This is a genomic window from Tepidibacillus sp. HK-1, from assembly GCF_001748485.2.
GTDB classification, from domain to species: Bacteria; Bacillota; Bacilli; order Tepidibacillales; family Tepidibacillaceae; genus Tepidibacillus_B; species Tepidibacillus_B infernus.
Genome location: NZ_BDGM02000009.1, coordinates 57,672 through 98,459 on the forward strand (window position 1 = coordinate 57,672; position 40,788 = coordinate 98,459).

The window sequence follows — 40,788 nt, forward strand, 5'->3', positions numbered from 1 at the left end:
GTAGGTTTCTAAGATTTAGTTCTTCCACATTTGTACTCATTATGATATCCTCCCCATTTTGTTTTAGAAGTCGAATAATTTGCTGCAAATAATATGTGATATACTATTGTGTAAAATAGTATGTATTATATAACGTTCATTATAGGAATTATTATATTCTGAATATTTTAAGACTGCAATATTAAATTCCGCTCCATTGTGTTTTTATCTACAGATGTTACAATAGAGTAGTATATGTATATGAGGAGGAGAATACTTTGAATGTCATTAAAATCTCTCCAAGAGGATATTGTTATGGTGTGGTAGATGCCATGGTTTTGGCACAAAATGCAGCCTTGGACAAAAGTTTACCACGACCTATTTATATATTAGGTATGATCGTGCATAATCAACATGTGGTTGAAGCGTTTAGAGAACAGAATATTATTTCCTTGGATGGGGAAAATCGTTTAGCCTTACTAGAACAAATTGATGAAGGAACGGTTATTTTTACTGCCCATGGCGTTTCACCAGAAGTAAAAAAAAGGGCGAAGGAAAAAGGATTAGTTGTCATTGATGCAACCTGTCCTGATGTAACCAAGACCCATATTCTTATTGAGGAAAAAACAATGCAAGGTTATAAAGTTATATATATAGGTAAAAAGGGTCACCCTGAACCAGAAGGGGCGATTGGAGTTGCACCTGAGCAAGTTTATTTAGTTGAAAAAGAGGCAGATGTAGAACAATTAGAGATTGAATCAAATAAAATTATCGTGACAAATCAAACAACCATGAGCCAATGGGATGTTGCTCATGTGATGAAGAAGGTTTTAGAAAAATTTCCCCATGCAGAGGTTTATAATGAAATCTGTATGGCGACTCAAACTCGACAAGAAGCAGTAGCTGAACAAGCAAAAGATAGTGATCTAGTTATTGTGGTTGGGGATCCTAGAAGTAATAATTCTAATCGTTTGGCCCAAGTTTCAGAAGAAATTGCCGGAGTCCCTGCTTATCGGATTGCAGATTTGTCTGAGCTAGATATCGAATGGCTCAAAGGAAAGCAAACCGTAGCTGTAACTTCTGGAGCTTCAACTCCAACACCTTTAACTAAGGAGGTCATTGATTTTTTAGAACAATTTGATGAGCACGAACCTTCTACTTGGAAGAAAGAGAGAAAAGTAGATATTAAGAAAATCCTACCTAAGGTCAGGGAAAAAAGAGTACAATAATATCTTTATGATCTTTATGTGATAAATTTCACTGCAATAGATTCCAAACCTTAGTATAGTATAGGTAAAGATATAAAATGGGATGGAGGTTATGTAGATGAATAGTTTATTACAATTATTTTATGAAGATCACGAGCACGCATTGATGCAGTTAGATCAATTACATGTTCATTTAGAAGAATTAAGAAAAGGGGCTGAAATAGAAAGAGTAAAATTGCAGCTTATTGGTTTTACCAAATTCCTTGAAGTCGCCTTAGATATTCACTTTGTTCAAGAAGAACAGGCATTATTCCCATTGATGGCAGAAAAAATAGGCCCAAATGGACCTATCATGGTAATGGAGCGAGAACATGATGACCTTCGAAACGCACAAAAGGCTTTAAAGAAAGAATTGATGAAAGAAATACCAGCCAAAGATGCCGCCTTAAAACATGCTGGATTGATCTTGCAAGTATTAAGAGAGCATATTCATAAGGAAAACCAAATTTTATTTCCCTTATCTGAGCGTATTTTAAGTTTAGATGAATGGAAAACGGCTGAACGAATTGCAGGAAACATCGCCCTAGGCATTAAGGAATAAATTATCCCCTTTATTCAACATAAATCATTTTTTTGGTCATTCCGCCATCAATGGTTAGATTTTGGCCAGTAATAAAACCAGCATCGTCTGAAGCTAAATACAGACATGCTGCTGTGATATCCATTGGTTGTCCAACTCGTCCAACAGGATGTTGATTTTTATCTTCTTCTGAATGGTGAGGTTGGATGGCCATTTTTGATTTTTGCCAATCTCCAACTTCAATCCAGCCAGGACTGATTGCATTCACGCGAATACCATCATGGCCAAGACTAATTGCTAGAGCATGTGTTAAAGCCAAAATCCCACCTTTGGAAGCAGCATAAGCCTCTGTATTAGGTTCTGACATGAATGCACGTGTAGAGGCAATGTTAATAATGACTCCTTGTTGTTGCTTTTTCATTTCTAAAGCCGTATATTTGCTACAAATAAAAGTAGAACGGAGATTTGTTGACAGCACCCGGTCAAAATCATCTACATTGATCGTATAAATAGATTCCGTATGGCCAATACCCGCATTATTGATCAATATATCGACTTGTCCATATTTTTTTACCGTTTGATTGACTAACTGTTTAATCTCTCCCTCATTTCTCACGTCTGTTTTTACAAATAACGCCTCACCTTGCTCCTGAATAATTATCTTTTCATTTTCTCGTCCTGCTTCTTCATCGATATCGGCAATGACGACTTTTGCCCCTTGTTTTGCAAATGCTTGTGAGATGGCTCGTCCAATCCCCTGACCGCCACCTGTTACGATCACGACTTTATTTTCGAATTTCAAGATGATCACCTCAAATCAAGTTTTAATCTATTTTCTTAAATATTAATTTTATTTTCAAGAGCAATGCCTTCCTTATTATTTTCTGTAAAAGGAAGGCATGGGTAAATATTATTCCATTGAAACAATATAGACAAGACCATTTTTCTTTAGAATTTCTCTTGGAACACCAATCAGTAAGCTATCTTTTGCGTTATCTAGTTTACCTGCAGCCATGGAGAAACCAAATTGATCTTTTTCATTTTGGCCATACCAACGATGGAGTAGCTTGCCTTCATCACCTGAATACACATTCACTTGGCCAGCATATTTTTTCCTCTTGTGATGAGCATCAAAAGCGCCAAGGATAATTTCTTTTTTACCATCACCGTTGATATCAGACGTGATCATGGTTTCACCAAAACCAATATCTACTTCGTCGTTCATGATTTCATAGATCGGATAAAATCCTCCTTGAAAAACAGAAACTTTATTGCCATGTAAATCTTTCGTTGTCACAAGGAGTTCTTTTCGCTCATCTCCATTCACATCGTCTACATGAACGTTGATACCAAACCCGGGATCACCAGATAACTTCTGAGTTAGCCATCCTAATCTACCTGAATAAACATAGACTTCCCCTCTAGGGACACCTGGTGCACCAATAATGACTTCATCAAACCCATCACCATCGATATCGCCAGCAGCTACAGAGGTTGCAAAGTCACAATATTCCTTGCTTATTCTTGAAGTATATTCTCTAAATAATGATCCATCTTTGCCGTTATAGATGTAGACCTTTCCTTTGCCCCTTTGAATCGGTTGTGGTGCTCCTACTAAAACATCGATCCCTTCATCACCAGTGATATGGCCAACTGCAATAGTAAATCCAAAGGCATCGTATTCCCTTTCACTTTTCCAATGGTAGATTGTTCTATGATCTTTGACAGAAAAGACTTTTACTTCTCCAGATAAATCTTGATAGGTAATCCCAACTACTAGTTCATCGATTTGGTCTTGATTGATGTCGGCAGTGATGAGACGAATGGTATTTACCTTTTTATTTCCGATATGAAACGTCTTTAGTCGTTTTTTATTAGGAGAAAAAACTTTAATAGTAGCCCCTTTTGGCCCATTGGTGGAAGCAACGATGATCTCGTTTTTCCCATCTCCATTGATGTCACCTAAGGCTAATGAGTAGCCAAAAGCATCTTCTGGAATATGTTCTGTAATCGTATCTATTTTAAGATTCAATTTCAAACCCTCCCTTAAAATGGGCTTTTATTATAGGGTATGCATACGCCCAAATAATGTGCTTGATGTGTTACAATATAATTTGGCAAAGGAATAAGCAAAGGAGATGTCAAGTTGGAGGCAATTGCTTACAAGAAAAGTAGAAAAAAAATATATACCAATTTAAGTGGCTTTTATTTATTGTTCTTTTTTGGTGTAGGGGCATTATATCCCTCCCTTTCTGTATACTTTAAAGAACAAGGGTTAGGTGAAGGGCAAATTGGCCTCCTTATGTCGATTGGGCCTGTAGTGGCTATTATCGTGCAACCTCTATGGGGAATGATTTGTGATCGGTTTCGTATCGAGAAAAAAATTTTATTTTTTACATTGCTAGCGGCTGGATTCGTTGCCTTGATTTTTCCGTATAATCAATCTTATGCCATTTTTATCTTACTAAATGCAGCGCTCTCCTTATTTCAAAGTGCCGTAGTTCCCATTTCAGATAATATTTCGATGAATTTTGTTCACAACTATGGGGGCAATTATGGTGATATTCGTTTATGGGGGGCGATTGGTTTTGCTGTTGCCGTATGGGTTGCTGGAACACTAAGCGATTTGTTAGATATTCAAATCATCTTTTATTTATATGCACTTTTCCTGGGTATGGCTGCACTGATCACCTTCAACATCCCTAATGAGACTGGTCAAGTCTCTATACAACTTTTTCAAGGAATCAGAGATTTATTAAAGATACCTAAGTTTCTCATTTTCTTATTGGGAACCTTTTTATTGTTTGGATCGATCAATGCAAATAACACTTATTTTGGTTTATTTTTTAAAGAAATAGGGGGATCAATGTCAGGGTTTGGCTTGGCCTTTTTATTAGCAGCAGGTAGTGAAGCTCCTTTGATGAGGGTAAGTGGTTTCTTAATTCGCAAATTTGGTTTATTACCCATTCTTTTGTTTTCAGCCCTTGTAACGACAGGAAGATGGCTTTTCTATTCCTTTAGTCCCTCAGTATCTTGGGTTTTAGCTACTACATTTGTTCAAGGCTTTTCTGTTGGATTATACGTTCCAACTGCGGCCCAGTTTGTTCGTGAAATATCCCCTAAAGAAATGCAAGTGACTGCAATGTCTTTATATGGTTCCTTTGGCTTAGGCTTAGGGAGTATGGCGGTTACGATGATGGGTGGTTGGATATCAGAACATTATGGAATGATGAACACTTATTTATTTATGGCTGGAACAGCATTTGTTGGCTTCTTTGTTTTTCTGTCGATCTGGATCATGGAACGGAAGTAGTCCAAAAGTATAAATTTATTGAAAATTGTCTAACTCCCGCAACTTTTTCTGTCTTTTTTTGTCTATTTTAATAGAAAAGAATTGAGGAAAGTGAGTTGGTTAGAGAAAACGTCGTTTTATGTCAAAAACAAAAATGAGAATAAGAGAGGTAGAAACATGGAGAGACGACGCATTTTATTTCTTTTTTTGATCTTCTTGTTTCTTCTTGTACCTAGCGTTGTAATGGCTGCTGAGAAACCGATTCAAATTTTAATCGATGGGAAGGTTGTTTTATCTGATGCTCCACCTATCATGACTAATACCAGTCGTGTCATTGTTCCTGTTCGAGTGATATCCGAAAACCTTGGCTATTACGTCACCTATGATAGTAAAAAGAAAGAAGTAAATATTGTGAGTGGTCAAGATCGAATTAGATTTGTCCTTAATCAAGCAACATTATGGAAGAATGGGACAAAAATTGCATTAGATGTAGCACCCATTTCTAAAAATGGCCGTTCCTTTTTACCCATTAGAGCAATATCTGAAAATTTTGGTGCTCATGTGAAATGGGATGCATCAACTCAATCTGTTGCGATCGATACCAAGGTAGACACAGTTGTGCCACCATCGGAAACTGGAAATGAGCAGAATGGTCAAGAACAAACAACGGATAAGCCAACAGATACTAAAGAAGAACCTAGCCCAGTAGATGAGACTACTAATGATGAAACAAATCAGAAACCAAATCAGGAAAATCAAAATGATCCATCTCAGCTAGAAGAAATTGCACCTTCAAATGAATTACAAACGATTGTTCAAGATGGGACAAGCCTTATCATTGAAACAAAGGAAACAGAATTTACTCACAAATTAATCGAGTTAAACCAACCTAACCGTTTAGTGATTGACCTTGAGGGGATGATTCTCTCACCAAACTTAAAGTCACCTGAGATTGCAGAGAACGAGCTCTTTAGCGCTGTGCGTTATAGTCAATTTCAACTAAATCCAGATCAAGTCAGAATTGTTGTCGATTTAAAGAAGAAAGTAGATTATAGCATAGAGAAAAGGGACAACCTCTTGATCTTACAGATGAAACCAAAGGTTTTTAAAGTTGTGATTGATGCTGGCCACGGCGGAAAAGATCCAGGTACATCAGGAGTAAGTGGTACAAGAGAAAAGGATTTTAACTTAGCGGTTGCTCTATTAGTCAATACACTATATCAGAATAACCCAGAGGTTCAAGTGATCATGACTAGAGAGTCGGATACCTATCCAACATTAGATGAGCGTGTGGAATTAGCAAATTCCTTGGGTGCTGATTTATTTATTTCGATCCATGCCAATGCGATGCCTGGAAAACCGGACGTAAGTGGAACAGAAACCTACTATACACGTGAAGAGAGCAGGTTCTTTGCTCAATTGATTCATCCTTACCTTGTAGAAGCAACAGGTTTTAATGATCGCGGAATAAGAACTGCTGGTTTTAGAGTGATTAAATATACGACCATGCCAGCTGTCTTATTGGAATCTGGTTATTTATCCAATAGTGGGGATGAAGCAGCTCTCTTTACGCCAGAAACCCAACAACGAATTGCTCAAGCGATCTTCAAAGCAATCAATGAATATTTTGGAATAAAAGAAGCGTGATCGCTTCTTTTTTTTTTGTAACCAATCAAGTTGGGTCACTGGTACTCACCTCAATGGGTTCAACATGAACATGAACACGTTGAACGTCAGGAAATTCTTTCATTAAACGTTTTTCAATGATTTCAGTAATTTCATGACTTTCTACTACATTAAGGGTTGGCCTTACACCAATAGTAACATCTACAATGGCGATACTTCCTTGTTTTCTTGCCTTGATATCTTTAACGATCTTTACTTCTTTTATTGTCTTTACTGTGGTCTTCATATGATTTAACCGTTCATATTCAAATCCATCGGATAAATTATGAGAGCTTTCTGTGAAGATTTCCCAAGCGGTTTTGATAATAATAACACCAACACCAAAAGCAGCTAGTGGATCTAGCCAAGGGAGGTTAAATTGGGCACCAATAATTCCTACAGATGCACCTATACTAACAAAGGCATCAGAACGATTGTCTAGGGCTACTGCCTTTAATCCATCACTTTGGATTTTTTCTGCTAATTTTATATTATAGCGATAGACCAGCAACATGACTAGTGCGGAAAATAGGGCCACCCAAGCTGTAATCATTTGTGGTGTTTCGATTTTTGGTGAGAATAGGTTACGTACAGAGTTGTATAAGACATCAATTCCCACGACAAACATAATGAAGGAGGTTACCATGGAAGCAATAGTTTCTGCCCGAAGATGGCCATATGTATGGTCTTTATCTGGAGGGATTTTAGCAATCTTGAAACCAACCAAGACTGCAATCGATCCAATAATATCTGTTGTATTATTTAGCCCATCGGCAATGAGAGCTTTAGAATTAAAAAGATATCCAATCAATAATTTCAAAATAGATAGGGAGACATAAGCAATAATACTGATCCAACTTCCCCGCTCTCCTCGTTCAATTTGACTGATTTTGTCGTTCATTCGTTTCTTCCTCCAAGCTAGATTCATTTTCTTAGCCATTGCTTAGGTAAACAATCTATATTATGAAGGAAATCCGGGAATGACACCCCGGATTTTTTCCTATATTATTAAAAATAACTTATTCTTTACCCTTATTCTTTACTCTTGAAAGAAATTTTTCTTCTTCAACAATATATCGTTCATGGGTACCTTCACCAATCAATCCAACCTCATCATAGGCCTCAACTTTAAAGCTTAATCGTTTTCCATTGATTGCAATTAATTCTGCCCTTGCTTCTACTTTCATTTCCAAGGGAGTTGCAGCGACATGTTTTACCTGAAGTTCTGTACCTACTGTTCCAAAACCTTCAGGCAATGAAGAGTGAACGGCATTCATCGCTGCACCCTCCATGAGCCCAACCATTGCTGGTGTAGCAAATACTTCTAACTCTCCACTACCATACGTTTTAGCTGTATTAGTATTGTTAACGATGGATTGTTTAGTACCTGTCATACCAATTTGTAAATGAAATTCCATTAAGATTCTCCTTTTTGCAGAGTTCTGTTATGACTCATTTTTAACATATTCAAACTCTAGAAGCAAATCGTTGCTTTCAATTGTATCCCCAGGTTTGACATAGATTTCTTTTACGATTCCATCATTCGAAGCTTGAATCGTCGTTTCCATCTTCATCGCCTCTGTTACAATCATATAATCACCCTTATTCACCCGATCCCCTGGTTCAATTATTACTTTTAAAACTTTACCTGGCATTGTTGCGCCTACATGTAGCGGGTTATTTCGTTCAGCTTTTTTTCTTTTTTGAATGGCGATGCCTGTATGTTCATCCCTTACTGTAACTTCTCTTGGAATCCCATTTAATTCAAAATAAATCGTTCTTGATCCGTCTTGTTGAAGCTCGCCAACGGACGTTAGCTTAATCATCAAAGTTTTCCCTTTTTCTATTTCAACTGCAATTCTTTCACCAGGTCTCATTCCATAGAAAAAGGTGGGGGTATCTAAAAACGATAGGTTGCCATATTCCTCAATATATTTTTCTTTATCAAGAAAGACTTGAGGGTATAAAATGTAGGATAGCACTTCTTTATTGGTTGGTTTTCGATGTATTTTTTGTTCTAGCTCTTCTTTTGTTTTAGAAAAGTCAACTGATGGCAACAGCTCACCAGGGCGACAAGTAATATAATCTTTTCCTTTTAAAATAATCTCTTGTAAACGTTTAGGGAATCCTCCATAAGGTTGACCAAGATAGCCTTGAAAGAATTGAACAACAGAATCAGGAAAATCAAGCTGTTCACCCCGCTCATAGATATCTTTTTCCGTTAAGTGGTTTTGTACCATGAATAAAGCCATGTCACCAACTACTTTTGATGAAGGGGTTACTTTGACAATGTCGCCAAACATTTTATTAACTTTTGCATACATATCTGCTACTTCATCAAAACGATCTACTAGTCCTACAGCAATAGATTGCTGTTTTAGATTGGTATATTGTCCCCCAGGCATCTCATGTTTGTAAACTTCCGTGCTACTTGACTTTAACCCACTTTCAAAACAAGCATAGTATGGGCGAACATCTTCCCAGTAATGATCTAGCATTTGCAGGTTATCTAAATCTAATCCAGTAGATCTTTCGTTATATTCTAATGAAGCAACTAAAGCATTTAGACTTGGTTGAGAGGTAAGACCAGACATTGAACTTAATGCCGTATCAACAATATCCACTCCTGCTTCGATCGCTTTTAAAAGCGTTGCTTGGCCATTACCTGAGGTATCATGTGTATGAAGGTGAATAGGTAAACCTACTTCTTCTTTGAGTGTTTTAATAAGCTTATAGGCTGCATAGGGTTTTAATAAGCCAGCCATGTCTTTGATGCCAATGATATGAGCTCCTGATTTTTTCAATTCTTTAGCGAGGTTGATATAGTATTGTAACGTATATTTATCCTTTGTCGGATCAAGAATATCACCTGTGTAACAAATGGCTGCTTCTGCTATTTTTTCATTCTCTCTAACGGCATCGATTGAAATTTGCATTCCCTTAAGCCAATTTAAACTATCGAAGATACGGAATAGATCGATACCTGAATCCGCCGATTCTTTAATAAATTCTTTAATCACATTGTCAGGATAATTAGTATAACCTACAGCGTTGGCTCCTCGGATTAACATTTGAAATAGTATATTAGGGATTTTTTCACGAAGCTGATGCAATCTATCCCAAGGGCATTCTTTAAGAAAACGCATGCTAGTATCAAACGTTGCACCACCCCACATTTCGAGGGAAAAAATTTCAGGAGCTAATTTTCCGGTAGCCTCTGCAATTTTAAGCAGATCGTAGGTACGGACACGAGTTGCTAATAAGGATTGGTGAGCATCACGAAAAGTAGTATCAGTTATCAGCACTTTTTTCTGTTGCATCACCCATTTGATCAGACCATCAACTCCATATTGATCTAAAATCTGTTTGGTTCCATCAGGATAAGGGAGTTTGATGGAAGTAGCTGGTATTCTTGGTTTATGAAAGCTAGGTTTTTTATCTTTTTTTGGTAGGTTTGGGTACCCATTCACTGTAATATGACCAATATAGGAAAGAAGTTTGCTTGCTCGATCTTGTCTTGGTGGTAAATGAAACAATTCAGGATGGCTATCAATAAAAGATGTATCATAATGACCATTTAAAAAGTTCGGATGTTGAACAAGATTTTCTAAGAATAAAATATTTGTTTTTACACCACGGATTCGAAACTCTTTTAAAGTACGTAACATTTTTGATGCTGCTTGTTCGAAGGTATTAGCATAGGTGGATACCTTAACGAGCAAAGAATCATAGTGAGGTGTGATGTAAGCCCCGGCAAAACTATTTCCTGCATCTAGTCTAACACCAAAACCACTTGCAGAGCGATAGGCAACAATTCTTCCAGTATCAGGCATAAATCCGTTCTCTGGATCTTCAGTTGTCACACGGCATTGGATTGCATAACCATTTTTAGTAATCTGATTTTGAGGAGGAATGCCCATTACTGAATCATCAAGGGCATACCCTTCAGCAATTTTAATTTGGGCTTGAACAATATCAATACCAGTAATTAGTTCGGTAATAGTATGTTCAACTTGAATGCGAGGGTTTACTTCAATAAAATAAAACTTTTGATCGGGAGTTACCAAAAATTCAACAGTACCAGCATTGATATAATTCGCTTGTTTCATGATTTTTAGCGCTGCTTCATAGATTTCATTTCGTAGATTTTCTGTCAAAGAGAGGGATGGAGCGATCTCGACAACCTTTTGATGGCGTCGTTGGACAGAACAATCTCTTTCAAATAAATGAACTGCATTGCCATACTGATCTGCCAAGACTTGAACCTCAATATGTTTTGGGTTTTCGAGATATTTTTCTAAATAGACTTGAGAGTTTCCGAAAGCTGAAAGGGCCTCGGAACGAGCTCTTTCCATTGATTCTTCGAGTTCTGCCTGATTTCGAGCAATTCGCATCCCCCGTCCGCCCCCTCCAGAAGCGGCTTTAATCATAATCGGATACCCATGTTCATTTGCGAAAAAGATAGCTTCCTGTAATTGCTCGATAGGGGTTTCAGTACCTGGGACGACTGGTATATTGGCTTCAATGGCTAAACGTCTTGCTTCCACCTTATCACCAAACATTTTGATATGTTCTGGGTTTGGGCCAATAAAAACAATACCTTCTTCTTCACAGCGCCGTGCAAACTCACTATTTTCAGAAAGAAAACCGTATCCCGGGTGAATGGCATCCACATTATGACGTTTAGCAATCTCAATAATCCCTTCAATATCAAGATAGGACTCGACTGGCCCCTTCCCTTCCCCTACCAGATAGGCTTCGTCAGCCTTAAAACGATGCAAAGAGACCTGGTCTTCCTCGGAATAAATGGCAACAGTGCGTATATGAAGTTCTGTACATGCACGAAAAATACGTATCGCAATTTCCCCTCTATTTGCTACCAAAACTTTTTGAAATGGACGAATTTGTGCCATGTCTAATCCCCTCTCCTTTCTTTATTGCTTTACTATAACATAAATTTTAATAAATATTTTAAATTGAGATACAAAAAGAAGCAAATAGAATATTTACACAAAAAATTTTAAAAGGTTGAAAAATGAACAGATTGAGCATAATTAGCTTGCATGAGGTTTACATTTAAATAAGGTTCATGTAAAATTATTAGTATATATTAGTATCAGGTACTAAAAGTAGAAATGAAAGAGGGTGAGTTCCCATGTCGGGACAGATTTTAAAAGGTAAAAATATCTTAGTAATGGGTGTTGCAAATAAACGTAGTATTGCATGGGCGATCGCTAATTCGTTATACCGTGAAGGAGCACGATTAATTTTTACATATCAAGGTGAACGATTTGAAAAAAATATCTTAGAGTTGGCAGAAGAAATGGACAATAAACTGATTTACCCTTGCGATGTTACTAAGGATAAAGAGATTAGTGCCCTTTTCCAATTTCTAAAAGAAGAAGTTGGCGTTTTACATGGAGTTGTTCATAGTATTGCACATGCGAAAGTAGAAGAATTAGAGGGGAAATATGCCAATACCTCTCGAGATGGCTACTTGATGGCTCAAGAAATTAGTGTGTATTCTTTAGTTGCTGTTGCACGTGAAGCCGAGAAGTTAATGACCGAAGGCGGTAGCATTATAGCCATGACCTATCTTGGTGGAGAACGAGTGGTTCAAAATTATAATGTAATGGGAGTAGCAAAAGCTGCTTTAGAATCTAGTGTACAATACTTAGCCAATGACTTAGGGCCAAATCAAATTCGCGTAAATGCCATATCAGCTGGACCTATTCGCACACTGGCCGCAAAAGGTGTCAAAGATTTTAATACTATTCTTCATCAGATTGAAGAAAAAGCTCCACTTCGAAGAACAACAGATGCTTCAGAGGTTGGAGATACGGCTCTATTTTTAATGAGTGATTGGTCTCGTGGCATTACAGGTGAAGTCATCCATGTAGATAGTGGATATCATATTTTAGGATTATAATCTAAACTTAAAAAATGTAAATCTTAACATGATCTTGATATTTCTAAAAAAAGTTCTGAAAATCCCTTGGTTAAGATAATAGTGGAAGCTAGCTAGTTTCCCAATTTATCTAAGAAAGGGAGATCAAATATGAAATTACAAAAAGTTTTATTTGCAAGTGCACTAGTTGGAGCAATGGGAGTAGGGGCGATGATTGGTCCAGTCGTAAGCCAAGCAGATACTACACCTGTTACAGCACCAGCACAAGTGCAACAACCAACAAACTGGCAACCAATGGGAATGCGTATGGGACAATATTTTGCTGGTTCCATGCATGAGATTGTTGCTGAGAAAATTGGTATCACAGCTGATGAGTTATATGCACAAAGAACATCAGGAAAATCAATTGAACAAATTGCAGAAGAAAAAGGTGTTACAACCGAGCAACTTCTTGAAGTTTTAGTTGCTGCAAAAACCGAACAATTAGATCAATTAGTTAAGGATAAAGTGATTACTGAAGATCAAAAGAACTACATCCTTGAACGAATGAAGGTAAATATGGAAGCTGCAATCACAAGAACAGAAGTTGGCTCTAGAATGGGTGGTCAATGGAATGGTCAAGGCATGCGAGGAGCAGGTAGAGAATTTGGTGGTGGCCCACGCTGGTCAGTCAATTCTTCAACCAGTTCCAACTAATTAAATCACACATAATATGTTTAGCCCTGGAGTTTAACTTCAGGGTTTTTCAAAAAGATAAGCAAGTATAACTTTCTTCCACTTGTCATTTAAGGGTTTGTATATTCCATAAGCAGCGACATAGCGTGACTAGCAGCTTTATCTGTGTAGCACGACTTGTACACTTTGTGTGCCTTCAGAAGTGCCCTTCTCTCCGTAATCTTTATTCATATAAGGGCACGGATGACGGAGCGCGATGGAATATACAAACCTTTTCTTAATAGTATTGATTTAAAAATGTAGATTTTGAAGATAAGATAAGGGAAAAGGAATGTTTTGGGGGACTTTGCCATGAAGAAGACAATTTTAATCGTGGATGATGAAACAAAAATTCGGGAGATGGTTAAAACCTTTTTAATCAATGAGGGCTATGATGTATTAGAAGCAAGCAATGGTTATGAAGCTTTTGATCAAATAAAAAATGGAAATATTGATTTAATGCTTTTGGATTTAATGATGCCTGGAATGGATGGGCTTCAAACATTAAGGGAAGTAAGAACAACTTATAAGAAAATGCCTGTTATTATGCTTACGGCTAAGACTGACGAAGTAGATAAGCTGTTAGGTTTGGAGATGGGGGCTGATGATTATATTACAAAACCATTTAGCTTACGGGAGTTAGTGGCAAGGATGAAAGCCGTTCTACGCAGAACCCAGCCTGATGAGGAAGTGGAAGAGGATTTTATGATCAGAGGGGAAATCAAGATTTTTCAATCTAAATTTGAAGTCTATGTTGCCGAAAAGAAAGTAAATTTAACCCCAACAGAATTTAAAATATTGGTTGCCTTAGCGCAAAAGCCTGGCAGAGTCTATAGTCGTTTGCAATTGATGAATATTGCCATGGGAGAAGCTTATGTGAACTATGAACGGTCTATTGATACCCATGTAAGCAATCTGCGGAGAAAAGTAGAAGAAGATCCAGCGAATCCTAAATATATTCAAACTGTTTATGGAATTGGCTATCGATTTGGGGGAGACCTATGAGACTACAAACAAAGTTAATTATTGCTTTTAGTAGTATCGTCATCGTCATGGCCTTATTACAATCCTTATATTTTCAAAATCGAATTGGAACTGTTTTTGAGAATTATGTGAGCCAGAATGAAAGTACAAGAATTCAGGTTCTAAAAGAGATGTTGCTTAATTACTATGACTATTACCAATCATGGGATCAGATACAAGAACAATTGGTAGATAATCCATTCCAATATAGGGCTCGTAGAGGGCCTATGTGGGCAAATAGTCAAAATAGTATTGGGATGGAAAACCTAGAAATAATCGTTGCTAACCAACAGGGTATTGTCGTTGGAGATACCCAAAATAAATGGTTAGGCAAATCGGCAAAAGAAATCTCTGGGATTCATGAAGACCTAATCCTAAATGAGAACAAGGTTGGAGAACTAATTATTAATCGTGATAAGAGTAATGGCTTGACTACATTAGAACAACAATTCATGAATTCGATGAATACTTCCATTCTTTTTGGCACCTCGATTGCAGTCGTGATTGCTGTTTTATTGGGGTTATTTTTTTCAAAAACGATGACGAAGCCACTTTCTCTATTGATGACAGGAATTCACCATTTGTCAAAGGGCGATACCTCTTATCGAATTCAAGTGAAAACAGAGGATGAATTTCATCAACTGGCTAATGCCTTTAATGAAATGTCAGCAAAATTAGAACGAAATGAGGAAGTAAGGAAAAACCTAGTAGCAGATGTGGCCCATGAATTAAGGACACCCCTTTCTATTTTAAGAGGAAAGTTAGAGTCGATTCAGGAGGGTGCTCTTGAACCAAGCCCGGAAGTTATTGTGCAATTAAATGATGAAGTATTTCGCTTATCAAGGTTAGTGAATGACCTTCAACAGCTTACATTAGCTGAAGCAGGGAAGTTACCCCTTAACAAAAGTAGGATGAATCTTAATGAATTGATTCAACGAGTGATTGATCATTTTGAATGGTTGGCAGAAGAAAAACAGATCGATTTGGTATTTAAAAAAGGCCTAAACCCATTAATTGAGATCGATGCTGACCGTATTACGCAAGTCATCATTAATCTGTTAGGTAATGCACTCCGTCATACGCCTGAACATGGTAAGGTGTTGGTTGAGATAAGCCCACATTCATACAATTCAAATCTAGTGATTAAGGTAATGGATAGTGGCCCTGGAATAGATGAAGAATTCCTTCCCTATATCTTTGAGAGATTTTATCGAACTGATGCGTCAAGATCTCGTGATCAGGGGGGAACCGGCTTAGGCTTATCTATTGCTAAAGGGTTTATTGAAGCACATGGTGGAAAGATTTCAGTAGAAAGTAAAAAGGGCAAAGGAACGACCTTTTTTATTGAGTTACCAAGGGGGAACCATTATTAGTATGTTTGTTATTTCTATTTTTGTTGATTTGTTTGATTTGATTCAATTGGCCGCTTCATCCTTTTCTTGAATATGATCGTACTAGGAATCACCGCATGGGTATTTGGCTTAAGCACCTTTCTGTATACCTTGGTTAATCTTTTCGTAATTACAACGACGATTGATCTATTAAAAACAAAACAGAGGGAAAAGGGATTATGAAAAAAAACCATTCATTCACAAAAATTTCACAATTAAATAAACGGTAAAGGGTATACATACAATATTTTTCATCATATAATGTAATTGAGAATGATTATTACTACTAAATAGTTGGTGAGTGGAATGAAATTAAATTTAGCTCAATGTAGAGTTGGGGAAAAAGTAAGAGTTAAATCATTACATATGAATGAAAATAAACAAAGGCGGCTAATGGACATGGGACTTTTGCCGGGAACTGTGTTAGAAGTGTCTAGAATTGCACCGTTTGGCGATCCAATGGCGATTAAAGTACGAGGTTTTCAGATGAGTTTTCGCAAAAAAGAAGCAGAAGAAATTCTTGTAGAGTTTGTAAAATGAATTTGAGGTGTAAGAAATGACAGTATATGCATTAGCTGGAAACCCGAATGCAGGAAAAACATCTTTATTTAACCTGCTAACAGGAACAAGGCAATATGTTGGTAACTGGCCTGGTGTTACGGTGGAGAAAAAGGTTGGCTATATGAAATACAATGATTCAGTAGAGGTAGTGGATTTACCTGGAGTATATAGCATTTCTCCATTTTCAATTGAAGAAAGAGTGGCGAGTCAATTCCTGGTTAGCGAAGAGTTTGATGCACTGATTAATATTGTTGATGCATCAAATCTTGAGAGGAATCTTTATTTTACTTTACAACTATTGGAATTTGGCAAACCTGTGGTCATGTCTTTAAATATGATGGACGTAGCCAAAGCGTATGGTATTTCGATTGATGTAGAGAAAATGGAACAACGCTTAGGTATTCCCATTATTCCAATGTCGGCACGAAAAGGGGAAGGATACCAAGAATTTATTAAGGTGATTCAATCTCCTTTGTCTCCTCCTCAATTTGAATTAAAGTATGATCCTCAGATTGAAGAGGCACTGAGACAAATTGAGTCGATCATCGGTCAATTACCTGAATTTAAAAATCACAACTACCGCTGGATTGCATTGCAGCTTTTAGAAGGTAATTCAGTTGTTGAACAACTGGTTCAAAATGATCAAAATCGAGAAGCAGTTGAATCGATTAAACAGCAATTGCAAACTAAATTTAATGTGCCTGTCTTACAAGTAATTCGTGAAGAGCGTTATCGCTGGATCGGCCAATTATTAGAAGAAGTGATGGTAACAGAATCTATTTCAAGAAGGACATGGACAGAACGAATTGATGCGATCGTCACTCATAAATATTTAGGAATCCCATTATTCCTATTCTTTATGTTTTTAACCTTCCAAGTCACATTCTCTTGGGTTGGAACACCATTACAAGATATATTAGATGGTTGGCTCAGTGGGCCAATATCTGAAAGTGTAACACAATTTCTAATTTCCATTGGTGCTACACCTTGGTTACTTCAATTGGTGGTTGATGGGATTATTGCAGGAGTAGGCGGAGTTCTTGTTTTTGTTCCACAAATTTTTGTGTTATTCTTGGTCATTTCCTTTTTAGAGGATTCCGGTTATATGGCAAGGGCTGCGTTTATTATGGATAAGGCGATGTCATCCATCGGATTAAATGGAAAAGCCTTTATTCCCATGATCGTCGGGTTTGGTTGCAATGTACCAGGTGTGATGAGTGCAAGAACCATTGAGCAACCAAAAGAAAGACTAATTACAATTCTTTTAAGTCCTTTTATGTCTTGTTCTGCTAGATTAGCAGTCTATGCGTTATTTGTTTCCGTTTTCTTTAGACAGTATCAAAGTCTGGTTGTTTTTTCTTTATATCTATTAGGTATTGTTTTTGCTATTTTACTAGGCTTTATTTTTAAACGCTTCTTACTAAAAGAAGAAGAGAGCTTGTTTGCCATTGAGTTACCACCCTATCGCATACCAATGGTAAGAAGCTTATTATTAAGTACCTGGGACAAAGGGAAGAATTTTATTAAAAAAGCAGGGACAATTATTTTTAGTATGGCGGTATTAATCTGGTTTTTGGCTAATTTCTCGTGGACGGGTATGGTAGAGATGAATGAAAGCTTCCTAGCTGATCTAGGAGGAATCATAGCACCTATTTTTGCCCCATTAGGTTTTGGTACTTGGCAATCAGGAGTCGCCCTGATTAGTGGGTTTATGGCAAAAGAAATCGTTGTTTCAACCATGTCCATTGTTTATGGTGCTGGCGGAGGGGAAAGCATCGCCCAATTAGCTGCAATTATTCAAAGTACCTTTACTCCAGTCTCTGCTTATGCATTCATGGTCTTTGTTTTACTTTACACACCATGTATGGCTACTATCGTGGTGATGAAAAAGGAAACTGGTTCTTGGAAGTGGCCATTATTTTCAATAGGTTATAGTTTTTCTATTGCGTGGATTTTAGCGTTCATTATTTATCAAGTAGGAAATCTATTAGTCTGAATTGTACTTTGTAAGTGAATGATTGTATATTCCATATCAAATAAGATGGAAGGGATAAAAATGATCGGTTCAATTCTTATCACAGCTGTGATTGTGGCTTATAGTGGTTACATTCTTTTTAAGGCAACAAAAAAGAAAGTGAAAGGTGATTGTTGTTCAACCCATATGGAAACTGGAAAGAGAAAAGGGAGAGGGTAAAATGACTACCTATCTTATTTTAACTGCAATTATAGGATATAGTAGTTGGATACTTTATCGTTCCTTTCAAAAATGGCGTGCTGGGAAAAGCTGCGATAGTTGTTCAGGCTGTGCGGTAAGTGGGAACTGCCCAGTGCAACAATTGAAAGCAAAAGAGGTTCCGCTCATTCTTAATCAGAGAAAAATATAACAATCACTGGGGAAGGGAAATAACCTTCCTTTTTTGTTTGGTCGGAAATGAAATGAAAAACTGGAGTCTACTTAGCGATTATGGTACGTTGAAAGAGGTATGAAAATCATATGTGAGGTGCTAAATCATTGAGCCAAACACGACTAGAACAAAAATATATTCATATAGATGAAGTCGCTCATTTGCTTGCTGTTTCAATGGCCACAGTCCGAAATTGGGTGAAGACCGGAAGATTACAAAAAGTGCTGAAGAAAAATCGGGATACTTTATTTCAAATAGAGGAAGTTTTAAAGTTAAAACATGAAATCGAAACAGGCAAAACAGAACGATTAAAAAGTAGAAGAAATAAAAAAGCAGTGAAAGGGAACTTTATCCCAACTGAATATGTTACTTATTCTCCCTACCTTTCGTACGCTGAACAAATCATTGAAATAGCAAATAAAATTCAACATAAGGAAAAAGTCCGTCTTATTTTGTTTGAAATTGCGTTAAATCTACTATTTGTACAGGGGAAGATAGAGACTCATATCACACAAAACGATAGTAGTTTTACTGAACTCATAAGTAAAGACCAGCTTTCCCTTCAGAAGTATGAACTGATTCTGGAGTCCCTCTTTGATTATAGAAATGGTAACATTCAGGAGTCTGATTTCATTGCTTTACAAAAAATTAGACAGTTACATATTCCATTTATTGAAGGAGATGACTTTTTAGGATTAGTTTATATGTCTCTCTCTAATTTAGGAAAAAGAAAGAATAGTGGAAGTTACTACACTCCTTCTACGATCGTCGATTCATTGGTAGATAAAAGTTTGACCTTTTTTGAAAAGGATAAACTTCCTAAAGCCGTAGATCCATGCTGTGGATCAGGGAATTTTTTAATTAAAATTTTTTTAAGATTAAAAAGCCAATTGCTAGAATCAGGTCATCAAAATATTAAAGAAGTTGAACAAAGAATCATTGAAGAAAGTATCGCTGGTTTTGACATTGATGAAATTGCCGTTGCTTTAGCTCGAATCAACTTAGTTTTGTTGGTTGAATCAGAGATTGATGTACAACCTATTTTGAATATTAGATCCCAAAATAGCTTAGAGGCATATGGCTATCATCTCTTTTCTACGTATGATCAAGATCAGTATGATTTAGTGATTGGAAACCCGCCATGGGGATATCATTTTAGTCAGGACGAAGTGGAATTTTATCGGGATCGTTATTTAACTGCTCAAGGGTCGCTCGAATCTTTTGTCCTTTTCTTAGAAAGTGGAATTCATATGTTACGAGAGAATGGGCTTTTGGCTTATGTACTTCCAGAGTCTCTGCTAAATGTAAAATCTCATGTTCCCATTCGAAAAATCTTGCTTGAGCAAACAGAAATCTTAAATATCACGGTACTAGGTCAGCAGTTTTCAAAAGTATTTGCTCCTGCCATTACTTTAATCGTGAGAAATAGAAAGAGCTCGCCAGACCATCAAATCACTGTCGAAGATGGTGACTTAATCGTTTCTGTTTCACAAAAAAGATTTTTAAACAATGATTTACACATTTTTAATGTCAAATCATCAGATGCAGAAGATCAATTGATTGAACAAATGAAATCACTACCGGGAGTTCAATATTTAAAAGATCATGCAGATTTTGCCTTAGGCATTGTTACTGGGGATAACAAAGCTTATTTATCCCAAGTTAAACCTGTTGGTGGGGAGCCTATTTTAAAAGGAAATGATGTCGATAAGTATAATTATTATGTGGGAAACCATTATATTGTCTTCACCCCAGAGAAATTTCAACAAGTAGCACCTGTTTCTCTTTATCGGGCTAAAGAAAAATTAATTTATCGGTTTATTAATGAAACCTTAACGTTTGCCTATGATCATCAGCAAACCTTATCCTTAAATAGTGCGAATATCCTCATTCCAAGGCTTGAAGGGTATTTGATCAAATATATCTTAGCTGTACTCAATTCGCGGCCGGTTCAATTTTTCTATACCTTATCTTTTTCATCAGTAAAGATTTTGCGCAAACATATTGAATCAATTCCAATTCCCCATTGTGATAAAAAAGAGCAGATGGAGATTGAAAAATTAGTTGATCAATTGATGTCAGTTAATAGTCCTGAACAACGCTTAGAACTGTATGAAAGAATCGATGATCGAATCATGGGATTATACCAACTTCATCCCGAACAAAAAGAATATATCAAGAAAAAGTTTAAGCAGGTTAGAAATTTGTCAAGGTGAAACCATTGCAAAAAAAGAAGTGTATTTACCATGTTTTGTAAATACACTTCTGATTTTTTAACCTGCCAATTCAGTTTCTTGATAATCAAGTTTTCCTTTTGTAGGTTGTTTCATATGTTTTTCCTCCGTTTTGGCCACCACAACTGCACAAGTGGCATCTCCTGCCACATTGATCGAGGTTCGTAACATGTCAAGAATACGGTCAACTCCTAAAATGAGTCCAATTCCTTCTACAGGCAAACCAACTGATTTTAACACCATGGTTAGCATAACTAATCCTACTCCTGGGACAGAAGCGGTTCCAATACTTGCAAGTGTTGCAGTTAATACAACAGTTAACAATTGACTAAATGTTAAATCAACACCATATACTTGAGCAATAAATACAGTGGCAACCCCTTGCATAATCGCTGTTCCATCCATATTGATCGTTGCACCTAATGGTTGAACGAAGGAGCTAATCGATTTTGGTACATTTAGGTTTTCTTGAGCAGCTTTCATCGAAACGGGTAATGTCGCACTACTGCTTGAGGTACTAAATGCAACCGCCATCGCTGGGAAAAAACCTTTAAAGAAACTGATTGGATTTTGTTTAGCGATCAATAAAAGAGAAGAACCATAGGTAACGATAGCGTGTACAAATAATGCAGCGATGACAACCGTCATATATAGTCCCATTGCTTTAATTGCAGTTAATCCTTGCTTGCCAATGGCAGAAGCGATTAAAGCAAAAGTACCATATGGAGCAAATCTCATCACAAGATGAACAAGATACATCATAATCTCGTTTCCTTGTTCCACAAATTCAAGGAAGCGATTTGCTTTTTTCCCTAGCGCAACAATGCCAATACCGATAAAGACTGCGAACGTGATAAGTGGTAGCATATCTCCGTTTGCCATGGATTGTATCGGATTTTTCGGAATGATGCTTAACAAGGTGTCGATGACAGGGGGCGCTTCTTTCCCTTGGAAGGTTGCTTGCTCAGTACCAAGATTCCACCCTGCACCTGGCTGAATCACACTTGCCAAGGATAACCCGATCGTAATTGCGATCCCAGTTGTAAGAAGGAAAAAACTAATCGTCTTTGTTCCAATTCGGCCTAGCTTTTTGGGATCACCTATTCCAGCTGTACCAAGGGTTATCGAGAAGAAAACGATTGGTACCACTAACATACTGATTAAGTTTAAAAAGATTTTTCCAATTGGCGTTAGCAAATATTGGTCTACATATGGAAAAGAATCTGAAGCAAACAAATTAAATAATAAACCAAAGACCCCACCAACGATTAACGCAATTAAAATTTTACCTGTTAATTTCATACATTTCCTCCTTTTTTTTCATTTTTATAGAAATAAAAAGCCACAGAAGGGCTATGCTCTTCTATGGCTAGAAAAAACGACCATCCTTCTCCCTATACGCTTACGAGGTTAGCTGTCGGATTCGGACGTGAGAGTCGCCCTACCTATTTTAAGGATTCACCCCTAGTGACCAATTTCATCACAGAAATGGTTCCCCCGCTCAAGTTTGATTCAGCATAGAAATATAAAGTTATAATAAATTTTATTGTTTTATATTAAAAATGTCAATGGCTATTCCTCCAATTATTTCCTGAAAGTGTAAATAAAAGTGCAACTAAACTTGGTTTAGACTATATGCCAAAATGTCATCGTTAAGGACATTTTTGCATGAAAAAAAGAATATATGGGAATCAGAATATGCTTTGAAGCCTAATATCTGACTGGTTAAAAATTTGGCATGGGTTTTGCATCTCATTTTACACAAGACAAAACTACAAAGATCAAAAACTAAGATGTTATAAGAATGGGGTGGTTTGTTTTATGAAATTGAATCGTAGGAACTTTTTGAAAGCATCAGCCCTCATTGGTTCTTTAAGCGTCTTTGGAATTGGATTAAGTAAGGTAACCGCAGATGAAACCTTTCGTCCAATGTCCAATCGAGTAAAGAGCTCAACCAAGACAGGGCAAGTACCAGAAGCTAAGGTAGATCTAAAGACAGGAAAAATTGAATTAAATCCAGATATTGTCATGAGGAACAGCGTTTGTCTTGGCTGTTTTAGTGATTGTGGCAACCGCTTAAAAATTGATAAGAAAACAGGTCAGATCATCAAAGTTTTTGGGAATCCTTATCATCCAAGTGCGGCTCAAAATCCAATCAAATACGATACTCCATTATTAGAAGCTTATCTATCTGCTAGTCGCTACGAGGAAAAGGGAATTACCAATCGTGCTACGGTTTGTCCAAGAGGGAATAGTGCATTTGAAGCGACATATGATCCTCAACGAATCTTAGTTCCATTAAAACGAAATGGGAAAAGAGGAGAAGGGAAATGGAAGCCGATCTCTTATGAGGAATTGTTAAATGAAACCGTAAATGGTGGGAAATTGTTTAGTGAAATTGGTGAAGATCAAGAGATTGAAGGACTTAAACAAGTTCGTGACTTTAAGACATTAATCGATCCTAAGCGCCCTGAGCTTGGAGCAAAGGTAAACCAATTAGTTGTGCTTGGAGGTCGTTATGATGGAAGAACAGATTTTGCAAAACGATTTCAACAGGCTTATGGTACGGTCAATATGTATGGCCATACAGGAATCTGTGGTGGTGCAAGAAGGATAGCTTATCAAGCCTTCTTGGATGAGTGGAAAAAGAGCCCACATATGAAGCCGGATTTTGATGAGTCAGATTTTATCATTTTCTTTGGGACAGCACCTGGCCAAGCAGGAAACCCATATCAACCAATAATTAAGAAAACGAACAAAGCCGCGACAGAAGGACGTTTGCAGTTTGCTGTTGTTGATCCAGTTCTTCCAAATTTGACTGGAACTCAAGCAAAATGGATTCCAATTAAGCCGGGCTATGACGCTGCACTAGCGATGGGAATGATTCGTTGGATCTTTGAAAATAATCGCTACAATGAAAAATATTTATCTGCAGTAAATAAAGAAACAGCTGCTTCGATTGGTTTCCCAAGTTGGACGAATGCAGCCTACTTAATTATTGATGATCCAGCTCATCCTAATTATCGCAAGTTTTTAAGAGCGAATGAGATTGGATTAGGTACGGAAGAAGAATACGTTGTTATTGATCGCGATACCCTTCAACCATCTACAGATAAAAAGAGTAAATGGGGTCAAATTTTATTCAAAGGTGAAATTCAAGGACAAAATGGCAATCCCATCAAAGTAAAGACCTCTTTAATGGCTTTAAAAGAGAATGCAGAGAAATATACTTTACAACAATACAGCGAAAAATCCGGTGTTCCAGTAGAAAAAATAATCTGGTTAGCTGATGAATTCACAAAGCGCGGAACACGTGTTGGGATTGATCATCATGGTGGACCATCCATGCATCCGAATGGTTTTCATAATAGCTTATCAATCATTCTATTAAATGCATTGGTAGGTAGTGTGAATAAAAAAGGTGGAATGAGTAAAAGTGCAGGTGGTTACAAAACCTTTGATGAGAGCCCTAAATATAATCTGCTTGGTTTCCCTGAAAAGCCAAAACCTAAAGGCGTTCGTATAGCAAAAGATAAGTTTGCCTATGAGAAAACGACAGAATATAAAGAAAAAGTAGCTAGAGGAGAAAATCCTTATCCAGCAAAAGAACCATATTATCCATTTGCCCAAGCAATGATGCAAGATATTATTCCTGCTACGATAAAGGGATATCCATATAAAGCAAAAATCTTAATCAACCATCAAATGAATCCTTTCTATACAACACCTGGACTCTATCAAAAGGATTTTATTGAAGGAATCAAAGATCCAAAGAATCTACCCTTAATTATATCTATTGATGTAATAATGGGTGAAACAACAGCTTTTGCTGACTATATTGTACCAGATACTGTTTTCTATGAAAGCTGGGGATTACCAAGTATATGGAATGGAATGGTCAATAAGGTTTCAGCTACTCGTTGGCCAGTGGTTACACCAAAAACACCAAAACTACCAGATGGGCGTCACCTCAATATGGAAACTTATCTTATTGATGTGGCTAAAATGATTGGAATGCCTGGTTTTGGTGATCAAGCAATCCCTGGTGCAGATGGTAAATTATATCCACTGCATCGTCAGGAAGACTTCTATTTAAGAGCGATTGCCAACATTGCTTATGATGAAACACCAGTCCCTGATGTAGATCCAAGTGAAGTGCAGTTGACTGGAATTGATGAAATGTTAAAAGGAAGTGAACAATCACTCACAACTGAAGAGTGGAAAAAGGCTTTATATGTCATGGTTCGTGGGGGGCGTTTTGAGCCACACGAAAAGGCATACCAAGGAAATGATCTGAAATATAAATATCCTAAGATATTAAATATTTATAACGAAAGTGTTGGTTCAACACGTGATTCCATTACAGGTGAATATTTTGAAGGAACCGGTACCTTTATTGAACCAGCATTTAGCGATGGAACGCCAATCCAAAAGGAATACCCAGAATCAGAGTGGCCATTTACCTTATTCTCTTACAAATCAAGATTTAGAAGTACCTCTACGTTAGCTAATATTAGTAAATTAAGAGATGTGAAAGAAGCCAACCAAATTCAAATCGCAAGGTCTGATGCAGAGCGTTTAGGCATTCATGATGGGGACCAAGTAAAAATAGTGACACCAACAGGAGAAGCAACAGGAGAAGCGAAAATCCGTGACGGCTTAATGCCGGGTAGTATTGCGATCGCCTTTGGTTATGGCCATTGGGAATATGGTAGCAAGACCTATGAGGTTGGTGGAAAAGAAGTAAAAGGAAATAAAAAAATTGCTGCTGGGATCGCATTAAATCCAATCGCTCATAGAGAAAAGAACGGAAATCTTGTTAATGATCCAGTAAGTGGAGCTATTTCTAGAAATGATACAAGAGCAAAGATTGTCAAACTATAACATCTAGGAGGGGTAAGAATGTTAAGTATTGGTGAAATTACAGCACGTGAACACATCTATCAATTTTTAACATCGATGCTATTAAAAGAACCAACTCCTGAATTGATTCAGGGGTTGGTGGATACCCTTCCGTATTTAAAAGAAATCTTTGCAGAAGAGGTATCCTTTGATGAATGGGATCAAATTATACAAAACTATCAAAATGGCGTAAAAACGATTGAAGAGTTACAACAAGACTTTTATGATTTATTCTTCGTACCTACATCAGGAAGATATTCACCTGCTGTTGAATCGATTGTGATCTACAACAAAATGTGGGGCGAAATTGAAGTGGAATTAGCGAATCGTTATGAAGCTGCTCAATTTGTTCCAGAAAACTTAGATATTTATACACCATTTAAGCAATTAGGAATGTCTGATCTTTTTGGTTATCAATTGGGGTACATGGCACACCTTTGCGGAATGGAAACCTATTCTTCCATGGATGTAAGAGGGAAAATTCAAGAGGAAGAGCTTGGAATGCTAGAACAGCATCTCATACCGTTTATTGCAAAATATCGTGAATCCTTTGATTTAGATGCACAAGGAACCATCTACCGAGTTCTGATTGAATTGATTCAGCAATTTATTGAGATGGATCGAGAGTTGATTTTAAATAGTGGGGTGATCAGTTATGCCTAACCAACAAGTGGAAGAACGCAAAAAGAGATATGCCATGGTGGTGGACGTAGCCAAATGCAGCGGATGCGACGCATGTACAATAGCATGTAAAGTAGAAAATAATGTACCTGATGGGGTTTTTCGTACTTGGGTAAAGGAAATTGAAGTAGGAACTTTCCCAGATGTAAAGAGAGCCAAACTACCAAGATTGTGTAATCATTGTGAAGAAGCTCCCTGTGAAAAAGTTTGTCCAGTAGAAGCAACATGGCGTACAGAAGACGGAACCATTCTGATTGATTATGATCGTTGTATTGGTTGTAAGTATTGTATCACTGCATGCCCATATGAAGCGAGATATGTAAATTCACTTACGAAAACCGTGGATAAATGTACATTCTGCTATCACCGTGTAGAAGAAGGATTAGAGCCAGCATGTGTTGCCACCTGTGTAAGTGGTGCAAGAATTTTTGGTGATTTGAACGATCCTGACAGTTTAGTTCATCAATTAGTTGCAACTAAGAATACACAGGTATTAAAACCTGAAATGGGTACCAAACCACAAGTTTACTACATCGATGCTGATGGAACCCTTATGAACTCCGATTATACTGCCTTAAAGAAAGGGGAGAAATAAGGTGGGAGAGTTTATCAATCTAAATTATCTCTATAATGTGGAACATGAAATCCCATTAGGATATTTAATTTCTGTATATTTCTTTTATACAGGTTTAAGTGCCGGTTCGTTCTTATTATCCAGCTTAAGTTCTGTATTAGGCATTAAAAAATATAAACCTATTGCAAAAATTGGGACGATCATGGCATTAGCATTATTAGTTGTTGCACCATTGCATTTGATCGTAGACCTAGAACAGCCATCAAGATTTTGGCACCTATTTGTCTACTTTAACCCAACTTCACCAATTACTTATGGTTCATTTCTTTTAACATTATATCCTTTAATGACAGCGATCTATGCTTGGTTTATGTTTAGAAAAGATTTTGCACTTGGCTCCAAAGCATTAACGAATTGGAGAGGTAAGTTATATAAGTTTTTATCATTTGGCCACTTAGAGACGACAGAAGAGTCTTATAAGAAAGATGAAAAATGGGTAAAACGTTTAGGAACGATTAATGTACCATTGGCATTATTAGTCCATGGATATACCGGATTCATATTGGCTAATGTACAGGCTAGAGGGCTTTGGAATACAGCATTGATGCCATTTATCTTCTTGATGTCAGCCATTGTATCTGGAACTGGCTTACTGTTAATCTTAACGATGATTGCAGAACGTTATCTAAGTAGTAAGAAAAGAATTACGGAAGAGCGCAAAGAGTTGATTTTTGATATTGCAAAAATGATGGTTTGGTTTATTCTAGTCGATGCAGTACTTTTAATCGTAGCTTTTATTGTACTCTTCTATGCGGGAACCAATGCATACGAAACGGCTTGGCAAATGCTCCATGGCGAACATCGAGTTCCATTCTTGCTGTATGAAGTAACCATTGGATTATTGATTCCATTTATCATGTTTTCCATTCCAAAAATTCGTAAAACTTATACTGGAATCACTATCGCATCTTTAATGACCTTGTTCGGTGTTATGGCTATGCGCATGAACTTTGTAGTTGGAGGATTGCAGCTACAATTAGATGGAAATGGATGGACAGAATATATTCCTAACCCAACTCATTTAGCCTTTATTTTTACCTTCGCTGCATTAGAAATCATCTTGTTGGCGGTATTATTCTATGTTCTGCCAATCACTGAAGAGAAGGATCGTTATAAAAAACTCATCTAAAACGATTACGATTCAAGGATAAGAAAGCTCGCTCGCAAAAGCACCCATGCATTTTTATGTTGAAACTTCTTAGATAGGAGGTACATTACTATGCTTAGCCAATTGATCAAGTTAGGAACAGAATGGGCGGAAAGGCAAAAGCCAATTGTGATTCATTCTGACCGATGCACACATACAAGGCATAAAGCTTCCACTTGCAATGCATGTCAAACAGTATGTCCTTTTGATGCTATTAACTTAAAAGATGGACTTTGTATTGATTGGTCATGCACAGGATGTGGGTTATGTACCTCTATTTGTCCTACCGAAGCGATTGAAATGAAAGTTGAATCAAATAAGGAATACTACACAACACTTAAAGCGTATTCTGAGACGAATGAAATATTGTTTTTCCATTGCAAACAAATGGATGGAATGCAACAAGAGACTGGAAAAATGCTCTCATGTTTGGGCCAATTAGATGACCTTGGGGTTCAGCTAGCGATTGCTAACGGTATAACAGAGTTTAACTTTTTGACTGAACCTTGCTCCTCTTGCCAGTTAAAACAGGGTTTTCAATTATTTAAGCAAAAACTTGTAAAATGGCGAGAACGTTGGCCTATGATTAAATGGCATGAGATGGATAAAAAGACTTATCTATCGCAGATTATCCAAGAACAAGGTAAGAAAGAAGAACAATCCGATGATCTTAATCTAATGGATCGGCGAGAATTTTTTAAGATTTTCGGTAAAGAAACAAAGCAAATCATTGTAAGAAGTGTGGTTAAGCAAAAGGAACAATCGCCTTGGAAAGATGGTCAATTAGTATCGCAAAAGTCGATACGCTTACAAGTATATGAACATTGGATTAAACCAAAACAAAAAGAATCCATACCAATGATGGATAAAAGTTTAAAATTGAATGAAGAACAATGTACCTATTGTGGGATTTGTGAAAAGGTATGTCCTACCGAGGCGATTAAACTTACTGAATCAGAAAAGAACTTCACTTGGATTCAAGAACAATGTATAGATTGTCATCTATGTGAAGATGTTTGTTACCGAAAAGCGATAACATTTCTATAATTCTTCCTTTTATTAAGGATACAAAGATGGCGTAGTCAATTGGGCTACGCTACTTTTTTTGCATAAATTTAACACACATTTTATTTTATAATCATAGTGAAATCTATGGTAAAATGATAAATAGTAGAAAAAGAGATTTGGGTGACAAATAATGAAAAAAATGATTAGGATCATTCTAATAGTAATAGGCATTATTCTTTTTTCTTTTTGGTATATTCAATCTTCCAATGAACTAGTAAATACAAAAGAAAAGTATAAAATTGGGGTTTTAATTAGTGGTACTGAAAGAATAGAAAAAATTAAAGGCCTGAAAGAAGGGTTGCAAAACCTGGGATATGTTGAAGGAATGAATACATCGTTTGTCATCAAAAATGCAGATAATCAGATAGATTTAATAAAAAAATACGCCAATGAACTTGATGCAATGGATCTGGATGTTATTATTGCTGGTGGTGCAATTGAAACGAAATTTTTCAAGGAAAATAGCCAAGGGAAAACGCCGATTATCTTCCTTGGCGTTGCTGATGCCATACAGTTAAACTTAGTAGAAAGCTATCAGAAACCAAATGGTAGACTTACAGGTGTTGAAAATGGACATGTTGAATTATCAGGTAAACGATTGCAATTGTTTAAATTATTATTACCTTCGCTTAACCGAATCATTGTTATTTATGATGAAAAAATAGACGCAAGTTTATTAAGTCTAGAAAAGGTGAAACAAGTGAGCGAAAAGCTTCAGATCGGAATATCCCCTATCCCAATCTCTAATTTGGAACAGTTAAAAGAACTTAAATCCTTTTCTTTTCAAGAGAATGATGGAATCCTTGTTCTACCTAGTTACTTTTTAGAAAAAGCAAGTTTAACCATAGGACAATTGGCATTAGAACGCAATATTCCAACGTTTGGTGTGCAGTCAAGTGATATTAAAAATGGATTTTTATTATCTTATGGTGTCTCTTACTATGACCAAGGTTTTCAATGTGCTAGTACCGTGAGTCAAATCTTGCATGGCCAAAGCGCAGGAAGTATACCAGTTGAGAAACCAGATACTGTGCGTTTGCTCGTTAATGCAAAAACGGAAAGAGCCTTAAATATCGAATTTTCCAAAATAGGAAATGCCTTTATTCAAAGGATAGAGTAGGCACAGGAGGAATGCTAAATGGTTCCATGGTGGAATCGAATCAAATTTAAACTTTTATTTTTTGGTGTGATGATGTCGATTGTACCCATCGCCATTATTGGTTTATATACGATTCAAACGACAAAAGCGGGACTTGAGGGAAGTATACAAGAAAAACAACTCTACATTGTTCAACGCGCAGCAACAGAAGTAGAACATTTATTAACCTCGATTAAAGGAAGAATGCAGCTTTTAATTGATTCGAATGAAATAGAGGATCTTGATAACGAGACAAATAGAGAAAAGTGGGAACAGAGCCTTTATGGATTTCTAAAACAAAATCCGGAAATAGAGAATGCTTATGTCTTTGATGAAAATGGCAAGGTCATGGCGTCGGCGATGCGTTGGGAAATTATCCCCCAGACGCGTATTTTAAAAAGCCAGTTGGAAAAATTAAAAACTGAATCTCAGAATGGACAATGTTTAGTGGGAGATGTTTTATTTAAAGAGGATGGGAATCCTTATGTGAATATTGGAGTTCCTTTTTATTCGCCAGACCATCAAGATTTTCATGGCGGAATTATTATTGAAATTAGCTTGAGAGGAACATTTAAGCAAATATCAGCGATTCACACAGGCAATCAGAGCTATATTTATCTAATTGATGATAAGTCGCGCTTGATTGCTCATACCGATTTTGGACAAGTCTTATTAACTAAAAATGTAATTATATCTCCAGAATTAAAACGGATGGTAGAAGAAAAAGAAATAATAAAACAACCAATTTCCTATCAAAGTTATACTGGAGAAAAAGTTATGGGGGCATACGCTCCAATTAAATCAGCCAATTGGGGAGTAGTGATTGAGCAACCGATTGATAAAGCTTTTGCCCCAATTGATTTACTTGTACAGCGCCTGATTTTGATGATGTTAATCGTAACTCTTATCGTTGTGCTGGTTAGTATTATATTTGGGGTATGGTTCACTAAACCGATTGAATTGATGGAAAAAGCAGTACGTAAAGTTACACAGGGTTTTTTAAATGTAAAAATCAATTATAAAGCAAAAGATGAATTTGGAAAGCTTTCTGAAGCGTTTAATCGGATGACAAACGAATTACAATTAAAATCTGAGCATTTAGAGCAAGAAAAAGAAAGATTGGATACAATTATTAATGGAAGTAGAGCAGGTTTTGCCTTGGTCCATGAAGACTTTACTGTAGAATGGATGAATGATCGTCTAAAGGAGTGGCTAGCGAATGATGAAAAAGGACTGTCATGCTACACTTTGTTAGGCAGGTTAAAAGAACCATGTAAAGATTGTCCAATTACATTAAAAGATCCAAAGCAATGTCAAAATGAAGTCGTTACAACGATCAATGAACTTGGGGAAAATCGAATTTATAGTCATCGTATGTATCCATTGGAAAGAGTAAGGGCAGGAGAAGCGAATTACCTTGTTGTAGTTGAAGATATTACTGAGCAAAGGCAACTAGAAGAAATGGTAGTACAGGCGGATAAGTTATCAGCATTGGGTATATTAGCATCAGGATTTGCCCATGAAGTAAATAACCCGTTAGCATCGATTAGTGCCTATGCCGAAGATTTAAAAGAGCGAATCAAAGAAGAACCTACGCAAGAGTTGATTCTAAATGGTGAAGTTGACCATTATTTAGATATCATCCGAAATAATGTAGATCGATGTAAAATGATTACCAATAATTTGCTTAATTTTTCCCGAAAGAATTCATTTGTTGCCAATGATGTAGATCCTATTAAAGTACTTGAGGATAGTCTAGTTCTTTTACAACATAGTTTAAAGAAAAAACAGATCCAATTGGTGAAAAAATATGATTTACCTTTACCTTTGATTCATGGTGATGGATTACAAATTCAACAAGTCCTTATCAATATCATTCAGAATGCAATTGATGCCATGGATGAGAATGGCTTGCTAGAAATTCAAGCAATTGAAAAACCAAATCAACTTGAAATTCATATCAAAGATAATGGACATGGAATGAATAAGGAACAGCTTATTAAGGTTTTTGATCCATTTTATACGACAAAACCAGTGGGTAAAGGAACAGGTCTAGGCTTATATATTTCTTATAATATATTGAAAAAAATGAATGGTGATATACGAATAGAAAGTGAAGAAGGAAAAGGCACTATTGTAACAATTGTCTTGCCAACTACTCAGCAAAAGAACCAGGAGGTGATTTGATGAAAGAATCTGTACAAATGATTGTTGTTGACGATGAACAAGATCTTTTACAGCTGTTAGTTCAACGACTCAAAAGAAAAGGGTATCAGGTATCTGGTTTCGCTTCAGGGCATGAAGCATTAAAACAAATGGAACAAACCTCATATGATATTGGTATCTATGATATTAAGATGCCTGGGATGGATGGAATCGAGTTGCTTCGTGAATCCAAGAAGCGAAGTCCAAATATGGAAGTGATTATGTTAACAGGTCACGGAACGGTTGAAACGGCGATTGATGCGATGAAATCAGGTGCCTATGATTATTTAACAAAACCATATAACTTAGCAGAATTAGACGTGATTATTCAAAAAGCTTTAGAGAAAAAACAACTCTTTGAGGAAAATAAACGATTAAAAGAAGTGATGCAAATCGAAGGGATGCAATTTGAAATCATTGGTGAACATCCAAAATTAAAAATGCTACTTGAGATGACCAAACGCCTTGCACAAAGTCATGTTCCTGTCTTAATTGAAGGTGAAAGTGGGACTGGAAAGGAATTGATTGCGAGAGCTGTCCATACTTGGAGCGAACGATCAAACCAACCTTTTATTGCGATCAATTCAGGAGCACTAATGGAGAACCTTTTAGAAAGTGAATTGTTTGGCCATGCCAAAGGAGCGTTTACAGGAGCTGTGTCAGAAAAGAAAGGTTTAGTGGAAATGGCACATAAAGGTACTTTGTTTCTTGACGAAATAGGGGAAATGCCATTATCTTTACAAGTCAAATTACTAAGATTCCTAGAAAGTGGAGAATTTCGCCGTGTTGGTGAAAATCAATTACGTAGAGTTGATGTTCGTCTAGTTGCTGCCACAAATCGTAATTTGGAGGAAGAGATTGAAAAAGGTAACTTTCGTGAAGACCTTTATTTTCGCCTCAATGTGATGAAATTGGTCGTTCCTCCACTAAGAGAACGAAAATCGGATATTCCTTTATTAGCAGCCTATTTTTTGAAAAAGTATCAACAAAGATATGGACGAAAAGAATTAAGCCCAGCCACGATTGAAGCCCTGACTAATTACCATTTTCCAGGTAATGTTCGTGAGTTATCTCATTTAATTGAGCGCGGAGTCTTGTTATCCAGTAATGAAAAGATAGAACCACAAGATATTTTTCCTCATGGCCTCAATAAAAATGATTTCATAGCAGAGGATCTTGCATTGATCTCGTTAGACGAAGTAGAAAAAAATCATATCATTCGTGTCCTAGAACAATGTGATTGGAACAAAACGAGAACGGCACAAATCTTAGGGATAAGTTTAAGAAATCTTTATCGCAAAATTGAAACCTATGGGATAGAACGTTAGTAACTATGACATTTTTGCATAGAGATGTCAGTTTGGCAGGAATGTTAATGACAATAAGCTCTACAAATGTTTTAGAAATCGTCATAATAAAGGGATTCTAAATTGGCATTGATTTTGCTAAAGTATAAAGTAAGGAACAACATTTAACCTTGGAGGGGATATCATGCTTAATAATATTGGAATACCTGGATTGATTTTGATTTTAGTGATTGCTTTAGTCATCTTTGGCCCAAGCAAATTACCAGAGATCGGGAGAGCATTTGGTAGAACCATAAAAGAATTCAAAAGTGCAACAAAGGACCTTTTAGATGATGAGGAGAAAAAGGCTTAATCATTCTGTTGCCTGATGAAAGAGTGATTTCATGGGGAAAAATGATCTTACAGATGTACAAGCGATCTTAAAAAGGTTTGGTGCGTTCATTTATACGGGAAATCGTCTTGACGATATCGTCTTAATGGACTTAGAACTACAGGATCTTTATGAAAGCAATTTGATTACGATCGAAGAATATAAAGAAGCAAAATCAATACTGAAAAGAGAATACAATGAAGAGATTTTACCAGAATCAAAGGAGTAGTCGAAATGACTGCTCTTTTTTTACTGCTATTGGAGGTTTGTATATTCCATAAGCAGCGACTTTTGGGAGTGTATTTCTTTCTAATTTTTTCATTCAAAAGAAATGCACGAACAACGGAGTGGGTTGGGATATATAAACTTTTTATTATGGCCTAATTTTATGAAAATGATTAAAAAATCATTGTAAATTATTTAAAAGATTGATATGATAAACGAAAATGCTTTAATGCCTATAAGCGTTAAAGCGTATCGGCGTTAAAGAGAATGGAATCTATTTTTAGAATGAACAAACGGGAGAGATAAAGATGAAGAAGTGGTTAAGAGGGGCATTCATTTTCGTTTTAATTGGAAGTTTACTTTCTTTAATTGGTTGTTCTAGTCAAAGTAGTACCGAAGTAAAAGAAACAGAAGAAACGAAGGAAATGGTTAACATCGGGATTATTCAAATCGTTGAACACCCTTCCTTGGATGCATCGCGACAAGGGTTTATCGATGCATTAAAAGCATTAGGATATGAAGAAGGAAAACAAGTTCAATTTGATTACCAGAATGCTCAAGGGAATAGGGATACATTAAATACAATCGCACAAAAATTCGTAAATGATAAGAAAAATATGATTTTTGCCATTGCTACTCCTTCAGCACAAGCTGTTGCTCAACAAACGAATTCAATTCCTATTCTGATCACTGCTGTTACAGATCCGGTAAGTGCAGGTATTGTTAAGTCAATGGAAAAACCTGGGACAAATGTTACAGGAACCACAGATATGAACCCTGTAAAGGAACAATTACAATTAGTGAAAAAGGTAAAACCAGAAGCAAAGACGGTTGGAATTATTTACAATACGGGTGAAGCCAATTCAGAAGTACAGGTAAAAATGGCACAAGCAGCTGCTGAAGAACTAGGGTTAACATTGGAATTAGCCGGGATTACGAACAGTTCGGAAGTAAAACAAGCAGCTGATGCTTTGGCTCCAAAGATTGATGCTTTTTATATTCCTACAGATAACACCGTTGTCTCCAGTATGGAAGCAGTCCTCATGGTTGCTGAAGCGGGTAAACTTCCCGTTGTAGTCGGAGAAGGAGATTCGGTGAAACGTGGTGGGTTAATCACTTATGGTTTAGATTATTATAAACTAGGTTATCAAACTGGGGAAATGGCTGTAAAAATTTTGAAGGGTGAAGCAAAACCAGAGAATATGGCGATTGAAACCCAAAAAGAAATGAAATTGGTGATTAACAAAAAAGCAGCTGAGAGAATGGGCGTACAATTACCAGAGGACTTACTTCAAGAAGCAGATGAAGTATTCGAACAGTAATATGAACAATAAAGGTTAGATAACGGTTCATCTTGGGAGGGACAGAAAATGGGAATTGTAATTGGATCGTTAGAACAAGGATTTATCTTTGCCATAATGGCTTTAGGTGTATATTTAGCTTTTCGTATCTTAAATTATCCTGATTTAACAGTGGATGGTAGCTTCCCTATGGGAGCTGCTATTTCTGCTCTATTGATTACAAAGGGAGTCAATCCCTTCCTTGCCTTAATCTTTGCTTTTATTTCCGGGGGAATAGCTGGACTGATTACAGGAATTCTTCATACGAAAGGGAAGATTGACGGGTTGCTTGCTGGAATTCTTACGATGACCGCTTTATATTCTATTAACTTAAAGATTATGGGTACCTCAAATTTATCACTTTTTCGAGCAGATACTATTTTTACACCGGTTGGTAAAATAAAGGAACAGATTGTACAATGGCTTGGAGCGACAAATGGTGAAGCCGTTAATCAGTGGCTCTATTCGTTCGCCTTATTATTTGTCGTTCTACTATTAAAATTGGCCATTGACTGGTTTTTACGAACGGATATTGGTTTGGCGATTCGTGCAACTGGTGATAATCCTTCGATGATTAGGAGTTTTGGCGTAAATACACACCATTCGATCATGATGGGACTGATTCTTTCCAATGCTTTAGTAGGTTTAGCAGGTGGGATGATGGCTCAATATCAAGGTTATGCTGATGTACAAATGGGAATTGGGATGATCGTTATTGGTTTAGCTTCCGTTATCATTGGTCAGGCAGTGTTTGGTTCCAAATCGATTAAGCGGTCAACGATTGCTGTCATAGGTGGTGCTATTATTTATCGACTAGTGATTGCGGTCGCTTTATATTTACCATGGCTAAGCCCAACCGATATGAAGCTAATTACTGCAGTTCTCGTCATTTTTTCACTCACTTTTCCATCTTTCACTAAAAGGACAAAAAAAACACAAGCTGGTCCTAAAAAAGTCGAGCAACTTGATTATGCTGTTCAAAAAGTCAGCGCAGAGAAAAGCTAAGGGGTGAAAAAGGATGTTACGAATTGAAAATGTGTCAAAAACATTTAATATAGGTACGGTAAATGAAAAGCCTGCACTACGTCACATTGATTTACGGTTATATCCCAGTGACTTTGTAACAGTGATCGGAACAAATGGAGCTGGTAAATCAACGTTAATGAACGCGATTGCCGGTGTTCATCAGGTAGATGAAGGAAATATTTATATTGATGGACAAGAGATTACGAGATGGCCAGAAAGCGGGCGAGCAAAGTTGATTGGACGAGTATTTCAAGACCCAATGGCAGGAACCTCGCCAACGATGACCATTGAAGAAAATTTGGCGATGGCATACAAACGGGGAAAAAGTAGAGGATTAAGGGTTGCTTTAAATAGTAAGCTACGAGATTTTTTTCAATCCTCATTATCAGTACTAGAACTTGATTTAGAAAATCGTTTGGAGCATAAAGTAGGATTGCTATCAGGAGGAGAAAGGCAAGCACTTAGTTTACTTATGGCCACCTTTACCAAACCTAAAATTCTACTTCTTGATGAACATACTGCCGCATTAGATCCAAAACGAGCCCAATTGATTACCCATTTAACCGAAAAAATAGTAAGTCAAGATCGATTAACCACATTGATGATCACCCACAATATGGATCAGGCATTAAAGCTGGGTAATCGACTCATCATGATGCACCAAGGAGAAATCGTCCTTGAACTAAATGAATTGCAAAAGGCAAAAATGACCGTGAAAGACCTTATCCGTGCCTTTGAAGATTTAAAAGGAGAACAATTTGTTGATGATCGAGTTGTGTTAGGGTAGTGCTAGTTATCAATCTATTTTTTTAAGGGAATCCATATGGGTTCCCTTAAAAATTTTCAATTCTAACAACTTGGGATATAATGGAGGAAGATTATTATTTAAGTAAAATACTAAATTTAAATAGAAAATAGGAGATGACGTAAATGGACCTCTTTCGTTTAGATGGAAAAGTAGCAGTTGTGACAGGATCGGGAAAAGGGATTGGTAAGGCTATGGCCTTAGGACTAGCTGAAGCAGGAGCTGATTTAGTGATAGTCGCACGAACAGAAGAAGATATTCAGCAAACGGTTTTAGAAGTTGAACAAAAAGGGCGAAAAGCGATTGGAATCTCAACAGATGTAAAGAAAAAAGAAGAGATTGAGAAAATGGTTGCTAAAACGCTAGATACCTTTGGTAAAATTGATGTGTTAGTCAATAATGCAGGGATGAATATTCGTACACCTGCCTTAGATGTTCCTGAGGAAGAATGGGAACTGATCATTCAAACGAATATGAAATCTGTATTTCTTGCTAGCCAAGCAGTAGGTAAACATATGGTTGAACAAAAAAGTGGGTCAATCATCAATATTAGCTCAGTGGCAGGCCAAGTAGCTTTACGAACAGGAGTAGCCTATGCGGCAACAAAAGCCGGAATTATTCAAATGACCAAAACGTTGGCTCTTGAATGGGGGAAACATGATGTTCGTGTGAATGCAATTGCACCGTGGTATTTTAGAACCCCATTAACTGAAAAACTTTTAAATAATGAAGATTACTATAATGAAATTATCAGTAGAACACCTCTAAGACGTGTAGGAGATGTGAAAGAACTTGTTGGGCCAGCCGTTTTTCTAGCATCTGAGGCCTCTAACTATGTAACCGGCCATACGATCTTTGTGGACGGTGGAATGAGCATTTATGGTTTTTAGGGGAGAGATGACGTGGCCTATCAAAAAACGGAAAAAGTAAAAAAGAAAATTGAAAATAAGAAAGAGTCCATTATCAAAGCAGCAAAAGAAGTATTGGCTAATGAAAGCTATAGTGCAACCTCAATCAAGTCGATTGCCAAGAAAGCTGGTATTGCGACAGGAACCTTCTATCTCTACTTTTCTAATAAAGAAAAATTAGTAGAAACGATTGTGGATGAGATGTACGCCAAGCTTTTAGACTCTATTAAAAAAGAAAGAGCAAAGCATGAACAAGTCATTGATAAATTACAAGCTTCGATGGAAGCAACGATTCGCCTTTTTGCGAAGGAACAACATTTAGCAAAAATCCTATTAGTTCAGATTCCTAGTTTAAACCATGCCTTTAATCGAAAATTAGATGAAATTGAAAAAGAGCTGATCAAATTAACTTTAGCAGATCTAAAAGAATTAACAGATCAGGGCAAGCTTCCTAAGCAAGATATTCAAATTAGTGCGATGGCCTTTGTGGGAAGCTTTCGTCAAGTCATGATTAGTTGGCTTAGAGAGGGAGAACCCAAAAATATCGAAGAGGCCTATCAAACCTTGATTCAATATAATTTAAGGGGACTTGGTAAATCGTGATAAACGAATTACCTGTCCCCTTTTTTTAAATGTTAAAAAAGGCTGCGAAGAAAAACGTCACTTTTGTGGGTTATCTTAGCTTAATAGATATCCAATAGAAAACAAGATTCCATAAAGCAATTCTAATTTGCCTGTTCCTGCTAACGTTTCATTTAAAGCAGTACCCTTCTTGTGCAGTATATCTTTCACAAGGGAGAAGCACAACGGTAGGGAAAGTAAAACGAGTAGAATCCAATAGGTTACTAGTCCTGATAACCACATGATAACAGGAACAACATAAGTTAAGCCTAGTAAGAGAAAATAGTAAAGCTGTGTTCTTTTTTTACCAAAGCGTACAGCCAATGTTTTTTTCCCTGCAACCCGATCTTGTTCAATATCACGAAAGTTATTCACAACAAGAATGGCTGTGGCTAATAATCCAATAGGGATAGAAGCCCAATAAATTTGTGGGCTAATCGTTCCAGCCTGAATATAATAGGTTCCTCCAACTGCAACAAAACCAAAGAAAATAAAGACAAAGATATCAGCAGATCCATTATAGGATAAAGGATATGGACCACCTGTATAGGCGTATCCAAAAAGAATGGATAAAAGACCAATCACAAAGATAGGCCAACCCCCAATGATTAAAATATAAATTCCCACTAAAACAGCAAGACCAAATACAATCCATGTGCCCATAATTACTTCTTTCGGGCTTAAAAGGCCTGACTGTGTGACTCGAACTGGACCTACGCGCTCTTCTGTATCCGTCCCTTTTTTAAAATCAAAATAATCATTAACAAAATTAGTTCCAATTTGAATTAATAAAGCACCAGCTAAGGCCGCTAACGCTGGCCAAAACTGAAAGACCCCATCTTTTAATGCAATCAAGGTTGCAACCAGAACGGGTGCAGCTGCTGCAGGTAAGGTTTTAGGTCTTGAGGCTAAAATCCATGCTTGCGTTTTATTCAATCTGACCACCTACATCTATGAAATATGATAACAAAATTTATTATAGACGATTTTGTCTAAGAGTTTAAGTAATTACACGATCATATCGATAAGAAAAAGAATTTCATAGATTAAGATTTAGATCGTTTAAAATAGTAGCCAACTCCAATCCAAAACGCTCCACCGAGAATCGTTAGGATCGCTCCACCAAGGCCAAAGGTTTGATAAACAAAAATACTAGAGAGAAGGGCAATACTAGCCACAACCACGCTAGAGAAAAAAGCAGCATCTTTATTCATAGAGAATTCCTCCTATAAAAAAGTTACCGTATCCTGTCATTGTGAACTACCCGCCACCTACGCTTCGCTTAGAGGTGGGGGCTTCTAAGGTAATCGCACCTAACGGTACGAAATTTACTTAGCTATCGAGCCTGTTCCATGCTCTATTTATGATTATACTAACAGTCGCAATCCTTCACGCTTGATATTGATAGAAGCGTTCCAATCTCTATCTGCCACAAAACCACAATCACAATG

At 36.9% G+C, this 40,788-nt stretch carries 37 protein-coding genes and 1 riboswitch (1 of these 38 cut by a window edge); of the genes, 28 read left to right on the plus strand and 9 right to left on the minus strand.

All coding sequences use genetic code 11. From position 1 onward, the window contains the following. Positions 1 to 40: the 5' end (the start) of a phosphoenolpyruvate carboxykinase (ATP) gene (gene pckA, locus BEN26_RS06350; RefSeq protein ID WP_069800797.1), read on the minus strand. It extends 1,544 nt beyond the left edge of the window; the window shows 40 of its 1,584 coding nt (coding positions 1-40); its start codon is at positions 38 to 40; its stop codon lies off the left edge, out of view. A 217-nt stretch (positions 41 to 257) separates the two neighbouring features. Here pckA and BEN26_RS06355 point away from each other — a divergent pair, with 217 nt between their 5' ends. Further along, complete coding sequence (locus BEN26_RS06355; RefSeq protein WP_069800795.1) at positions 258 to 1,208, plus strand: 4-hydroxy-3-methylbut-2-enyl diphosphate reductase; 951 nt, start codon at positions 258 to 260, stop codon at positions 1,206 to 1,208. A 97-nt stretch (positions 1,209 to 1,305) separates the two neighbouring features. Further along, on the plus strand, positions 1,306 to 1,788 hold the full coding sequence (locus BEN26_RS06360; protein WP_069800793.1) for a hemerythrin domain-containing protein: 483 nt from the start codon (positions 1,306 to 1,308) through the stop codon (positions 1,786 to 1,788). Positions 1,789 to 1,798: 10 nt separating this feature from the next. Here BEN26_RS06360 and BEN26_RS06365 read toward each other — a convergent pair whose 3' ends face one another. Together BEN26_RS06365 and BEN26_RS06370 are read right to left on the minus strand one after the other, a co-directional pair. After that, complete coding sequence (locus BEN26_RS06365) at positions 1,799 to 2,569, minus strand: SDR family oxidoreductase (RefSeq protein WP_069800791.1); 771 nt, start codon at positions 2,567 to 2,569, stop codon at positions 1,799 to 1,801. Between the two features lie 108 nt (positions 2,570 to 2,677). Next, positions 2,678 to 3,799 carry an FG-GAP-like repeat-containing protein gene (locus BEN26_RS06370; protein WP_069800788.1) on the minus strand — a complete coding sequence of 374 codons (1,122 nt, stop codon included), beginning with the start codon at positions 3,797 to 3,799 and terminating at the stop codon, positions 2,678 to 2,680. Between the two features lie 114 nt (positions 3,800 to 3,913). On the opposite strand from BEN26_RS06370, the gene BEN26_RS06375 reads away from it, so the two are divergent. Both BEN26_RS06375 and BEN26_RS06380 read left to right on the plus strand, forming a co-directional pair. Continuing rightward, positions 3,914 to 5,080: an MFS transporter gene (locus tag BEN26_RS06375; RefSeq protein WP_069800786.1), complete on the plus strand. Its 1,167-nt coding sequence runs from the start codon at positions 3,914 to 3,916 to the stop codon at positions 5,078 to 5,080. Positions 5,081 to 5,236: 156 nt separating this feature from the next. After that, positions 5,237 to 6,706, plus strand: coding sequence for an N-acetylmuramoyl-L-alanine amidase family protein (locus BEN26_RS06380; protein WP_069800784.1), 1,470 nt, complete (start codon positions 5,237 to 5,239; stop codon positions 6,704 to 6,706). Between the two features lie 25 nt (positions 6,707 to 6,731). On the opposite strand, the gene BEN26_RS06385 is transcribed toward BEN26_RS06380, so the two are convergent. The 3 genes from BEN26_RS06385 to pyc form a co-directional block, all read right to left on the minus strand. Beyond that, positions 6,732 to 7,625, minus strand: coding sequence for a cation diffusion facilitator family transporter (locus BEN26_RS06385; protein WP_069800783.1), 894 nt, complete (start codon positions 7,623 to 7,625; stop codon positions 6,732 to 6,734). 118 nt (positions 7,626 to 7,743) lie between these two features. Next, complete coding sequence (locus BEN26_RS06390; RefSeq protein ID WP_069800781.1) at positions 7,744 to 8,142, minus strand: thioesterase family protein; 399 nt, start codon at positions 8,140 to 8,142, stop codon at positions 7,744 to 7,746. A 27-nt stretch (positions 8,143 to 8,169) separates the two neighbouring features. Then, positions 8,170 to 11,637 carry a pyruvate carboxylase gene (gene pyc / locus BEN26_RS06395; RefSeq protein ID WP_069800779.1) on the minus strand — a complete coding sequence of 1,156 codons (3,468 nt, stop codon included), beginning with the start codon at positions 11,635 to 11,637 and terminating at the stop codon, positions 8,170 to 8,172. A gap of 242 nt (positions 11,638 to 11,879) precedes the next feature. Here pyc and fabI point away from each other — a divergent pair, with 242 nt between their 5' ends. The 9 genes from fabI (at position 11,880) to BEN26_RS06440 (ending at position 20,942) form a co-directional block, all read left to right on the plus strand. Next, complete coding sequence (fabI, locus tag BEN26_RS06400; protein WP_068725898.1) at positions 11,880 to 12,653, plus strand: enoyl-ACP reductase FabI; 774 nt, start codon at positions 11,880 to 11,882, stop codon at positions 12,651 to 12,653. A gap of 129 nt (positions 12,654 to 12,782) precedes the next feature. Continuing rightward, the gene (locus BEN26_RS06405) at positions 12,783 to 13,328 is read left to right on the plus strand and encodes a hypothetical protein (RefSeq protein ID WP_069800777.1); all 546 of its coding nucleotides are present in this window, start codon (positions 12,783 to 12,785) and stop codon (positions 13,326 to 13,328) included. A gap of 330 nt (positions 13,329 to 13,658) precedes the next feature. Then, positions 13,659 to 14,351 carry a response regulator transcription factor gene (locus BEN26_RS06410; RefSeq protein WP_069800774.1) on the plus strand — a complete coding sequence of 231 codons (693 nt, stop codon included), beginning with the start codon at positions 13,659 to 13,661 and terminating at the stop codon, positions 14,349 to 14,351. Continuing rightward, positions 14,348 to 15,742: a sensor histidine kinase gene (locus BEN26_RS06415; protein ID WP_069800772.1), complete on the plus strand. Its 1,395-nt coding sequence runs from the start codon at positions 14,348 to 14,350 to the stop codon at positions 15,740 to 15,742. The genes BEN26_RS06410 and BEN26_RS06415 overlap by 4 nt, the downstream gene beginning before the upstream one ends. 45 nt (positions 15,743 to 15,787) lie before the next feature. Then, the gene (locus tag BEN26_RS14285) at positions 15,788 to 15,943 is read left to right on the plus strand and encodes a YitT family protein (RefSeq protein WP_399168097.1); all 156 of its coding nucleotides are present in this window, start codon (positions 15,788 to 15,790) and stop codon (positions 15,941 to 15,943) included. 123 nt (positions 15,944 to 16,066) lie between these two features. Beyond that, the gene (locus BEN26_RS06425; RefSeq protein WP_068725886.1) at positions 16,067 to 16,300 is read left to right on the plus strand and encodes a FeoA family protein; all 234 of its coding nucleotides are present in this window, start codon (positions 16,067 to 16,069) and stop codon (positions 16,298 to 16,300) included. Positions 16,301 to 16,316: 16 nt separating this feature from the next. Further along, on the plus strand, positions 16,317 to 18,317 hold the full coding sequence (gene feoB, locus BEN26_RS06430; RefSeq protein ID WP_069800770.1) for a ferrous iron transport protein B: 2,001 nt from the start codon (positions 16,317 to 16,319) through the stop codon (positions 18,315 to 18,317). Between the two features lie 199 nt (positions 18,318 to 18,516). Then, positions 18,517 to 18,705: a FeoB-associated Cys-rich membrane protein gene (locus BEN26_RS06435; protein WP_069800768.1), complete on the plus strand. Its 189-nt coding sequence runs from the start codon at positions 18,517 to 18,519 to the stop codon at positions 18,703 to 18,705. A gap of 128 nt (positions 18,706 to 18,833) precedes the next feature. After that, entirely contained in the window at positions 18,834 to 20,942 is a 2,109-nt protein-coding gene (locus BEN26_RS06440; protein WP_069800767.1) for a TaqI-like C-terminal specificity domain-containing protein, read from the plus strand. 57 nt (positions 20,943 to 20,999) lie between these two features. On the opposite strand, the gene BEN26_RS06445 is transcribed toward BEN26_RS06440, so the two are convergent. Continuing rightward, positions 21,000 to 22,262, minus strand: coding sequence for a dicarboxylate/amino acid:cation symporter (locus BEN26_RS06445; protein WP_069800765.1), 1,263 nt, complete (start codon positions 22,260 to 22,262; stop codon positions 21,000 to 21,002). Between the two features lie 83 nt (positions 22,263 to 22,345). Next, positions 22,346 to 22,488: riboswitch (cyclic di-AMP (ydaO/yuaA leader) on the minus strand. 293 nt (positions 22,489 to 22,781) lie between these two features. On the opposite strand from BEN26_RS06445, the gene BEN26_RS06450 reads away from it, so the two are divergent. The 15 genes from BEN26_RS06450 (at position 22,782) to BEN26_RS06520 (ending at position 39,319) form a co-directional block, all read left to right on the plus strand. Then, entirely contained in the window at positions 22,782 to 25,844 is a 3,063-nt protein-coding gene (locus BEN26_RS06450; RefSeq protein WP_069800763.1) for a molybdopterin dinucleotide binding domain-containing protein, read from the plus strand. Between the two features lie 18 nt (positions 25,845 to 25,862). Further along, positions 25,863 to 26,525: a TorD/DmsD family molecular chaperone gene (locus tag BEN26_RS06455; protein ID WP_068725873.1), complete on the plus strand. Its 663-nt coding sequence runs from the start codon at positions 25,863 to 25,865 to the stop codon at positions 26,523 to 26,525. Beyond that, on the plus strand, positions 26,518 to 27,138 hold the full coding sequence (gene dsrO, locus BEN26_RS06460; protein ID WP_068725871.1) for a sulfate reduction electron transfer complex DsrMKJOP subunit DsrO: 621 nt from the start codon (positions 26,518 to 26,520) through the stop codon (positions 27,136 to 27,138). The genes BEN26_RS06455 and dsrO overlap by 8 nt, the downstream gene beginning before the upstream one ends. 1 nt (position 27,139) lies before the next feature. Next, positions 27,140 to 28,306, plus strand: a complete 1,167-nt coding sequence (nrfD, locus tag BEN26_RS06465; RefSeq protein ID WP_201024184.1) for an NrfD/PsrC family molybdoenzyme membrane anchor subunit — start codon at positions 27,140 to 27,142, stop codon at positions 28,304 to 28,306. A gap of 90 nt (positions 28,307 to 28,396) precedes the next feature. After that, the gene (locus BEN26_RS06470) at positions 28,397 to 29,371 is read left to right on the plus strand and encodes an ATP-binding protein (RefSeq protein WP_069800761.1); all 975 of its coding nucleotides are present in this window, start codon (positions 28,397 to 28,399) and stop codon (positions 29,369 to 29,371) included. A 151-nt stretch (positions 29,372 to 29,522) separates the two neighbouring features. Beyond that, positions 29,523 to 30,512 carry an ABC transporter substrate-binding protein gene (locus BEN26_RS06475; protein WP_069800759.1) on the plus strand — a complete coding sequence of 330 codons (990 nt, stop codon included), beginning with the start codon at positions 29,523 to 29,525 and terminating at the stop codon, positions 30,510 to 30,512. An 18-nt stretch (positions 30,513 to 30,530) separates the two neighbouring features. Further along, complete coding sequence (locus BEN26_RS06480) at positions 30,531 to 32,717, plus strand: ATP-binding protein (RefSeq protein WP_069800757.1); 2,187 nt, start codon at positions 30,531 to 30,533, stop codon at positions 32,715 to 32,717. Next, positions 32,717 to 34,063 carry a sigma-54-dependent transcriptional regulator gene (locus tag BEN26_RS06485; protein WP_069800755.1) on the plus strand — a complete coding sequence of 449 codons (1,347 nt, stop codon included), beginning with the start codon at positions 32,717 to 32,719 and terminating at the stop codon, positions 34,061 to 34,063. The genes BEN26_RS06480 and BEN26_RS06485 overlap by 1 nt, the downstream gene beginning before the upstream one ends. 163 nt (positions 34,064 to 34,226) lie before the next feature. Then, on the plus strand, positions 34,227 to 34,394 hold the full coding sequence (locus BEN26_RS06490; RefSeq protein ID WP_068725861.1) for a twin-arginine translocase TatA/TatE family subunit: 168 nt from the start codon (positions 34,227 to 34,229) through the stop codon (positions 34,392 to 34,394). Between the two features lie 31 nt (positions 34,395 to 34,425). Next, positions 34,426 to 34,641 carry a YqgQ family protein gene (locus tag BEN26_RS06495; RefSeq protein ID WP_069800753.1) on the plus strand — a complete coding sequence of 72 codons (216 nt, stop codon included), beginning with the start codon at positions 34,426 to 34,428 and terminating at the stop codon, positions 34,639 to 34,641. Positions 34,642 to 34,945: 304 nt separating this feature from the next. Continuing rightward, positions 34,946 to 35,959 carry an ABC transporter substrate-binding protein gene (locus tag BEN26_RS06500; protein WP_069800751.1) on the plus strand — a complete coding sequence of 338 codons (1,014 nt, stop codon included), beginning with the start codon at positions 34,946 to 34,948 and terminating at the stop codon, positions 35,957 to 35,959. A 48-nt stretch (positions 35,960 to 36,007) separates the two neighbouring features. Beyond that, positions 36,008 to 36,982: an ABC transporter permease gene (locus tag BEN26_RS06505; protein ID WP_069800749.1), complete on the plus strand. Its 975-nt coding sequence runs from the start codon at positions 36,008 to 36,010 to the stop codon at positions 36,980 to 36,982. A 13-nt stretch (positions 36,983 to 36,995) separates the two neighbouring features. After that, positions 36,996 to 37,790: an ABC transporter ATP-binding protein gene (locus BEN26_RS06510; protein ID WP_069800747.1), complete on the plus strand. Its 795-nt coding sequence runs from the start codon at positions 36,996 to 36,998 to the stop codon at positions 37,788 to 37,790. A 143-nt stretch (positions 37,791 to 37,933) separates the two neighbouring features. Beyond that, the gene (locus BEN26_RS06515; RefSeq protein ID WP_069800745.1) at positions 37,934 to 38,698 is read left to right on the plus strand and encodes an SDR family NAD(P)-dependent oxidoreductase; all 765 of its coding nucleotides are present in this window, start codon (positions 37,934 to 37,936) and stop codon (positions 38,696 to 38,698) included. Between the two features lie 12 nt (positions 38,699 to 38,710). Beyond that, positions 38,711 to 39,319 (plus strand): TetR/AcrR family transcriptional regulator, encoded by a 609-nt coding sequence (locus BEN26_RS06520; RefSeq protein WP_069800743.1) that lies wholly within the window; start codon positions 38,711 to 38,713, stop codon positions 39,317 to 39,319. Positions 39,320 to 39,394: 75 nt separating this feature from the next. Here BEN26_RS06520 and BEN26_RS06525 read toward each other — a convergent pair whose 3' ends face one another. Both BEN26_RS06525 and BEN26_RS06530 read right to left on the minus strand, forming a co-directional pair. Continuing rightward, positions 39,395 to 40,273, minus strand: a complete 879-nt coding sequence (locus BEN26_RS06525; protein WP_220126418.1) for a 1,4-dihydroxy-2-naphthoate polyprenyltransferase — start codon at positions 40,271 to 40,273, stop codon at positions 39,395 to 39,397. A 110-nt stretch (positions 40,274 to 40,383) separates the two neighbouring features. Then, complete coding sequence (locus BEN26_RS06530; protein WP_181482225.1) at positions 40,384 to 40,551, minus strand: hypothetical protein; 168 nt, start codon at positions 40,549 to 40,551, stop codon at positions 40,384 to 40,386. Between the last annotated feature and the right edge of the window lie 237 nt (positions 40,552 to 40,788).

Bases quoted from the DNA above. Each gene is read 5' to 3' on its own strand.
- BEN26_RS06485 (WP_069800755.1), top strand. From the start codon at position 32,717: ATGAAAGAATCTGTACAAATGATTGTTGTTGACGATGAACAAGATCTT.
- BEN26_RS06505 (WP_069800749.1), top strand. From the start codon at position 36,008: ATGGGAATTGTAATTGGATCGTTAGAACAAGGATTTATCTTTGCCATA.
- BEN26_RS06410 (WP_069800774.1), top strand. From the start codon at position 13,659: ATGAAGAAGACAATTTTAATCGTGGATGATGAAACAAAAATTCGGGAG.
- BEN26_RS06490 (WP_068725861.1), top strand. From the start codon at position 34,227: ATGCTTAATAATATTGGAATACCTGGATTGATTTTGATTTTAGTGATT.
- BEN26_RS06445 (WP_069800765.1), bottom strand. From the start codon at position 22,262: ATGAAATTAACAGGTAAAATTTTAATTGCGTTAATCGTTGGTGGGGTC.
- BEN26_RS06480 (WP_069800757.1), top strand. From the start codon at position 30,531: ATGGTTCCATGGTGGAATCGAATCAAATTTAAACTTTTATTTTTTGGT.
- BEN26_RS06510 (WP_069800747.1), top strand. From the start codon at position 36,996: ATGTTACGAATTGAAAATGTGTCAAAAACATTTAATATAGGTACGGTA.
- BEN26_RS06380 (WP_069800784.1), top strand. From the start codon at position 5,237: ATGGAGAGACGACGCATTTTATTTCTTTTTTTGATCTTCTTGTTTCTT.
- BEN26_RS06500 (WP_069800751.1), top strand. From the start codon at position 34,946: ATGAAGAAGTGGTTAAGAGGGGCATTCATTTTCGTTTTAATTGGAAGT.
- BEN26_RS06495 (WP_069800753.1), top strand. From the start codon at position 34,426: ATGGGGAAAAATGATCTTACAGATGTACAAGCGATCTTAAAAAGGTTT.
- BEN26_RS06435 (WP_069800768.1), top strand. From the start codon at position 18,517: ATGACTACCTATCTTATTTTAACTGCAATTATAGGATATAGTAGTTGG.
- BEN26_RS06530 (WP_181482225.1), bottom strand. From the start codon at position 40,551: ATGAATAAAGATGCTGCTTTTTTCTCTAGCGTGGTTGTGGCTAGTATT.
- BEN26_RS06360 (WP_069800793.1), top strand. From the start codon at position 1,306: ATGAATAGTTTATTACAATTATTTTATGAAGATCACGAGCACGCATTG.
- BEN26_RS06425 (WP_068725886.1), top strand. From the start codon at position 16,067: ATGAAATTAAATTTAGCTCAATGTAGAGTTGGGGAAAAAGTAAGAGTT.
- BEN26_RS06405 (WP_069800777.1), top strand. From the start codon at position 12,783: ATGAAATTACAAAAAGTTTTATTTGCAAGTGCACTAGTTGGAGCAATG.
- BEN26_RS06515 (WP_069800745.1), top strand. From the start codon at position 37,934: ATGGACCTCTTTCGTTTAGATGGAAAAGTAGCAGTTGTGACAGGATCG.
- dsrO (WP_068725871.1), top strand. From the start codon at position 26,518: ATGCCTAACCAACAAGTGGAAGAACGCAAAAAGAGATATGCCATGGTG.
- BEN26_RS06390 (WP_069800781.1), bottom strand. From the start codon at position 8,142: ATGGAATTTCATTTACAAATTGGTATGACAGGTACTAAACAATCCATC.
- feoB (WP_069800770.1), top strand. From the start codon at position 16,317: ATGACAGTATATGCATTAGCTGGAAACCCGAATGCAGGAAAAACATCT.
- BEN26_RS06455 (WP_068725873.1), top strand. From the start codon at position 25,863: ATGTTAAGTATTGGTGAAATTACAGCACGTGAACACATCTATCAATTT.
- pyc (WP_069800779.1), bottom strand. From the start codon at position 11,637: ATGGCACAAATTCGTCCATTTCAAAAAGTTTTGGTAGCAAATAGAGGG.
- BEN26_RS06475 (WP_069800759.1), top strand. From the start codon at position 29,523: ATGAAAAAAATGATTAGGATCATTCTAATAGTAATAGGCATTATTCTT.
- BEN26_RS06415 (WP_069800772.1), top strand. From the start codon at position 14,348: ATGAGACTACAAACAAAGTTAATTATTGCTTTTAGTAGTATCGTCATC.
- BEN26_RS06450 (WP_069800763.1), top strand. From the start codon at position 22,782: ATGAAATTGAATCGTAGGAACTTTTTGAAAGCATCAGCCCTCATTGGT.
- BEN26_RS06470 (WP_069800761.1), top strand. From the start codon at position 28,397: ATGCTTAGCCAATTGATCAAGTTAGGAACAGAATGGGCGGAAAGGCAA.
- fabI (WP_068725898.1), top strand. From the start codon at position 11,880: ATGTCGGGACAGATTTTAAAAGGTAAAAATATCTTAGTAATGGGTGTT.
- BEN26_RS06385 (WP_069800783.1), bottom strand. From the start codon at position 7,625: ATGAACGACAAAATCAGTCAAATTGAACGAGGAGAGCGGGGAAGTTGG.